At 74.0% G+C, this 56173-nt stretch carries 51 protein-coding genes (2 of these 51 running past the window's edge); 20 read left to right on the top strand and 31 right to left on the bottom strand.

The window, feature by feature from the left end; all coding sequences use genetic code 11:
- Positions 1–60, bottom strand: partial view of a DUF7825 domain-containing protein gene (locus IE329_RS06190; protein WP_190209774.1) — the 5' end (the start) only. The gene continues 2691 nt to the left of window position 1, outside the view; only the first 60 of its 2751 coding nucleotides appear in the window; it begins with the start codon at positions 58–60; its stop codon lies off the left edge, out of view.
- Positions 57–1448: a DprA-like winged helix domain-containing protein gene (locus tag IE329_RS06185; RefSeq protein ID WP_190209773.1), complete on the bottom strand. Its 1392-nt coding sequence runs from the start codon at positions 1446–1448 to the stop codon at positions 57–59. The genes IE329_RS06190 and IE329_RS06185 overlap by 4 nt, the downstream gene beginning before the upstream one ends.
- Before the next feature lie 123 nt (positions 1449–1571).
- On the opposite strand from IE329_RS06185, the gene IE329_RS06180 reads away from it, so the two are divergent.
- Positions 1572–2480: an acyl-CoA thioesterase gene (locus IE329_RS06180; protein WP_190209772.1), complete on the top strand. Its 909-nt coding sequence runs from the start codon at positions 1572–1574 to the stop codon at positions 2478–2480.
- A gap of 58 nt (positions 2481–2538) precedes the next feature.
- Entirely contained in the window at positions 2539–3156 is a 618-nt protein-coding gene (locus IE329_RS06175; RefSeq protein WP_229927203.1) for a TetR/AcrR family transcriptional regulator, read from the top strand.
- Between the two features lie 124 nt (positions 3157–3280).
- On the opposite strand, the gene IE329_RS06170 is transcribed toward IE329_RS06175, so the two are convergent.
- From IE329_RS06170 to IE329_RS06160, 3 genes are all read right to left on the bottom strand, one after another.
- A complete protein-coding gene (locus tag IE329_RS06170) occupies positions 3281–4576 on the bottom strand; it encodes a peptidoglycan-binding protein (protein WP_190209771.1) in 1296 nt (431 codons plus the stop codon).
- Between the two features lie 246 nt (positions 4577–4822).
- Positions 4823–5785, bottom strand: coding sequence for a hypothetical protein (locus IE329_RS06165; RefSeq protein WP_190209770.1), 963 nt, complete (start codon positions 5783–5785; stop codon positions 4823–4825).
- A 125-nt stretch (positions 5786–5910) separates the two neighbouring features.
- On the bottom strand, positions 5911–6327 hold the full coding sequence (locus IE329_RS06160) for a hypothetical protein (protein ID WP_190209769.1): 417 nt from the start codon (positions 6325–6327) through the stop codon (positions 5911–5913).
- A 330-nt stretch (positions 6328–6657) separates the two neighbouring features.
- Between IE329_RS06160 and IE329_RS06155 the strand changes: the two genes are divergently transcribed.
- Positions 6658–7740 carry a DUF2690 domain-containing protein gene (locus tag IE329_RS06155; RefSeq protein WP_190209768.1) on the top strand — a complete coding sequence of 361 codons (1083 nt, stop codon included), beginning with the start codon at positions 6658–6660 and terminating at the stop codon, positions 7738–7740.
- Between the two features lie 122 nt (positions 7741–7862).
- On the opposite strand, the gene IE329_RS06150 is transcribed toward IE329_RS06155, so the two are convergent.
- Positions 7863–8654 carry a putative protein N(5)-glutamine methyltransferase gene (locus IE329_RS06150; RefSeq protein WP_190209767.1) on the bottom strand — a complete coding sequence of 264 codons (792 nt, stop codon included), beginning with the start codon at positions 8652–8654 and terminating at the stop codon, positions 7863–7865.
- A 440-nt stretch (positions 8655–9094) separates the two neighbouring features.
- Between IE329_RS06150 and IE329_RS06145 the strand changes: the two genes are divergently transcribed.
- Complete coding sequence (locus IE329_RS06145) at positions 9095–9274, top strand: hypothetical protein (protein WP_190209766.1); 180 nt, start codon at positions 9095–9097, stop codon at positions 9272–9274.
- 85 nt (positions 9275–9359) lie between these two features.
- Here IE329_RS06145 and IE329_RS06140 read toward each other — a convergent pair whose 3' ends face one another.
- Complete coding sequence (locus IE329_RS06140; RefSeq protein ID WP_190209765.1) at positions 9360–11345, bottom strand: TIGR02678 family protein; 1986 nt, start codon at positions 11343–11345, stop codon at positions 9360–9362.
- Between the two features lie 144 nt (positions 11346–11489).
- Between IE329_RS06140 and IE329_RS06135 the strand changes: the two genes are divergently transcribed.
- Together IE329_RS06135 and IE329_RS06130 are read left to right on the top strand one after the other, a co-directional pair.
- Positions 11490–12350, top strand: a complete 861-nt coding sequence (locus tag IE329_RS06135; protein WP_190209764.1) for a sterol desaturase family protein — start codon at positions 11490–11492, stop codon at positions 12348–12350.
- The gene (locus IE329_RS06130) at positions 12347–13120 is read left to right on the top strand and encodes a lysoplasmalogenase (protein ID WP_190209763.1); all 774 of its coding nucleotides are present in this window, start codon (positions 12347–12349) and stop codon (positions 13118–13120) included. Before IE329_RS06135 ends, IE329_RS06130 begins: the two co-directional genes overlap by 4 nt.
- Positions 13121–13252: 132 nt before the next feature.
- On the opposite strand, the gene IE329_RS06125 is transcribed toward IE329_RS06130, so the two are convergent.
- From IE329_RS06125 to IE329_RS06095, 7 genes are all read right to left on the bottom strand, one after another.
- Positions 13253–13831, bottom strand: a complete 579-nt coding sequence (locus IE329_RS06125; protein ID WP_190209762.1) for a hypothetical protein — start codon at positions 13829–13831, stop codon at positions 13253–13255.
- Between the two features lie 177 nt (positions 13832–14008).
- Positions 14009–14812 (bottom strand): exodeoxyribonuclease III, encoded by an 804-nt coding sequence (locus tag IE329_RS06120; RefSeq protein ID WP_190209761.1) that lies wholly within the window; start codon positions 14810–14812, stop codon positions 14009–14011.
- A 190-nt stretch (positions 14813–15002) separates the two neighbouring features.
- Positions 15003–16790, bottom strand: coding sequence for a gamma-glutamyltransferase (ggt, locus tag IE329_RS06115; RefSeq protein ID WP_190209760.1), 1788 nt, complete (start codon positions 16788–16790; stop codon positions 15003–15005).
- 673 nt (positions 16791–17463) lie between these two features.
- The gene (locus tag IE329_RS06110; RefSeq protein WP_373311082.1) at positions 17464–18573 is read right to left on the bottom strand and encodes an ROK family glucokinase; all 1110 of its coding nucleotides are present in this window, start codon (positions 18571–18573) and stop codon (positions 17464–17466) included.
- A complete protein-coding gene (locus IE329_RS06105) occupies positions 18570–19358 on the bottom strand; it encodes an ATP-binding cassette domain-containing protein (protein ID WP_190209759.1) in 789 nt (262 codons plus the stop codon). Before IE329_RS06105 ends, IE329_RS06110 begins: the two co-directional genes overlap by 4 nt.
- The gene (locus tag IE329_RS06100) at positions 19355–20404 is read right to left on the bottom strand and encodes an ABC transporter permease (RefSeq protein WP_190209758.1); all 1050 of its coding nucleotides are present in this window, start codon (positions 20402–20404) and stop codon (positions 19355–19357) included. The genes IE329_RS06105 and IE329_RS06100 overlap by 4 nt, the downstream gene beginning before the upstream one ends.
- The gene (locus IE329_RS06095) at positions 20401–21399 is read right to left on the bottom strand and encodes a sugar ABC transporter substrate-binding protein (RefSeq protein ID WP_190209757.1); all 999 of its coding nucleotides are present in this window, start codon (positions 21397–21399) and stop codon (positions 20401–20403) included. Before IE329_RS06095 ends, IE329_RS06100 begins: the two co-directional genes overlap by 4 nt.
- Before the next feature lie 348 nt (positions 21400–21747).
- Here IE329_RS06095 and IE329_RS06090 point away from each other — a divergent pair, with 348 nt between their 5' ends.
- Positions 21748–22881, top strand: a complete 1134-nt coding sequence (locus IE329_RS06090; RefSeq protein ID WP_190209756.1) for an alpha/beta hydrolase — start codon at positions 21748–21750, stop codon at positions 22879–22881.
- Between the two features lie 223 nt (positions 22882–23104).
- On the top strand, positions 23105–23434 hold the full coding sequence (locus tag IE329_RS06085) for a hypothetical protein (protein ID WP_190209755.1): 330 nt from the start codon (positions 23105–23107) through the stop codon (positions 23432–23434).
- 184 nt (positions 23435–23618) lie between these two features.
- Here IE329_RS06085 and IE329_RS06080 read toward each other — a convergent pair whose 3' ends face one another.
- Entirely contained in the window at positions 23619–25211 is a 1593-nt protein-coding gene (locus IE329_RS06080; protein ID WP_190209754.1) for a PucR family transcriptional regulator, read from the bottom strand.
- 487 nt (positions 25212–25698) lie between these two features.
- On the opposite strand from IE329_RS06080, the gene IE329_RS06075 reads away from it, so the two are divergent.
- From IE329_RS06075 to IE329_RS06055, 5 genes are all read left to right on the top strand, one after another.
- A complete protein-coding gene (locus IE329_RS06075; protein ID WP_190209753.1) occupies positions 25699–26589 on the top strand; it encodes an FAD binding domain-containing protein in 891 nt (296 codons plus the stop codon).
- Positions 26586–27071, top strand: coding sequence for a (2Fe-2S)-binding protein (locus IE329_RS06070; protein ID WP_190209752.1), 486 nt, complete (start codon positions 26586–26588; stop codon positions 27069–27071). The genes IE329_RS06075 and IE329_RS06070 overlap by 4 nt, the downstream gene beginning before the upstream one ends.
- Positions 27068–29428 (top strand): xanthine dehydrogenase subunit D, encoded by a 2361-nt coding sequence (gene pucD, locus IE329_RS06065; RefSeq protein WP_190209751.1) that lies wholly within the window; start codon positions 27068–27070, stop codon positions 29426–29428. Before IE329_RS06070 ends, pucD begins: the two co-directional genes overlap by 4 nt.
- Positions 29429–29703: 275 nt before the next feature.
- Positions 29704–31194 (top strand): NCS2 family permease, encoded by a 1491-nt coding sequence (locus tag IE329_RS06060; protein ID WP_190209750.1) that lies wholly within the window; start codon positions 29704–29706, stop codon positions 31192–31194.
- An 82-nt stretch (positions 31195–31276) separates the two neighbouring features.
- Entirely contained in the window at positions 31277–32452 is a 1176-nt protein-coding gene (locus IE329_RS06055) for an XdhC family protein (RefSeq protein WP_190209749.1), read from the top strand.
- Between the two features lie 180 nt (positions 32453–32632).
- On the opposite strand, the gene IE329_RS06050 is transcribed toward IE329_RS06055, so the two are convergent.
- The 16 genes from IE329_RS06050 to IE329_RS05975 form a co-directional block, all read right to left on the bottom strand.
- A complete protein-coding gene (locus tag IE329_RS06050) occupies positions 32633–32863 on the bottom strand; it encodes a cold-shock protein (protein ID WP_190209748.1) in 231 nt (76 codons plus the stop codon).
- A gap of 261 nt (positions 32864–33124) precedes the next feature.
- Entirely contained in the window at positions 33125–34846 is a 1722-nt protein-coding gene (locus tag IE329_RS06045) for an SDR family oxidoreductase (RefSeq protein ID WP_190209747.1), read from the bottom strand.
- Positions 34843–35703 carry a M24 family metallopeptidase gene (locus IE329_RS06040; protein WP_190209746.1) on the bottom strand — a complete coding sequence of 287 codons (861 nt, stop codon included), beginning with the start codon at positions 35701–35703 and terminating at the stop codon, positions 34843–34845. The genes IE329_RS06045 and IE329_RS06040 overlap by 4 nt, the downstream gene beginning before the upstream one ends.
- A gap of 124 nt (positions 35704–35827) precedes the next feature.
- Positions 35828–36913 carry a PDR/VanB family oxidoreductase gene (locus tag IE329_RS06035; protein WP_190209745.1) on the bottom strand — a complete coding sequence of 362 codons (1086 nt, stop codon included), beginning with the start codon at positions 36911–36913 and terminating at the stop codon, positions 35828–35830.
- 32 nt (positions 36914–36945) lie between these two features.
- Entirely contained in the window at positions 36946–37917 is a 972-nt protein-coding gene (locus IE329_RS06030; RefSeq protein WP_190209744.1) for a metal-dependent hydrolase, read from the bottom strand.
- A gap of 226 nt (positions 37918–38143) precedes the next feature.
- A complete protein-coding gene (locus IE329_RS06025; protein WP_229927202.1) occupies positions 38144–39088 on the bottom strand; it encodes a serine/threonine dehydratase in 945 nt (314 codons plus the stop codon).
- 243 nt (positions 39089–39331) lie between these two features.
- A complete protein-coding gene (locus tag IE329_RS06020) occupies positions 39332–40072 on the bottom strand; it encodes a M12 family metallopeptidase (RefSeq protein ID WP_190209742.1) in 741 nt (246 codons plus the stop codon).
- 138 nt (positions 40073–40210) lie between these two features.
- Positions 40211–40645: an NUDIX domain-containing protein gene (locus IE329_RS06015; RefSeq protein WP_190209741.1), complete on the bottom strand. Its 435-nt coding sequence runs from the start codon at positions 40643–40645 to the stop codon at positions 40211–40213.
- Positions 40646–40790: 145 nt separating this feature from the next.
- Positions 40791–41570 carry an IclR family transcriptional regulator gene (locus tag IE329_RS06010; RefSeq protein WP_190209740.1) on the bottom strand — a complete coding sequence of 260 codons (780 nt, stop codon included), beginning with the start codon at positions 41568–41570 and terminating at the stop codon, positions 40791–40793.
- A gap of 208 nt (positions 41571–41778) precedes the next feature.
- Positions 41779–42822, bottom strand: a complete 1044-nt coding sequence (locus tag IE329_RS06005) for a S66 family peptidase (RefSeq protein WP_190209873.1) — start codon at positions 42820–42822, stop codon at positions 41779–41781.
- A gap of 185 nt (positions 42823–43007) precedes the next feature.
- Positions 43008–44468 carry a catalase gene (locus IE329_RS06000; protein ID WP_190209739.1) on the bottom strand — a complete coding sequence of 487 codons (1461 nt, stop codon included), beginning with the start codon at positions 44466–44468 and terminating at the stop codon, positions 43008–43010.
- Between the two features lie 77 nt (positions 44469–44545).
- On the bottom strand, positions 44546–45811 hold the full coding sequence (gene alc, locus IE329_RS05995; RefSeq protein WP_190209738.1) for an allantoicase: 1266 nt from the start codon (positions 45809–45811) through the stop codon (positions 44546–44548).
- Between the two features lie 16 nt (positions 45812–45827).
- A complete protein-coding gene (gene allB / locus IE329_RS05990; protein WP_190209737.1) occupies positions 45828–47198 on the bottom strand; it encodes an allantoinase AllB in 1371 nt (456 codons plus the stop codon).
- Positions 47199–47396: 198 nt separating this feature from the next.
- On the bottom strand, positions 47397–48539 hold the full coding sequence (locus IE329_RS05985; RefSeq protein WP_190209736.1) for a glycerate kinase: 1143 nt from the start codon (positions 48537–48539) through the stop codon (positions 47397–47399).
- 445 nt (positions 48540–48984) lie between these two features.
- Positions 48985–49881: a 2-hydroxy-3-oxopropionate reductase gene (locus IE329_RS05980; protein ID WP_190209735.1), complete on the bottom strand. Its 897-nt coding sequence runs from the start codon at positions 49879–49881 to the stop codon at positions 48985–48987.
- A 50-nt stretch (positions 49882–49931) separates the two neighbouring features.
- The gene (locus tag IE329_RS05975) at positions 49932–50792 is read right to left on the bottom strand and encodes a TIM barrel protein (RefSeq protein ID WP_190209734.1); all 861 of its coding nucleotides are present in this window, start codon (positions 50790–50792) and stop codon (positions 49932–49934) included.
- A gap of 244 nt (positions 50793–51036) precedes the next feature.
- Here IE329_RS05975 and IE329_RS05970 point away from each other — a divergent pair, with 244 nt between their 5' ends.
- The 7 genes from IE329_RS05970 to IE329_RS05940 all read left to right on the top strand — a co-directional run.
- Positions 51037–51297 (top strand): thiamine-binding protein, encoded by a 261-nt coding sequence (locus IE329_RS05970; RefSeq protein WP_190209872.1) that lies wholly within the window; start codon positions 51037–51039, stop codon positions 51295–51297.
- Positions 51294–51674: a helix-turn-helix domain-containing protein gene (locus tag IE329_RS05965; RefSeq protein WP_073921740.1), complete on the top strand. Its 381-nt coding sequence runs from the start codon at positions 51294–51296 to the stop codon at positions 51672–51674. Before IE329_RS05970 ends, IE329_RS05965 begins: the two co-directional genes overlap by 4 nt.
- Positions 51675–51899: 225 nt before the next feature.
- On the top strand, positions 51900–52445 hold the full coding sequence (gene uraD, locus IE329_RS05960; protein ID WP_229927201.1) for a 2-oxo-4-hydroxy-4-carboxy-5-ureidoimidazoline decarboxylase: 546 nt from the start codon (positions 51900–51902) through the stop codon (positions 52443–52445).
- 39 nt (positions 52446–52484) lie between these two features.
- Complete coding sequence (uraH, locus tag IE329_RS05955) at positions 52485–52820, top strand: hydroxyisourate hydrolase (RefSeq protein ID WP_190209733.1); 336 nt, start codon at positions 52485–52487, stop codon at positions 52818–52820.
- 27 nt (positions 52821–52847) lie between these two features.
- Entirely contained in the window at positions 52848–53762 is a 915-nt protein-coding gene (pucL, locus tag IE329_RS05950; RefSeq protein WP_073921742.1) for a factor-independent urate hydroxylase, read from the top strand.
- Between the two features lie 352 nt (positions 53763–54114).
- Positions 54115–55578 carry a nucleobase:cation symporter-2 family protein gene (locus IE329_RS05945; protein WP_190209732.1) on the top strand — a complete coding sequence of 488 codons (1464 nt, stop codon included), beginning with the start codon at positions 54115–54117 and terminating at the stop codon, positions 55576–55578.
- A 75-nt stretch (positions 55579–55653) separates the two neighbouring features.
- A protein-coding gene (locus IE329_RS05940; RefSeq protein ID WP_190209731.1) for an 8-oxoguanine deaminase crosses the window boundary here: on the top strand, positions 55654–56173 show its start. It continues 863 nt past the right edge of the window; the window shows 520 of its 1383 coding nt (coding positions 1–520); its start codon is at positions 55654–55656; the stop codon falls past the right edge of the window.

The following is a 56173-nucleotide window of genomic DNA, read 5'->3' as shown; positions in this document are numbered from 1 at the left end:
GCCGCTGGTCCGGGTGTCCCGCAGGGCCACCCTGAGCCGCAGCTCCTCACCGCGGTTCACCGGGTCGCCCCGGCCGCCGGGCCGGCCGCCGCCTCGCGGGCCAGGCCGACGGCCAGCACGTGCTTGCAGGGCCCGCGCCCGCCCCGGTACCTGGCCCACCAGAGGCAGGTGCAGCTCGCCCGTCCCCGCTCGTCCGTCCGGACCCGCTGGTGGTGGTCCTCGACCGTCACGGTGGCGAGCGTCCCGCCCGGCTCCAGCCGGACGGCGCCGGCCGCGTGGAGCGCCCGCGCCGCGCGCAGCCGGGGGTTGTGCGCCTCGGCGCGGCCCGAGTCGTAGGGCAACTGCCGGTGGAAGTAGGCGGCCTCGGCGCTGTCGTAGCCGATCTGCCCGGCGGTGCCGAGCCGGGTGAGCGCGGCCCGGACCCGGCCGACCGGCAGGCCGGACTGCTCGGCGAGGTCGGCCGGCTCGATCCGGGGCTCCCAGGCGAGCAGTTCGGCGATCCGGTCGGCGTCCTGCTCGGTCCCGGAGGCGAGCGCACCGAGCACCCCGCCCTCGCCGGAGAAGCCGCGGGAGGCGTCCGGGGACAGCGTCAGGGTGAGGCGCATGCCCGGCAGCACCACCTCCCAGGCGGCCGCCGCGGCCTCCCGGACACCGGACGGGCCGTAGACCCGCAGGGCCCGCGCGTGGCGCAGCACCCGCTGCAGGGCGACCAGCCGCTCGGGGCCGGGCAGGCAGACGGCGCCGGGCACCGGCCTGCTGGTCGGGCGCAAGGTCCGCCCGGCGGGCACCACCCAGCGGACGGCCCGGGACTGCGCGCCGCCCGCGGCGGTGCGCGGCAGCGTCCGGAGGAAGGCCACCGCCTCGGCTGCGGGGAGTTCGGCGCGCAGGTCGAGGCCGGCCGCGATCACCTGGGTCTCGGCGAAGCCCCGCAGCCAGCGGTCCGGCAGCGGGACCTTCTTCTCGACCAGCGGGCCGTCGAGGGTGGTGACCTCCAGGGCGTCGGGGCCGACGGCCAGGTGCAGCGGGTCGGTGGCGCCGATCCGGCCGAGCGACTCGCGCAACGGGTTGTTCACGTCGACGTTGGTGGTGCCGTGGCCGATCTCGTCGCCGTCCAGGCCGTCGGCCAGCACGTCCAGCCGGGCGTAGACGCCGCAGCAGCCGGAGAAGGACTCGAAGCGCAGCCGGTCACCGTTGGCGGTGACCACCGGGTCGAGCGAGGCGCGCAGCTGGGGCCGGTGGTAGCGGGCGGCGGCGACGTCGGCGACGGCCAGCAGCGCGGCGGCGGCCGGGGCCGGGGCGGTCAGGAACCCGGCGAAGAAGCGCGGGTTGGCGGCCGCCCCGAGCGGTGTGCTGCCGCCCGAGGTCTCCAGGGCGAGGCGGCGCCCGGCCGGGCCTTCGTGGACGGCGGAGGGGCGGAGGTAGGCGTACGCCTGTACGGCTTGCGTCATGGCCGGAACGTTAGGGCCAGGCTCTGACAGGGCGTCCGACGAGAACGCGTTCTACTTGCCCCGGCGCCGTCCGGGTAATCCAGCTCACATCGCCGGACGGCCCGCTTCTGCCACTATGAGCAGGTGAGCGAGCCCACTGAGCAGCAGACGCAGGCAACCGGCGGCATCGGCCCGTTCGCCGCGCTGCTGCAGATCGAAGAGCTGGACAAGAACCTGTTCCGCGGCTGGTGCCATGCCGGCGCGCCGATGCGCGCCTTCGGCGGCCAGGTCGCCGCGCAGGCGCTCACCGCCGCCGGGCGGACCATGGACCGCGGGCGGGCGGTGCACTCCCTGCACAGCTACTTCCTGCGGCCGGGCGACCCGACCCGGCCGATCGACTACGAGGTGGACCGGGTCCGCGACGGCATGTCGTACGCCACCCGGCGGGTGACGGCCCTGCAGAGCGGACAGGCGATCTTCACGCTCTCCGCGTCCTTCAAGCACGCCGAGCCGGCCGAGAGCCGCCAGCGCACCATGCCGGCGGTGCCCGCGCCCGAGGACCTGCCGGACCCGTTCCTGCTCTGGGAGCGGTCCGACCCGGAGGACTACGCCCGGGCGGACGGGTTCCGCACCCTGCAGATGCGGTTCATCCCGCCGGACGCGCCCGGGCTGCCGGCCGCCGTGCCGGGCGTGCCCCAGCAGTTCGTCTGGCTCCGGGCCGGCACCCCGCTGCCGCCGGACGACCAGTTGCTGCAGGTCTGCGCGCTGACCTACCTGTCCGACCTCACGCTCGCCTCGACCGCCACCCTGCACCTGCAGCCGCACCGGTTCCAGCGCACCGAACCGCCGGAGGTGATCCTCGCCTCGCTGGACCACGCGATGTGGTTCCACCGGCCGTTCCGCGCCGACGAGTGGCTGCTGTTCGCCCAGCGCAGCCCCTCGGCCTCCGACGGGCGCGGCCTGTCCCACGGCGAGTTCTACAGCCGGGACGGGATGCTGGTCGCCTCGGCCGTCCAGGAGGCGCTGGTCCGCGACCGCCGCGGCCTGCGGTAGCACGCGGGGCTTCCACGCGTCATACTCCGGCAACGCCCCGGCCCGTATGATGGTGCGGGTGACCAAGGTTGACCTGTCACCACGGCCGGTGGAGGCGATGTCTCCACGCCAACTCGAACGCCGCGAGAGCCTGATCGCCGCTGCGCTCGCCCTGGTGAACGAGATCGGCGTCGAGCGGTTGCAGATGAAGCAGGTCTGCGAGCGGTCCGGAGTCGCCCTCGGCACGGCGTACCGCTACTTCTCCTCCAAGGACCACCTGCTGGCCGCCGCCATCGCGGAGTGGCACCGGCTGCTGCTGGCCGACCTGGTGTCGGAGCTGCGCGGGCCCCGGGGCGGACTGGGGACGACGGACCGGGTGGTGCGCTTCGTCCGGCACGGCATGCGTGCCTACCAGCGCCAACCGCAGCTGGCCCGGCTGCGGGTGGCCGTCGCGGCGTCCACCGACCCGTTCGCCAGCGAGGCCCTGCAGGGCATGGCCCGGGCCGACAACGCCGCCCTGCAGGCGGTGATGGCGGAGGTGCCGACCGCCGCGAGCGATCTCGTCCGGCACATCGTGGGCCACGCCTGGCAGGGCGAGCTGACGGCCTGGGTGACCGGCCGGACGACCCTGGGGGACGCCCGCCGCCGGCTGGAGGACGTGGTGCGGCTGGTGCTCACCCCGTACGACACGCCGTGAGCCCCGCGGCGGCCGGCGCCGCCCGGGACGCACCGGCGGACGCCGCGCGCCCGGGGCGGGTGACACCGGCACCCCGGCCCCGGACGCGGGGTGCGTCCGGGGCCGGGGTGCCGCGCCGCGCCGGTCAGCCCCCGGCGGGGGAGACGATGGCGTAGGCGCCCCGGGCGGCCGGGGAGAAGTGGTGCCGGATCACCTGGTCGTTCGAGTTCCCCTCGATGGTGTCGACCGTGCCGTCCGCGTTGGCCTTCTCGATGATGCCGACGTGCACGCTGGTGCTGGTGTTCTGCGGACCGCTGCCGAAGACGATGGCGTCACCGGGCTGCGGGTCGCTCAGACCGCTGTGCAGGGTGCCGTGGTTGCGGCCGTAGTAGTAGAAGTCCCCGCTGAAGGCGGTGCTGAAGCTGACGCCGGCCTGCCGCCAGGCCCAGCTGGCGAACAGGGCGCACCAGGCCTCGCAGGGGCCGTACGGGTTGCAGTTGTTGCCCCACTCGTGCACGCCGAGCTGGGAGCGGGCCGCCTGGACGATCCGGTCGCGGACGCTGCCGTCCAACGGGGGCACGGTGGGGGTGCCGCCGCTCTCGCCGCCCGGGCTGCCGCCGCCGAGCTCGCGGGCGATCCCCATCGACGCCATGGTCCGCGGGCCGGCTATGCCGTCGGCCTCCAGCCCGTGGACGCTCTGGTAGGCCCGCACCGCGGTGGTGGTGGCGGGGCCGTAGTCGCCGTCGGCGGGCGTGGCCGCCTTGCCCTGCACCTGCTTCACCTTCGCGGTCAGCGCGGCGTTGGTCTGCGGGCCGGCGATGCCGTCGACCGACAGGTCGTTGTCGCTCTGGAAGGACAGCACCGCGTTCTTGGTGGCGGGGCCGTAGACCCCGTCCACGCCGCCGGCGGCCAGGTAGCCGAGGCCGGCCAGGTTGCGCTGGAGCAGCCGGGTGTCGCTGCTGGTGCCGGTGCCGCTGGAGGTGATCCGGTCGATGTTCATCGCGCCCATGGTCTGCGGGCCGGCGATGCCGTCCACGTCCAGGTGGTGGGCGCTCTGGTAGCTCCGCACCGCGCCGATGGTGCCGGGGCCGTAGTCGCCGTCGGCGGAGGCACCCGCCTTGGCCTGCACCTGCTTCACCTTCGCGGTCAGCGCGGCCATCGTGTTCGTCCCGGCGTCGCCGTCCACGGCCAGGCCGTTGTCCCGCTGGAAGTGCCGCACCGAGTCGGTGGTCTGCGCGCCGTAGACGCCGTCGACGCCGCTGAGCGGGGCGTAGCTGAGCCCCGCGAGGTCGCGCTGGAGCAGCCGCACGTCCACCGCGTGGGCCTGCCCGGCGGTGGGGCCGAGCAGCAGGCCGAACAGGAGCACGGCCAGCGCGAGCGCCACCGGGCCGAGGCGGGCGCCGGGCGCCCGGGTGGGTGGGCGGAGGGTGACTGTCGACATGGGGACATCTCTCTTCCTCGTTCTCCCGGGAGCTCCGGGAACGGTGGCTGGGGCGCGGCGGGGCATGCCGGACGGCGGGGCCGGCCCGGGGCGTGCAGGGGTGCGGGGGCGCCGGGGCATGGAAGGGCGCCGCGCCGAGAAGGGGTGCGGAGGCGGGAAGGGGGCGCGGGGCGGGAAGGGGGCGCGGGGCGGGAGGGGGGCGCGGGGGCGGGAGGGGCGCCGGGAAGGGGGGGCGCGGTCCCGGGATCAGCCGCCGGCCGCGAGGACCGACCGGGCCAGGGCCGTCATGGCGTCGTTGCCGGCCTTGACCGCCGCCAGCTCCGCCTGGTGCCGGCGGATCAGCTCGGTCTGGTACGCGCTCTCGACGGTGAACCAGACGCCGACCACGTTGGTGCGGGCCTTGCACTCGACGTCCGCGGTGGCGGTGGCGATCTCCTCGGCGGACGGCCGGTCGGCCGCCGCCCAGCGGGCGTCCTTGAGGGCGTCGGCGGGCGTGGGGTAGGCGTAGCCCCGCTCCTTCATGCAGCCGGACCAGGCCCGGAAGACCTCCTCGACCCGGGGGTCGGCCCGCGAACGCTCGAAGCTCTCGAAGTTCACCGCCACCGCGGCGTCGCCGTCCCGGCCCGTTCCGCCCTGCGCGGTCAGCCGGTGCTGCGCGTCACCGAGACAGCCGCCCGCCGGGAGGGGCTTCCCGTGGAACTCGGTGGCGGCCCCCGGGGCCGACCTGCCGTCCGGCCCCAGACCGCTGCCGAGGACGGCGAGGACGTCCGGGTCCACCGAGGGGGCGCCGGACGGCTTCGCCCCGGCGGCCGGATCGGGCGAGTGGTACCCGTTGACCGCCACGTCGGCGGGGTCGACCGGGTCGTACCGGTGGGTGGTCTGGGTCTCGGCCGCCGTGGCCGGCCCGGGCGGCCGGGTCCAGGCCAGCCCGTACTCCCGCAGGCAGCCGGTGGCCAGCTTGCTCTGCGCCGCGTCGAAACTGCGGTACTGCTCCCCCGTGAGCAGGTACGCCTCGACCGGCAGCGCCCGGTCGTCCACCCGGGTCAGCCGGGGGATGTCGCCGACCGGCGGTGGATCCATCGGTGACAGCGTGGTGGCGGACGGACCGGCCTCGGGAGCGCCGGGGGCGGCGGAGCAGCCGGCGGCCGTGAGGGCGAGGACGGTCAGCAGCAGGGCCGGCCCCGGGCGGGCGCGGCGGGTGGACGTCATGGTGGAACTCCTTGTACGCCGGCTCGCGGGCCGAGCGGCGGCCGCAACGGGTCATGACGGGGCCGGGCGGGTGCCGCACCGCCCGCGGCTCGGCGCGGGCGGTGCGGCACCCGGCCTCGGCCGGACTACTCCCAGCTCTGGGAGTGGTTGTTGTTGCGCATGTTGACGGAGCCGCCGTTCCACGGCACGGCGCCCAGGTTGGCCCACTGGTTGCGCGGGATGTACTGGTTGGGGCCCGAGTTGCGGATGCTGAACTCCCGGTAGTGGACCCGGAGGTTGAAGTTCGGGTCCATGTTCCAGACCGAGGCGGCGTTGTTGAGCACGGCCTGGCCGTTCCCGGCACCCCCGCCGCCGAACACGCCGCTGTAGTTGCCGGCCTCGCCCTTGCCGAACTTCGCCCCGCCGAGACCCGGGCTGTAGTAGAGGCAGGCGTCACCGGAGACACAGCCGCCACTGCTCGCCAGGGCCGGCGTGGCCGTCCCGAGAATCACGACGCCGAGGGTCGCTGCGGCCAGTGCGGCGGCCGCCTTCTTCATGTTCATTGCGCTGCCTTTCAGTTCGCAATTCGGAGTCGTCCGCATTTGTCACACGTACGGAACTTCTCCGCTGCCATTTGTCCGGGCCGTTCCCTGCCCGACGGCGACAACTCTGGCCCAGCGGTGGAGCAGAGTTCGAGAGGAGCCGGGCTCTTTGAGACTTCGCGGAGCGTCTCAAGCCGCTGATCTGTATGTTGAGACGCAGTCAGTCCGATCCTGAGACGCTCCGACCCCTCTGCTCGCAAGCATTTTGACGGAGTGTCAGAATCCGCTTTCCCGATTCGACCGGAGTGTGCCGTTCCCATGAGTTCCACCTGGAGACCACTTCCCGATGAGATGTCCGAATCGACGCGATTGCTCGTCCGGCGCCTCAGGGAGATCAAGGACGCGAACAACTGGTCGCTGGCCGAGACGGCCCGCCGGACGCATTTCAGCAAGGCCTCGTGGGAACGATGGCTCAACGGAAAACGACTGATAACCCGGCAGGCGCTGGACAGCCTGCTGAAGGCCTCCGGGGCGAATTCCACCGAGCTGACGGCGCTGTACGAGCAGGCCCTGGCCGAGGAGTCGTCCGCCGCGCCGACGGAGCCCGTGCCCGGGGCCGGACCCGGACAGGCCCCTCCCGGGGAGCCGGACCCGGACGACGCGGCGGGCCCGGCCCCGGCGGACCCGGACGACGCGGCGGGCCCCGCCCCGGCGGCGGCGGACCCGAGCCCGGTGCGGAGCCCGGCGCCGGACCCGGGCGAGGGGGATTCCACGGAACCGGGCCGGCGGTCCGGCCGGCGCGCCCGCCGGCGGCTGCGGGCGGCCCTGGCCACGGCCGTCGGCGCGAGCGTCCTGCTGGTCGCGGCCCTGCTCTGGCCGTCGGCGCCCGGGCCGGGCACGGCCGGGCCCGGTCCGACGCCGTCCGCCGGCACCGGGCACCCGGCACCGGCGGCCCTCGCCCCGCCCTGCCAGGGGGTTGGCTGCGTCGGCAAGGACCCGCAGGCCAGCGGCTGCGCCGTGGACGCCCGCACCCTGCTGACCGCCAACGTCGGCGAGCGGATCATCTATCTCCGCTACAGCCAGCGATGTCTGGCCGCCTGGGCGGCCATCAAGCAGGGGGCGCCGAAGGACACGGCGACCATCACCACCAACAGCGGCCAGCAGCAGACCGCGGAGATCCACTGGGGGTACGACAACTACTCGGCGATGGTCGACGCCAGCGGTTCGGACACCACGCTGCAGGTCTGCGGGGTGCAGCCGGGCGGGCGCGGCTGCACCGGCGTCTACAACGACCCGGCCCACCAGCCCTGGCCGGCCCCGACCGACACCGGCACCCCGGCCGGGGGCACCGCTCCCCCGGCGGTGGCCACGGCCCCGCCGGCGGCGGACCCACCGACCGCAGGACCTCCGACGGCGGCGGACCCGACCGGCTGACGACCCGGCGGCCGGCGACCCGCCCGGCCGACGGTCACCCGGCGAGCCGGCGGGCGGAGGACGGCCGGCGCGCCCGCCGGGAGGGGGCCGCGCCGGCCGTCCCGGCGGTCAGGCCCTGGGCCTCAGACCGGCCGGGTACCCGTCACGACCACGGCGTAGCGCTCCTCGCACTCGGCCACCTCCGCCACCAGTCCGGCGGCCTCGACGGTGCGCACCGCCCCGGGCACCTGGCGCTCGCTCGTCTCGAACAGCAGGTGACCGCCCGGCGCCAGCCAGTGCACCGCCTCGGGAGCCACCCGCCGCAGGACGTCCAGCCCGTCGGCGCCGCCGTCCAGTGCCACCCGCGCCTCGTGCAGCCGGGCCTCGGCGGGCAGCAGCTCCACCTCCTCGGTCGGCACGTACGGCACGTTGGCGAGCAGGACGTCGACCCGGCCGCGCAGGGTCGCGGGCAGCGGGTCGAAGAGGTCCCCCTGGTGGGCCAGGCCGCCGGCGGCTGCGATGTTGCGCCGGGCGCAGCTCACCGCGGCGGGGTCGATGTCGGCGGCGTGGAGTTCGACCGGGCCCAAGGCGGCGGCCAGCGCGGCGCCCAGCGCGCCGGAGCCGCAGCACAGGTCCACGACCAGGGCGCCGGGCCGGGCGAGCGCCACCGCCCGTTCGACCAGGAACTCGGTACGGCGGCGGGGCACGAACACACCGCCGTCCACCGCGATCCGCAGGCCGTAGAACTCGGCCCAGCCGATGACGTGTTCGAGCGGCAGCCCGGAGGCGCGGCGCTCCACCATGGCGGCGAGTTCGCCGGGGGTGGCAGCGGCGGATCGGAGCAGGCGCGCCTCGTCCTCGGCGAAGACGCAGCCGGCGGCGCGGAGTTGGGTGACGAGGGCGGAGAAGGACGGGAAGGGAGCTGGAGCCGTCACGAGAAACCTTTCGGAACGCCGATGGGCGCTCCCGCGGTCACCTGTACGGTCGGACCGCCCGGTCGCGAGATGGGAGCACCCGACCTGACACAGCGGTGATGGGTCCCACCTCCTTCGTCCGTTCGCTCCGCGGGCCGGAGCAGCACCGGGGTCACTCCCGGCTGCCGCCACACTACCCGATCACCGCTTCCGCCCGGACCCCCCGGGAACGCCCCGTCCGTACGCGTCCCGCCCGGCCTGCCGCCAGGGGCCGTCCGGGGGCCGGGCCGCGCCGTCGCCCCACCGCCCCCGCCGAGAAGGCCCCAACCACGGGCCGGGGCGGGCCGGGCCGGGGCGGACGGCCGCCGTCCGGGTGACCGCACTACACCGATGTCTGGCCCCCGTCCAGACTTCACCCGCGTGTAGTCATGCTTTAACGGTGCGCTGGAATGCTTTCTGACATGAACGCCCAGCCTCCGTCCACCACTCAGGACCAGCGCTTCCCGCTGCCCAAGCGCCACCGCCGGTTCCTCGCCTGCGCCGCGGTCGCCGCCTCGGTCGCGCTCGGCACCCTGGGGGTCGGCGCCACCGTCGAGACCGTCCGGCACGACTCGGTCGCCACCACCACCGCCGCGCGGTGAGCCGGCCGCCGGCCCCCGCCCGCGGCCCGGCCCGGGCCCGGAGGTCCTGCGGCCAGGCCGGGGCCCGAGGTCCCGGCCGCCCGGCTCAGGCCCGGAGTTCCTGCGGCCGCTCGGCGGGCCCGCGGGCCGGCGGGACGACGGCCTCCACCTGACCGGCCCGGGCCGGCGGTTCCGCCCGGCCCGGAGCGGCGAGCTCCGCCACGCGCCCGTACGGTGCCGATTCCTCGTACGGTGCCTCGTGTCCGGCCGGTGCCTCGGGCCCGGCCGGGCCCCCGTACCCGGCCGGTTCCTCGTACGACCCCGGCTCGCCGTACTCGGCCAGGTCCTCGTCGTCCGCGTCGTCGGTGCCGTCCCGGCGGGAGTGCCGGCCGGTGCCCGGCGCGGGCAGCAGCTGCGCCTCGGGGGCGTAGCGGGCCGCGGGGGCACGCAGCAGCCAGCCGGGCGGGTAGGTGCCGCGCGGGGTGGGCGCGATCAGGCCCATCCGGGCCAGCAGGTCGAGCGCGTCGCGGCGCAGCGCCGTCCGGTCGGCGAGGTAGTCGCGGCGCCAGCCGGCCCGCAGGCCGTACTCGTCGGCGATGTCGCCGAGGGCCCCGTCTATCAGCGCGTCGGGTATCGGCACCGCGGGCGCGGTGGGTTCGCCGGGCAGCGGGCGCAGCTCCTCGACCAGGCGTTCCACCAGTAGCAGGGCCGCCCGGGCGAGGGTGCCGGTGCCGGGCAGCGCGAGGTCGGTGAGCTCGTCGGCGGGGTCGAGCAGGGCCACGCCCTCGGTCCGCAGTTCGGCCTCCAGGCCGAGGAAGCCGGCGAAGGTCCCGGCCACCGTGTGCCACTGCCCGACCAGCCAGTCCCGCTCGGCCTCGTTCAGGTCGTCGAGCAGCACGACGGGGGTCTCGGCGAGCCGGCGGCGGACGGCGGTGCCGGGGTCGGCCTCGGCCGCCCGGCGGACCAGGTCCCCCGCGTCGGCGGCGAGCGCGGGCGGCCCGGCCGGCAGCGCGCGGGCCAGCTCCTGGTCGACGGTCAGCTCGGCGGTCGGGTCGAGGGTGTCCAGACCGCTGCCGGTGGCGCTGAGCACCTGCCAGTCGGTCAGCACCCGCAGCGCCCCGGCGAGGTCGGCCTCGGGGCCCGGGCCACGCCCGGCGGCCGGCAGCGGGGAGGCCGCGCGGACCGCCGCGACCAGCTTCCCGAGCGGCAGCCGCTCCGGGGCGTCGACCAGGACGGACAGTGCGACCGCCAGCTGGGCGTACTCGCCGGGCGTGAAGGGCGTGCCGCTGCCGGGGTGCTCCAGCCGGCGGGCGCCGCCCGGCCCGAGCCCGGCCTTGCCGAGGCGGGCGTGCCAGGGGCCCACCACCAGGCGGTAGCCGAGCAGGGTGTCGAACCGTTCGGTCAGCCAGTCGCGGTGACGGCGGATCAAGGGGAAGCCCTCGCCGTGCGGCCCGGCCGCCGTGATCAGCGGATGCGCGAGCAGCAGCCGGGCGGCGATCCGGCGCTCGGCGGCGGCCGAGCGCTCCTGCGGCCCGGCGGGCGCCGGGGCGGGCTCGGGCTTGCGGTGCTTGCCGCGGCGCCCGCCGCCGGCCGGTGCGGTGGCGTCCGGTGCGGCGCCGGCGGTGCGGCGGGCCCGGCGCAGGCCGGGCAGCGGCCGGGCCTCGCGGACCAGCCGGGCGGCCGGGGCGTGCGCGCTGGGCCCGTGCCACCAGCTGACGGCGTCGGTGGCCCCGGGCTCGTCCGGGGCGGGTGCCTGCGGACCGGCGGCGCCCTGCCGGGCGCCGAAGTGCCGGGCGCCGTAGAGGCCGAAGGCGGCGGTGAACAGGTCGTGGGCGCCCTCGTCGGAGGCCTCGGCGAACCAGCCGGCCAGGCGGAGCAGCCCGGGGTCGGGGGTGCCCTCCAGGCCCGCGGACCCGGCGGCCCGGCCGGCCGCCGGCCGCTCGCCGGGGAGCCCGCCCGGTACGTCGTCAGGGCGGCTGTCGCGCACGGCGACGCAGGCGTCGGTGGTGCCCCGCCCCGCCCCGCCCGTGCGCCCGTCCGACCTGCCGCCGGGCACCCTGGCGGTGCCGGCCCCGTGCTCCTGCTGATCCATGTCGTGGACCAGATTAGTCGGTGGGCCGGGCGACCGGTGGCAGCAACCGGGTGACGCCGCGAATTGTCCGGCGGACGCCCCTCGGGCTACGCGCCGGTAACAACCCCTTCCGCCGGGCACCCGGCGTCGCCTATGGTGCCGGACATGCCGAACCTGCCCGACGTCGTGCTGTGGTCGATACCCGCCTTCGTGCTGCTCACCGTCCTGGAGATGGTCTCCTACCGGTTCCGTCCGGACGAGGACGAGCAGGGCTACAGCCCGCGGGACACCACGACCAGCCTCACGATGGGGCTCGGCAGCCTGCTCTTCGACGCGCTCTGGAAGATCCCGATCGTGGCGGTCTACGCGGCCCTCTACGAGGTGACCCCGTTTCGGGTGCCCGTCCTGTGGTGGACGGTGCCGCTGATGCTGCTGGCGCAGGACTTCTGCTACTACTGGTCGCACCGCGGCCACCACGTGGTCCGGATCCTCTGGGCCTGCCACGTGGTGCACCACTCCAGCAAGCACTACAACCTGTCCACGGCGCTGCGCCAGCCCTGGACCGGCGCCACCAGCTGGGTCTTCTACGTCCCGCTGATCCTGGCCGGCGTGCACCCCGCCGCCCTGGCGTTCTGCTCCTCGGCCAACCTGGTCTACCAGTTCTGGATCCACACCGAGCGGATCGACCGGCTGCCGCGCCCCGTCGAGTACCTGTTCAACACGCCGTCCCACCACCGGGTGCACCACGCCTCGCAGGGCGGCTACCTGGACCGCAACTTCGGCGGCATCCTGATCGTCTTCGACCGGGCCTTCGGCTCCTTCACGGCGGAGACCACCAGACCGGTCTACGGCCTGACGAAGAATCTGGACACCTTCAACCCGCTGCGGGTCGCCACCCACGAGTACGCCTCGATCGCCAAGGACCTCGCCGCGGCGGACAACTGGCGGGACCGCCTGCGCCACCTGACCAAGGGCCCCGGCTGGCAGCCGGTGCGCCCCGACCGCCCGGAGGGCAACGCCGCATGAGCCTCAGCACCACGACCCGTGCCGCCGTCGGCGGGCGCCTGCGCGCCGCCCGCGGCCTGCTCACCGGCTTCGCCGCGGTCTCGGCCGCGCACCTGGGCGCGATCCTCACCCACACCCCCGCGCTCCAGCACGCCACCAAGCCGGCACTGATGCCGCTGCTGGCGGCGCACAGCCTGGCGAGCACCGAGCGCGCGCCCAAGCTGCTCGCGCCCGCGCTGCTGCTGAGCGCCGGCGGCGACATCCTGCTGCAGGCGGGCGGCGACACCGCCTTCCTGGCCGGCATGGGCTCGTTCGCGGCCGCGCACGTCTGCTACGTGACCATGTTCGTGCGGCGCGGCGCGCTGGACGACCGGCGGCGGACCGCCGTGGTGGCGGCGGCCTACGCGGCGGCCTGGGCGGTCATGATCAGCCAGCTCTGGCCGGGCCTCGGCGACCTGAAGATCCCGGTGGCGGTGTACAGCCTGCTGCTCACCTCGACCGCCGTCACCTCGGCCCGGCTCGGCCTGCGCACCGGCCTCGGCGGGGCGCTGTTCCTGCTCTCCGACACCCTGATCGCCACCCAGCTGGCCGACTGGCGGGAGCTGCCGGGCCACCAGTTCTGGGTGATGGCGACGTACATCGTCGCCCAGTACCTGCTGGCGAGCGGCACCCTGCGGGCCCACCGGGAGGACCTGCCGGGCGCCACCGGCGGCGGCGGCGGTGCGGACGGCCCGGACGGGACCGGCCCGCGGGCGGAGCCGGGCCGCGAACCGCGGTCGGCCACGGCCTGACGCAGCGGGCCGGTCCGGGGGCCCGGCCCCCGTACCGGAGCGCCGCCCGGACGCGTGGCCGCGCCCCCGGACCGGTGGTCCGGGGGCGCGCGCACGAGCGTGGCGGCGCGGGGGCGCCGGGGCCGTGCCGCCTCAGACCGAGTCGGAGCCGGAGCGGCGGCGCAGCAGCAGGAAGCCGCCCACCCCGCCGGCCACCAGGACCGCGCCGCCGGCCAGCTCGGCCGGGTTGCTGCCCACCGACCCGCCCAGGCCGGTGTTCACGGACCCGTGCGGCTCCTCGACCAGCCCGCTGTGCCCGCCCTCGGAGGTGACCCAGTCGGTGACCCCCTGGCTGGCGGCATGGGTCGGGGTGGTGGTGGTCACCGTGGTGACCGTGACCGTGGTGGAGAAGGCCGCGCCGTCCGGGCACTTCCCGTCGACCTTGGCGTCGCCGCCGGGCTTGTTCGCCAGCTTGGCCGAGCCGGTGTGCCGGCCGTCCGCACCGAGGGTGAGGGTGACCGGCCCGCCCTCGAAGGCGGCGGACTCGGCGGTGATGGTCTTGGTGGTGCTCTTCTCGCAGGACACGGTGACGGTGACGCTCTGACCCGGCGCTGCCTGGGCCGGGCTGACCGATGCCCGGTCGCCGTCCTTGGCCAGCGCCGCCGGGGCCGCGAACGCGAGAAGCAGGGTGGCGCCTGTCAGAGCTGCGGCGGCCGTACGCGTGGGGCGCATACCGGAACCTCCAGGATTCTCGGGCGCAGTCGGGGACTCCTGTGTCCACGTGAACGGACAACTACACCCAGTTACCCCACACGGTAGGCAGCGGCCCCCCGGGCGGCCACCGCACGGGACCGTTCGGGGGCCGCCGGTACGCTCCGCGACCGGGTCCGGCGGCCCCTCACGGCCTGCTCAGAGGTCCAGGTCGACCACGACCGGCGCGTGGTCGGACGTCCCCTTGCCCTTGCGCGCCTCGCGGTCGACGTAGCTGTCCGTCACCGCGTCCGCGAAGGCCTTGTTGCCGTACGTCAGGTCGATCCGCATGCCGCGGTTCTTCGGGAAGGCCAGCTGGCGGTAGTCCCAGTAGGTGTACGGGTGGTCGTACTTCAGCGGGCGCGGCACCACGTCCTGCAGCCCGGCCTCGCGCAGGTTGCCCAGGCTGGCGCGCTCCGGCGGGGTCACGTGGGTCAGCCCGGCGAAGGCGGCGACGTCGTAGACGTCCTCGTCGGTGGGGGCGATGTTGAAGTCACCGAGGACGGCGAAGGGGCGCGCGCCGGCCGCGTCCTCGACGACCGCCCGGCGCAGCGACTCCAGCCAGTCCAGCTTGTAGCGGTAGTGCGCGTGGTCGACCTCGCGGCCGTTGGGCACGTAGACCGACCAGACCCGCACCGGCCCGCAGGTGGCGGCGACCGCGCGGGGCTCCACGTCGGCCAGCAGCGCGTCGTCGGCGAGGTAGCCGGGCTGCTCGGGCAGCCCGCGCACGACGTCCTCCAGGCCGATCCGGGAGAGGATCGCGACGCCGTTCCAGCGGCCGGTGCCGTGCGCGGCCGTGTCGTAGCCGAGCTCCTTGACCGCCTCGTGCGGGAAGGCCTCGGTGGAGCACTTGAGCTCCTGGAGGCAGAGCACGTCGGGGGCGGCGCTCTCCAGCCACTCCAGCAGCTTGGGCAACCGCGCGGTGACGGAGTTGATGTTCCAGGTGGCGATGCGGACGGTCACGGCGGGCGGCCTTCCCGGGTGGGGCGGACAAGGGCCCGGACCACGGCCCGGGCGAGGGGCGGGCGCCGTTGCGGACGCCCACCCCGAATCTACCGGCAGGCACCGACAGCGGGCCGCAGCCCCGGGGACGGGCCCCCGCCGGGCGGGCGGGAAGGACCGGCCGGAGCGGCGGGGCCCGTCGGCGGGAGGGCTACCGCGAGGGCCGGACCACGGCCGCCGCGCCGCCGCCGCGCCGCACCGGCTCGGCCGCCGCCACCCAGCGCCCGTCCGCCAGCCGCTCGACGCCGGTGGCGGCGCCGATCTCGGGGGTGACCGCGAAGGCGTGCCCGAGCGCCTCCAGCCGGGCCCGCTCGGGCAGGGCCAGGAAGGCCGGTTCGGCCTGGGTCGCGGCGCTGTTGCGCTGGCTGGCCCGGGGCGCGGCGATCGCCTGCTCCAGACTGAGGCCGCGGTCCAGCCGGCCCAGCAGCACCTGCAGCACGGTGGTGATGATGGTGGCGCCGCCCGGCGAGCCGGCCGCGAGCAAGGGCTCGCCGTCACGCAGCACGATGGTCGGCGAGATCGAGGAGCGCGGCCGCTTGCCGGGGCCGGGCAGGTTCGGGTCCGGCACGCCGGGGGTGTTGGGGGCGAAGGAGAAGTCGGTCAGCTCGTTGTTCAGCAGGAAGCCGCGCCCGGGCACGGCGATGCCGCTGCCGCCGGTCTGTTCGATCGTCAGGGTGTACGAGACGACGTTGCCCCACCGGTCGGCGACGGTCAGGTGGGTGGTGCTCGGGCCCTCGTAGGTCTCGGTGACGGCCGGTCCGGCGCCGGCGCAGGACGCCGGGTGGCGCGGGTCGCCCGGGGCCAGCGGGCTGGTCAGCGCGTGGTCGGGGCTGATCAGGCAGGCCCGGGCCGCGGCGAAGCGCGGCGAGAGCAGTTCCCCGGCGGGCACGTCGGAGAAGGCCGGGTCGCCCACCCAGCGGTTGCGGTCGGCGAAGGCGATCCGGCTGGCCTCCAGGAAGTGGTGGTAGTACCGGGTGGCGTCCGCGTCGGGGGCCCCGAGGTCCTCCAGGATGCCGAGCGCCTCACCGGTGGTGGTGCCGCCGGAGCTGGACGGCGCGATCCCGTACACGTCGTAGTCGCGGTAGGGGACGTGGGTGGGCTGCCGGCGGACGACCTGGTAGGCCGCCAGGTCGGCGGCGTCCACCCGGCCCGGCCGGGCCACCCGCCCGGACGCCGGGTCGACCGGCGGGTGCTGCAGCGCCTGGACGATGTCGGCGCCGATCGGGCCCCGGTAGAGCGCCTTGGTGCCGTCCCGGCCGAGCGTGCGGTAGGTGGCGGCGAGATCGGGGTTGCGCAGGGTGGAGCCGACCACCGGGAGGCTGCCGCCGGGCAGGAAGAGCCGGCTGCTCTCGGGGAAGTCCCGGAACCGGGCCTCGTTGCCGGCCGTCTGGTCCCGGAAGGTCTGGTCGACCGTGAAGCCCTGCTCGGCGATCCGCTCGGCCGGCTTCAGCACCTCGCCGAGCGAGCGGCTGCCCCAGAGCTGGAGGGCCTTCTCCCAGGTGGCCGAGGTGCCGGGGACCCCTACGGAGAGGCCGCTGGTGACGGCGTCGGCGAAGGCCAGCGGCTTGCCGTCCTCCAGGAAGAGCGACTCGTCCGCGGTGCGGGAGGCCGTCTCGCGGCCGTCCAGGGTGGAGACCCGGCCGGTGGCGGCGTCGTAGTGGACGAAGTAGCCGCCACCGCCGATCCCGGCCGAGTAGGGCTCGGTGACGCCCAGGGCGGCGGCGGTGGCGACCGCCGCGTCCACGGCGTTGCCGCCCTTGCGGAGGACCTCGATGCCCGCCGCGGTGGCGTCCGCGTCGACGCTGGCCACCGCACCGCCGTAGCCCACGGCCTCGGGCACCTTGGCCGGCGGGGCGGCCGCCCCGGCCGGCGCCACCGTGGCACAGACCAGTGCGGTGGCGAGCAGCAGCGGCGGGGCGATGCGGGCCAGGGCTCTCATGCGGGACCTCCTGAGACGACGTCAGGTCCGTTCTTTCACAGTCGAGGTGTACCGGACAACAGGGCCTCGGCCCGCCGGCCGCCCAGGGCCGGCCACCGGCTCACGGTGAGGTGCACGGGACGGGCGTGGCCCCGCGGTGCGGCGGGCGCGGGCGGAGTGGCCGGATCGGGGCGCCCGGTCTCGGCCAGTAGCCCGCGTCACACTCATCACGCATTGCATGTGTGGCGGCACGCCTGGTAGTCATTGTCGTGGCATGAACACATCGAAAGGATTTGCCATGACGACCAGAAGACCCTGGGCCCGACCGAGCACGCCCCCCAGGACCCACCCGTCCCGCCGGACGGCCGAGCCGACCCCCGGGATGTGGCGCCCCGCCAGATGAGCCGGCCCCGGCCCGGCCGCCGCCAGGGCTGCCGGGCCGCCGGGCCCGCCCGCACCACCGGCACGAACAGCACCACCGGCACGAACCGCACGACCGGCACCACCGGGCCTGCCCGGACCGCCCGCGCCACCGGTACGAACCGGCGCCACCGCGCCCTCCGGGCCCGCCCGCACCACCGGCACCGCCCGCCCGCCCGGTACGGCCGGCGCGGACAGTGACAACCGTCCCGGACCGCGCCGCCCGCCGAACCGCACGGCCGCCAGGACCGCCCGACCGGCGGGGCCGGCCCGATCAGGCCTCGGCGCCCCGCTCGACCCGGTGGCGCTTGATGGTCCGGAACCGGCGGGCCACCTGCCGCGCGAGGTCGGCCGCGCCGACCAGCCCGGCCTCGTTGCCGAGGGCCGCGTGCACGACGACCGCCTCCGGCCGGAACCCCCGGCCGGTCAGGGTGCGCCTGAAGGCCTCCCGGGCCGGGCCGAGCAGCAGGTCACCGGCCTCCGAGACGCCGCCGCCGATGACGAAGCGTCCCGGGTCCAGCGCCGCCGCCAGGTTCGCGATCCCGACGCCCAGCCAGGTGCCGACCTCGTAGAGCAGCTCGATGGCCACCGGGTCGCCCGCCCGCGCGGCCTCGGTGACCAGCGGGCCGGTGATCCCCTCGACCGCCCCGCCGGCCAGCGCGAGCAGCGGCTCGACCACCGGGGACTCCTCGGCGACCAGCTCGCGGGCGTCCCGCACCAGCGCGTTCCCGGAGGAGTACTGCTCCCAGCAGCCCCGGTTCCCGCAGGGGCAGCGGTGCCCGCCGGGCACCACCTGCATGTGGCCGAACTCGCCGGCCAGCCCGTACTTGCCGCGGTCCACGTAGCCGTCCCGGACCACGGCGCCGCCGATGCCCGTCCCCAGCGTGAGCATCACCATGTGGTCCTCGCCGCGCCCGGCGCCGAACCGCCACTCGGCCCAGGCGGCGGCGTTGGCGTCGTTCTCCACCACCACCGGGAACCGCAGCCGCTCGCTGAGCGCCTCCTGGAGCGGCTCGTTGCGCCAGTTCAGGTGCGGCGCGAAGAGCACCCGCGAGCGCTCCGCGTCGACCCAGCCGGCCGCGCCGACGCCCACCGCGTGCACGTCGTGCCGGTCGGCGAGCCGCAGCACCAGGTCGACGATGACGTCCTCGACCACCTTGGCGCTCTTGTTCTTGTCGGGGGTGTCGGCGCGCAGCTTCTCCAGGACCTTGCCCTCGCCGTCCACCACGCCGGCTACCACCTTGGTGCCGCCGATGTCGATCCCGATGGTGGGCAGGCGCAGGATGCCGGGCGGCAGGGCCCGGCGGCGGCGCTCGGCCCGCGGACCGAGGCCGAGCAGGGTGGGCAGGACCGCCTGCCTGGTGGTGCCGTGGGGGCTGGTCACTGCGGCGGACGCTCCTTCGGGTCGGTACGGGCCAGCTCGTGGCTGAGCTCCGCGAGGTCGGAGCCGCCCGCCATCTCGGTGGTGAGCTGTTCGAGGCCGATCTCGGCCCGCGGGTGGCTGCCCGCCATCCTGCCCCGCTTCAGCAGGGTGAAGTGGTCGCCGACGAGATAGGCGTGGTGCGGGTTGTGGGTGATCAGCACGACGCCGAGGCCGGCGTCCCGGGCCGCCGTCACGTATTTCAGCACCACCCCGGACTGCTTGACGCCCAGCGCGGCCGTCGGCTCGTCCAGGATCAGCACCTTGGCGCCGAAGTGGACCGCCCGGGCGATGGCCACGCACTGGCGCTGGCCGCCGGAGAGGGTGCCGATCGGCTGGTCGACGTCGTGCAGGTCGATGCCCATCCGCAGCAGCGCCTCCCGGGTGGTGGCCCGCATCGCGGCGGTGTCCAGCCGGAACCGGCCGCGTTCGGAGCCGAGGAAGAAGTTGCGCCACACCGGCATCAGCGGGACGACCGCGAGGTCCTGGTAGACGGTGGCGATGCCGCGGTCCAGGGCCTGCCGCGGGGAGCCGAGGCGGACCTCCTCCCCCGCGATGGTGTAGCTGCCCTCGTCGTGCTGGTGCAGCCCGGCGATGATCTTGATCAGGGTGGACTTGCCGGCGCCGTTGTCGCCGAGCACGCAGCTGATCTCGCCCTCCCGCAGGGTCAGCGAGACGTCCTGGAGGGCGCGGACGGAGCCGTAGGTCTTGCCCACGGCGGTCAGCGCCAGCAGTTCACGGCCGGTCATCGGCCCGTCCCCCGTTCGACCCGGCGGCGCACCCAGGCGTTCAGCAGGGCGGCCAGCAGCAGCATCGCACCGAGGAAGAACTTGAACCAGTCGGGGTTCCACTCGGCGTACACGATGCCCTTGCTGGTCATGCCGAAGATCAGCGCGCCGAGCGCGGAGCCGGCCACCGAGCCGTAGCCGCCGGTGATCAGGCAGCCCCCGATGACCGCCGCGACGATGTAGATCAGCTCGTTGCCGACCCCTTCGCCGGACTGCACGGTGTCGAAGGAGAACAGCAGGTGCTGGCCGAGGACCCAGGCGCAGAAGCCGACGCCGAGGTAGAGCACGGTCCTGGTGCGGGCGACCGGCACGCCGACCGCACGGGCGGCGGCCGCGTCGCCGCCCACCGCGAAGATCCAGTTGCCGAAGGAGGTGCGCAGCAGCACCCAGCTGCCGGCCAGCAGCAGCGCCAGCCACCACCAGACGGTGGCCTTGACGGTCAGCCCGCCGACGGTGACCTCGGAGGCGAACAGCCACCGGCAGGCCGCGAAGCCCTCCATGTCGGAGATCGGCTTGGTGGTGACCGTCCCGGTCACGAGCTTGGTGACGCCGAGGTTGGCGCCGGTCAGCATCAGGAAGGTGCCGAGGGTGACGATGAAGCTGGGCAGCCGGGTGCGGCTCAGCATCCAGCCGTTGAAGGCGCTGACGGCCAGCACGACCAGCAGCGAGACCAGCACCCCGACCCAGGTCACGGCGGTGAGCTGGTAGGAGACCATCGAGGAGATCAGCGCGGCGGTGGTCACCAGGACCCCGGCCGACAGGTCGAACTCACCGGCGATCATCAGCAGCGAGACCGGCACCGCCATGATCCCGATGGTGGAGGCGGCGTACAGCACGGTGCCGAAGGAGGAGGTCCGCAGGAAGCTGTCGGCCACCGCCGAGAAGACCAGGAAGACCGCCACCGCGGCGATCAGCGCGCCGATCTCGGGCCGCTTCAGCAGGCGGCGGAAGGCCGGTGGCCGTTCGGCGGCCAGGACGTCGACCGGCGCGGGGGCCGGGGCGCTCATCGGGTGCCCCGCGCGACGTACTGGGCGAGCGCGGCGGCGTCGTCCTTGGTGAGCACCTGCGGGCCGGTCAGCACCGGCTTGCCGCCGCCGAGGACGTCGAGGTTGTAGCGGTACAGCCAGAGCAGGTCGACGCCCTGGTAGCCCTGGAGGTACGGCTGCTGGTCGACGGCGAAGCCCACGGTGCCGGCCTGCAGGCCGGCCACCACCTGGGTGCCCAGGTCGAAGGTGTCCAGCTCGACCGGGCGGCGGGCGTCCTGGATCGCCTGCAGCCCGGTGGCGGCCACCGGGGCGCTGAGGGTCAGCACGGTGTCCAGCGCCGGGTCGGCCTGGAGCTTGGCGGAGACGGCGGCCTTGGCGTCGGGCATGTTGACGCCGTCCACGTACAGGGTCTGGAACTGCCCGCCGAACTTCGACCGCGCGCCGTCGCAGCGCTGCTCCTGGCCGACGTTGCCCTGCTCGTGGATGACGCAGAGGACGGACTTGCGGCCCCGGGCGTCCAGGGTGGCGCCGGCCGCCTGGCCCGCGACGGTCTCGTCCTGGCCGATGTGGGTGAGCGCGCCGAACCGGGCCGAGAACTCCTGGCCCGAGTTGATGGTGATCACCGGGATGCCCGCGGCCTTCGCCTTGGCCAGCACCGGGCCGAGCGCGTCCCCCTTGGCGAGCGTGACCAGGAGGCCGTCGACGCGTTGGTCGATGGCGGCCTGCACCAGCTGGACCTGGTTCTGGGTCTGCGCGTCGTTCGAGTAGAGGAGGGTGATGTTGTCCTTGGCCGCGGCCTGCTCGGCGCCCTTGCGCACGATGTCCCAGAAGGCGTCGCCCGCCCCGGCGTGGGTGACCATCGCGACCCGCCACCGGGGGGTGTCCACCGCGCCGCCGGCCGCCCCGGCCCGCTCGCGGGCCTGCTCGGCCCGTCTGCCGCCGGTGCTGCTGCAGCCCGCGAGGGCCAGCGTCAGCACGAGCGCCGCGCAGAACGGACGGAGGGGGAATCGGGTCATCGGTAGGTCTCTCCTGGTTCGCCGGCCGGGCCGCCTGGTCCCCCAGTCTGGGACGCCAGGTGTCCGGATGCCGGGACCGCCTCGCCCGGTCCCGTTCCGCCCGAACGGTATCGTGCCTGCTCCGGGGCTTTCCTCGGAGATCCCTGGGCGAATCGGGTGACTGGTCCCGCGTGGATGGCAGACTGTGTGCGGACCGAGTACCGATCATCAGGAAAATGTGATGTTCCTCTCAGGTTTTCCACAGATTCGCCGGCAACCGATCTTCTGTTCCACGCCGTCCCATCCCATTGGAGAGCGCACCGGGCAAGCGGGGCCCGGGCGGCTTGCAACCCGGATAACGAGAACTTGATGCAACTGCTCGGTACACCGTTCCTCATCTGCACGATCGTCCTCGTGCCGGTCTCCATCGCGCTGGCGTTGCTGTTCTGGGGCAAGGTCCGCGGACCTCGCCCGCTGCGGATCCTGAGCAGACTCGCGATGCTGCTCTTCTGCCAGTTCACGGCGGTGACGATGGTCTTCGTCATGGTCAACAACGCCAACCTGATCTACGGCAGCTGGGACGACCTGCTCGGGACCGGGCACCACGTCCGCGCGGTGCCCGCGGTACCGCCGGTGGACCCGGCCGGCACCGCCGCGCCGGGCCAGGACGCGGCCAAACCGCCGGCCAAGGTAGTCCAGTCCTTCAAGAACGTGGACGACCCCAAGGTGCCCGGCGACGTGCAGCGCACCGAGCTGAAGGGCCGGCTCTCCGGCATCGACGGCGAGGTGCTGGTCTGGCTGCCGCCGCAGTACAACGACCCGGCCCACAAGGACAAGAAGTTCCCGGTGGTCGAGCTGATCCCGGGCTGGCCCGGCTCCTCCAGCACCTGGTACGGCACGCTCAAGGTCTCCGAGCAGCTCAAGCCGCTGATGGCAGAGGGCAAGGTGGCGCCGTTCATCCTGGTCTCGCCGCGCACCCTGCTGCTGGGCAACCAGGTCGACGCGGGCTGCACCGACGTGCCGGGCAAGGCGAACGCCGAGACCTGGCTGTCCCGGGACGTGCCGCAGATGATCATGGACAACTTCCGGGTGGACCCGTCCCCCGACCGCTGGGCGGTGGCCGGCTACTCCGCCGGCGCGCACTGCGCCACCAAGCTGGCCGTCGCGCACCCGAACCGCTACCGGGCCGGGGTGAGCCTCTCCGGCTACAACGACCCCGCCGCCGAGAAGGCGTCGCTGGCCGGCCAGGACCCGAAGCTGCGCGAGGCCAACAACCCGGTCAACATCCTCAAGGCGGCCGCCCAGCCCCCGAAGGTCGCGCTGTACCTGAGCGGCAACAAGGGCGACGGCTTCGAGGACGCCCTCGCGCTCCGGGACGCCGCCAAGGCGCCGACCACCGTGCAGCCCGTGGAGACCACCGGCCCGCACGCCAGCGACGTCTGGAAGCCGATGGTCCCGGGCGTCTTCGAGTGGCTGACCAGCGTGATCCCCGTCCAGCCCTGACCGTCCCCGCACCCTCCCGGGCCGCCGCCCGCCCGGAGCGCCGTGGGGCCCCGGCGCGGGGCCCCACGGCGCTCCCGCGGCGGCGCCGGCCGAGGGCACCGCGGTGTCGTGAAGGCGCCGGGGCCTCAGCGGCGCCGCACCGTGCGTGACGTCCGCCCGCGTGGATCCCCGGCGAAGGCCGGCGCCGCGGGCGCCCGGCCGGCCCCCTGTCGAGAGGATGGAAATGAGGCTCTTCGTCCGGGCGCTCGTCGTCGGTGACATCGGCTTCGAGCAGGTCGCCGAAATCACGGCCGCCGCCCTGGATTCCTTCAGTCACAACCCGTTCTTCGTCTTCGCCGACGGCTGGGAGATCGAGGTCGGGACGACGTCCGACCTCCGGGGTGATGCCACCTGGCAGCCGGGCATCGAACGCTCCACCTTCCACCTGGACTGCCGGCCCGACGACGACCTGCCCTGGCAGGACGTCCACGCCGCGCTGGAGAAGATCCGCCAGGGCTTCGAAGCGGCCGGGACCCGCCTCGCCTGGCAACTCGTCGACCAGCTCACCGAGTGACGGTTCATGGCCGGGAAGGGCGGTGCCGGGTGACGGTGGCACCGCCGTTCACCCTGCGGAGGACCGTGGGCGCCGACCGCGGCCGTCCGCCCCCGGACCCGCGCGGTCCCCGCCCGGCGGGCACCTCGCCCCACCGCGTCGCCCGCCGGATCGCGGAACCCGCACCGCCCCGGCCGACGGCCGGTCAGGCCAGTTCCAGCGCCAGGTAGAAGTCGACCCGATCCTCCAGCCGGGACAGGTCACGGCCGGTCAGCTCCTCGATCCGGCCGATCCGGTACCGCAGGGTGTTCACGTGCACGTGCAGCTGGGCGGCGCAGCGCGTCCAGGAGCCGTCCGAGCGCAGGAAGGCCTCCAGGGTGCGGACCAGGTCCGCCTGGTGCTCGATGTCGTAGGCGATGACCTTGTCCAGCAGGCGGCTGCGGAAGGCCCGGCGGACCTCGTCCGGGACGGCGGCCAGCAGCAGGACGTGCGAGGCCAGCTCCTCGGGGCCGGCCACGCAGACCCGGCCGACCCGGGCGGCCGCGATCCGGCGGGCGTGCCGGGCCTCCTCCAGGGCGCCGCGCAGTCCGCCGGCCTCCTGGGCGGGGGCGGAGACGCCGAGGGTGATCCGGCCCTCGGAGCCGAGGCCGGCCTCCAGGGGGGCGAGCAGTTCGCGCAGCGCGTCGGCCGGGACGGCGGTGTCCGGGGCGGGCAGCACGACCACCGCGCCCGTCCCGCCGCCGGCCACCAGCGCCCGGTCGGAGGTCTCGGTGAGAGCTTCCTCCAGGATCGAACGGACCGCGCCGTCGGGCAGTCCGGTGCCCTCGGCGCTGACCACCAGCCAGGAGCCCTCGGCGGCCTGCGGCTTGGGCTCGCGGCCCTCGTAGCGGGCGGCCATCGCCGAGGAGGCGTACAGGGTGCGGCTGATCTCGGAGGGGTCGGCGTCGCGCTGGAGCAGGGTGAGCACCTCGTCGGCGAGGCGGCGGCGCAGCCGGCGGCCCTCGTCGCGACGGGTGCGCTCGGCGGCCACCAGGCGGGCGAGGTTCTCGGCGAGCTGCTGGCGCTTGGCGGTCCACTCGGTGACGTCGCCGGCCACCGCGAGCACCCAGTCGGCGAGCGGGGCCTCGGCGCCGGGGGTGGCGGGCGCCGGGAGCAGCGAGTACGAGCCGGAGGCGATCCGGGCCCGGTGCGGAGGCCGGCGGCGCTGGCGCTGGGCACCGAGGTGGGCCCGGACGAGCTGGTCGCGGTCCTCGGCGGAGAGCCGGTCGGCGGGCCCGGCGATCACCGCGCCGGTCGGGGTGAGCACCCAGCAGTCCAGGTCGAGGTCGCCGCCGAGCAGGTCGAGGACGGCGTCCAGGCCGCCGCCGCCGGCCGCCGAGACCAGCAGCCGGTGCCGGTCCACCAGGGCGGACAGGTCGGCGGCGCGGTCGGCGGAGACCTGCCGGCCGATGAACTCGGCGACGGCGCCGAAGGCGATGTCGTCGGGCACCGCGAGCAGCGGCATCCGGTGCCGGCGACAGGCCTCGACGAGGTCCTCGGGCACCGGGCCGACCTCGGCCTCGCCGGCCGCGAGGGCGACCGCGCCGCCGGACGCCAGGGTGCGGACGAAGCGCTCGGAGTCCTCGGGGGCGGTGCGCCAGAGCATGCCGGTGAGCACCAGTTCGCCGCCGTGCAGGTAGCGGCCGGGGTCGTGCAGGTCCGTGGTCATGACGCCGCTGACCTGGCGGTCGAGCTCGTCCTCGCCGGCGAGCAGCCGCAGTCGCGGGGCTCCGGGGGCGAGCAGGTCACGGACACGCATCCGCAGACTCCTTCGGCTGGGGGTGGGGGCATGAGCAGGGTGGGGGCGCGGCTGGCGGACCCGCCCGCGGGGCTCACAGTGTGCCCGAACATCAGTGCTCGGCGTTACGCATCAACACGCCCGTGGGTCACGGGCCCGTAGCTTCGCAATCACGGCCGGATTACGGTCGTAAGCAGCGGCCTTGCGACCGCTGGGCTGGGCGATTGTCCACCTTAGAGGAACGTACAGGATGCCGGGCGGCAGCACCGCGAAGGCTTCATGCCATCGGTGACTGCCTCCGGGTGGTCCGTCGGCGGTTCACTGGCCACACGCCGCCGGACACACCCCGGTGACCAGGACTCAACGCTTCGGCAACGAGACGGTAGCAAGGTCCGACACACCAGGGGTTTCGAGACCCGTCCGGACGCGCCCATCTGGGCGGGGCCGGAGGGATCTCGGGCACAGTGCCCAGTTGTTCGAGCTGGCAACGACTTGAGGAGACACCCGCATGGAGTTCCTTCGGCCCGCTACCTGGGACGAGGCACTCGCGGCGAAGGCTGAGTACCCGACCGCGCTGCCCATCTCGGGCGGTACGGACGTCATGGTCGAGATGAACTTCGACGTGCACCGGCCATCCGCGATTCTCGACCTCAACCGCATCACCGAGCTCACCGAATGGGAGATCACGGGGGACGTGGTCCGGCTCGGCGCCTCGGTGCCCTACACCCGGATCATCAACGAGCTGTCCGGGCCGCTCCCCGGCCTCGCGCTGGCGGCCCACACCGTCGGCTCGCCGCAGATCCGCAACCGCGGCGGGGTGGGCGGCAACCTGGGCGGGGCCTCCCCGGCCGGCGACGCCCACCCGGCGCTGCTGGCGGCCGGCCGCGACGTCTTCGTCGAGGTCGCCTCGCACGCCCGGGGCACCCGGCTGATCGCGATCGACGACTTCTACGTCGGGGTGAAGCGGAACTCGATGGAGCAGGACGAGCTGATCCGCCGCGTCCACATCCCGGTGGCGGACGGCCCGCAGCAGTTCTCGAAGATCGGCACCCGCAACGCGATGGTCATCGCGGTCTGCGCCTTCGGCTTCGCCCTCCACCCGAAGAACCGCACGGTCGGCACCGGCATCGGTTCGGCCGCCCCCACGCCGCGCCGCGCGGTGGAGGCCGAGGAGTACCTCCAGGGCGTCCTCGCGGAGCGCGGCCTGTGGGAGTCGGGCGACCTGCTCGGCGCCGAGGTCACGCAGCGCTTCGGTGAGCTGGTCAAGGCCGCCGCCTCCCCGATCGACGATGTCCGGGGCACCGCCGACTACCGCCGGCACTCGCTGGCCGTGATGGCCCGGCGGACCCTCACCTGGACGTGGAACGACTACAGCAAGCAGATCAGGAGCGCGGCATGAGGGTCACTTTCACCGCCAACGGCAAGCCCGTGGAGGCGGACGACGTCTGGGAGGGCGAGAGCCTTCTCTACGTGCTGCGCGAGCGGGTCGGCCTGCCGGGCTCCAAGAACGCCTGCGAGCAGGGCGAGTGCGGGTCCTGCACGGTCTACCTGGACGGCACCCCGGTCTGTTCGTGTCTGGTCGCGGCCGGCCAGGTGCAGGGCCGCGAGGTCCGGACGGTCGAGGGCCTGGCCGACGAGAACGGCGAGCTGGGCCTGGTCCAGCAGGCGTTCGTCGACGCCGGCGCCGTCCAGTGCGGCTTCTGCACCCCCGGCCTGCTGGTGCAGACCGACGCGCTGCTCGACAACGACGCGCAGCCCAGCGACACGGACATCCGTGAGGCCCTCTCGGGGAACCTGTGCCGCTGCACCGGCTACGAGAAGATCATGGACGCGGTGCGGCTCGCTTCCGCCCGCAAGTGCGCGAAGGCGGCCTCCGAATGAGTACTCGTACCATCCAGGGTCAGAAGAACCTTCAGGACATCCGGCAGGCGAGCAAGGACGGCATCGGCGGTTCGCCGCTGCGCCCGGACGGCACGCTCAAGGTCAAGGGCGAGTTCGCGTACTCGTCCGACATGTGGCACGAGGACATGCTCTGGGGCATGGCGCTGCGCTCGCCGCACCCCCGGGCCAACATCCTCTCGGTGGACATCTCCGAGGCGCTGAAGCTCCCCGGCGTCTACGCGGTGCTGACCCACGACGACATCCCCGGCAGCAAGTTCTACGGCCTGGAGATCCAGGACCAGCCGGCGCTGGCCATCGACAAGGTCCGCTACCACGGCGAGGCGATCGCGATCGTCGCGGCCGACCACCCGGAGACGGCCCGCCGCGCGGTGAAGAAGATCAAGGTCGAGTACGAGGTGCTGACCCCGATCGTCACCGAGGAGCAGTGCCTCAACCCCGAGGTCCACGGCTACGTCCACGAGCCGCACGAGTACAAGTCGCACGGCCACGGCAACATCTGCCACAGCCAGAAGCTGGTGCACGGCGGTGGCGTCACGGACGAGATCCGCGCGCTGGCCGACGTCATCGTGAAGTCCGACTACGAGGTCGGCATGCAGGACCAGGCCTTCCTCGGCCCGGAGTCCGGCCTGGCCGTGCCCGCCGAGGACGGCGGCATCGACCTCTACGTCGCCACCCAGTGGCTGCACGTGGACCGCCAGCAGATGGCCCCCGTGCTGGGCCTGCCGGAGGAGAAGGTCCGCCTCACGCTGGCCGGTGTCGGCGGCGCCTTCGGCGGCCGCGAGGACCTGTCGATGCAGATCCACGCGAGCCTGCTCGCCCAGCGCACCGGCAAGCCCGTCAAGATCGTCTACGCCCGTGACGAGTCCTTCTTCGGCCACGTGCACCGCCACCCGGCGAAGATGACCTACGAGCACGGCGTCACCCGCGACGGCAAGCTGGTCTTCGCCGACGCCCGGATCGTGCTGGACGGCGGCGCCTACGCCTCCGCCTCCCCCGCCGTCGTCGGCAACGCCGCCTCGCTGGGCCACGGCCCGTACAACATCCCGAACGTGCGGATGGAGGCCATCGCCCTCTACAGCAACAACCCGTCCTGCGGTGCGATGCGCGGCTTCGGCGCCGTCCAGGCGGCGTTCGCGTACGAGTCGCAGATGGACAAGCTCGCCGCCGCGATCGGCATGGACCCGGTCGAGCTGCGCCAGCTGAACGCGATGTCCGAGGGCGACTCCATGCCCACCGGTCAGGTCATCGACTCGCCGGCCCCGGTCGCCGAGCTGCTCCAGCGGGTCAAGGACATGCCGCTCCCGCCGCCGCTGGACCTGGAGAACCTCGACGTCCGCACCCTGCCGGGCGCGCTGTCCAACACCTCGCACGGCGAGGGCATCGTCCGCGGCATCGGCTACTCGGTCGGGATCAAGAACGTCGGCTTCTCCGAGGGCTTCGACGACTACTCCACCGCCCGGGTCCGCCTGGAGGTCATCGGCGGCGAGCCGGTCGCCATGGTGCACACCGCGATGGCCGAGGTCGGCCAGGGCGGCGTCACCGTGCACGCCCAGATCGCCCGCACCGAGCTCGGTGTCGAGCAGGTGACCATCCACCCGGCGAACACCGAGGTCGGCTCGGCCGGCTCCACCTCCGCCTCACGTCAGACGTACATGACCGGTGGCGCGGTGAAGCTCGCCGCCGAGGCGGTCAAGCAGGCCGTGATCGAGAAGGGCCGCCGGCGCTACGGCTGGACCCAGAACGACCTCACGCTGGCCGGCGGCAAGGTGGTCTCCGAGTCCGCGGGCGCACTGATCCCGCTGGTCGACCTGCTGGGCGACGAGGCGATCGACCTCACCCGCGAGCACCACCACCGCCCGACCGTCCCCTTCGACAAGGAGACCGGGCAGGGCTTCGGCCACGTCCAGTACACCTTCTGCGCCAACCGCGCGGTGGTCGACGTGGACGTCGAGCTGGGCCTGGTCAAGGTGGTCGAGCTGACCGCCGCCCAGGACGTCGGCAAGGCGCTGAACCCGCTGTCCGTGATCGGCCAGATCCAGGGCGGCTGCACCCAGGCGCTGGGCCTCGCCGTGATGGAGGAGATCATCGTCCGGGACGGCAAGGTGCGCAACGCCTCCTTCACCGACTACCTGATCCCGACCATCCTGGACACCCCGCCGATCCCGGTGGACGTCCTGGAGCTCCCCGACCCCAACGCCCCGTACGGGCTGCGCGGGGTCGGCGAGGCCCCGACCGTCTCGGCCACGCCGTGCATCGTCGCGGCGATCCGCCAGGCGACCGGCAAGGCGCTCAACCGGATCCCGGTCCGGCCCGAGCACATCACCGGGACGCTGTAGCCCGGTACCGAAACCTCCCCGGGGCGGCGACCGTCTTCCCCGCCGCCCCGGGGCAGCAACACCCGGCACCCACGGCGCCGGCCAGCACCGAAGAGCAACGCCATGCACGACCTGAAGCACAGCATTCTCCCGCTGCCTCTCCCACGCCGGGGTTCTGCAGCGGTGCGCACCACCACAGCGTGCGCCAGTGAGTCGAACAGTCCCCCTGCACCAGCTCTGACTGGTCACCAGGTCGGCTCGCCCACCCCAACCCCCTATGAACCTTGGGAGTGGACATGACCCGGATCCCGACGGAGCCAGGTACCACTGAGGAAAGACCCGCCGAGGACGACGCCACCCCGCCGCCCCCGGCAGCACAGCCGAAGAACGCCATGGACGCCTACTTCAAGATATCGGCCCGGGGCTCGACCTTCGGGAACGAGCTCCGCGGTGGCCTCACCACCTTCATGGCGATGGCCTACATCCTGCTGCTGAACCCGATCCTGCTCGGCGGTGCCGACAAGAACGGCATGCACCTGGACCACGCGCAGCTGACCACCGCCACCGCGCTGGCCGCCGCCGTCACCACCATCCTGATGGGTGTGGTCGGCAACGTCCCGCTGGCGCTCGCCGCCGGCCTCTCGGTCTCCGGCGCGCTCTCCACCATCGTCGCGCCGCACACCACCTGGCCACAGGCCTTCGGCCTCTGCGTGATCTACGGCCTGATGATCGTGCTGCTGGTCGTCTCCGGCCTCCGCGAGAAGATCATGAACGGCATCCCGCTGCCGCTCAAGCACGCGATCACCATCGGCATCGGCCTCTTCGTCGCGCTGATCGGCCTGGTGAAGTCCGGCTTCATCCACCACGGCCCGGACCCGTACGGCCCGCCCGTCTCGCTCGGCCCGGCCGGCGAGCTGGCCGGCTGGCCCGTCCTGATCTTCTCGGTCACCCTGATCGCGATCTTCATCCTGCTGGCCCGCAACGTCCGCGGCGCGATCCTGCTCGGCATCGCCGGCGGCACCGTGGTGGCCTTCATCGTCAACGCGACGGTGAACCTCCCGGAGCACACCTGGAGCAGCTCCGTCCCGGAGTGGCCCGGCAGCCCGGTCGCGGCACCCAACTTCGGCCTCTTCGGCGACATCGACCTGTTCGGCGCCTTCGGCGGCCAGGGCATGGGCGCGATCAGCGCCTCGGTCGCGGTCTTCACCCTCGTCCTGGCGGGCTTCTTCGACGCGATGGCCACCATCATCGGCGTCGGCACCGAGGCCGGTCTCGCCGACCGGCAGGGCCGGATGCCCGGCCTGTCCAAGGCCCTGTTCATCGACGGCGCCGGCGGCGCGGTCGGTGGCGTGGCGGGCGCCGGCGGCCAGACGGTCTTCGTCGAGTCCGCCACCGGTGTCGGCGACGGCGCCCGGACCGGCCTCGCCTCGCTGGTCACCGGCAGCTTCTTCGCCCTGATGCTGTTCTTCTCCCCGATCGCCGGCATCGTGCCGGTCGAGGTCGCCTCCGCCGCGCTGGTCGTCATCGGCTCGATGATGATGAGCCAGGCCCGGCACATCGACTGGTCGGACCGCGAGGTGGCCATCCCGGCCTTCCTCACCTGCGTCCTGATGCCGTTCACCTACAACATCACCGCCGGTGTCGCCGCGGGCGTCATCTCCTACGTCGCCATCAAGACCGGCACCGGCAAGTGGCGCGAGCCCGGCCCGCTGATGTGGATCCTGACCGCCGTCTTCGTGATCTACTTCGCGCTCGGCCCGGTCAAGGAACTGCTCGGCGTCCACTAGCAGCGCCGCCGCCGGGCGGGGACCGCGTCCCCGCCCGGCGGCTCCCCCGTCAGCCCCCCGCACCGCGTAAGGAGCCTCCGACATGCAAGACATCGCCGAGCAGCTGCAGGCCTGGCACGCGTCCGGGCGCTCCTTCGCCGTGGCCACGGTCGTCGGTGTCTCCGGCAGCGCGCCGCGCGACCCGGGGGCCGCACTGGCCGTCGACGCCGCCGGCGAGGCCGTCGGCAGCGTGTCCGGCGGGTGCGTCGAAGGGGCCGTGTACGAGCTCTGCCAGGAGGCCGTCACCAGCGGCCGGCCGGTGCTGGAGCGCTTCGGGTACAGCGACGAGGACGCCTTCGCGGTCGGCCTGACCTGCGGCGGCGTCCTGGACGTGTTCGTCCAGCCGATCACCCCCGGCGCCGACCCCGCGATGGACGCCGGCATCACCTACATCGCCTCCGGCACCCCGGTCGCGCTGGCCCGGGTGATCGAGGGCCCGGCCGCGCTGGTCGGCGCCACCGTCGCCGTCACCGCGGACAGCCACCACGGCCGGCTCTCCCCCGCGCCGACCACCACCGGCGCCCTGGAGCGCGCCGCCGTCGCCGAGGCCCGGGCCATGCTGGACGCCGGCCGGACCGGCAAGGTCGTCCTCGGCCTGGACGGCCGCCCCTGCGACGAGGAGGAGCTGGGCACCGTCACCTTCTTCGTCGAGTCGTACGTCCCCGCGCCCCGGATGCTGGTCTTCGGCGCCATCGACTTCGCCGCCGCCGTGGTGCGGATCGGCAAGTTCCTCGGCTACCACGTCACCGTCTGCGACGCCCGCCCGGTCTTCGCCACCGCCCGCCGCTTCCCCGACGCCGACGAGGTCGTGGTCGACTGGCCGCACCGCTACCTGGACTCCCAGCTCGACCGGATCGACGGCCGCACCGTGCTGTGCGTGCTCACCCACGACGCCAAGTTCGACATCCCGCTGCTGGAGCGCGCGCTGCGCCTGCCGGTCGGCTTCGTCGGCGCGATGGGCTCGCGCCGCACCCACCGTGACCGCAACGCCCGGCTGCGCGAGGTCGGCCTGACGGACGCCGAGATCGGCCGGCTGCGCTCGCCGATCGGCCTGGACCTCGGCGCCCGCACCCCCGAGGAGACCGCCGTCTCGGTCGCCGCCGAGATCGTCGCCCACCGGCGCGGCGGCAGCTGCCTGCCGCTCTCCGCCGGGGACGGCCCGATCCACCACGACCTGGCCCGCGCGCAGGAGGAGAAGGCCCGCTCGCACGCGGCCTGAACCGCCCGCCCGGCCACCACGGCACCGGCCACCACGGCCGCCGGCCCGGACCCGCCTCGCGCGGATCCGGGCCGGTGCCGTACCCGGGTACTCAGGACAGGACGACGTTGTGGCCGGGCAGGACAAGCGCCGGGAACTCCGGGCAGCCGACCGCCGTTCCGGCCCCGGGGCCCCGCACGCTCAGAGCAGCCGGACCTGCTCGGCGACCGGACGGCCCTCCTCCACGGCGGCCTGGTAGCTCACCCGCTGCCCGACCGTCAGCACCCGGCCGTGCTGGTCGACACCCGGCTCGCCGGCGGCGGTACGGACCACGGAGTCGTAGTAGAGGGTCACGTCCGGTCCCCCGTCGTCGGGGGTGATCAGGCCGTAGCCGTGGTCCGCCTCGTACGACTTCACAGTGCCGGTGGCCATGGGGTTCTCCTTCGGGCGTGCGGACGGTGCCCATCAGGAGTAACAGACCACCGGCCCGCGAGCGCGCCCTGACACGCGCCGGGCGGGCGATCTCAGTCGGCCGCACCCGCGGGGACGACCCGCAGGGCGGGCCGGCCCGTGACGGCCGTGATCACGTCGTAGTCGCCGTCGTGGTGCGGCACCGCGACACCGGCGAACCTGACCGGTCCGGTGGGGGCGGGCAGCCCGCCCCCGGCCGGCCCAGGAACGAGGACCGACCGCTCAGCCCACGTTCAGCCGGGCCGCCAGCCGCAGCAGACCCGGCGAGACGCGGCCCAGCAGGCGGGCCGCCTTGGCCTCGAAGGTGACCGGGACGACCGGCTTGCCGGTGCGCACGGACCGGACGATCTCGGCCGCGACCTTCTCGGGCGGGAACCCGCGGCGGGCGTAGAGCTTGGAGGCGCGCTGCTGCTTGGCGGCCTGCTGGTCGGCGGTGACGCCGGAGAAGGTGGTGGTGCGGGTGATGTTGGTGTTGACGATGCCGGGGCAGATCGCGCTGACGCCGATGCCGGCCGGGGCGAGTTCGGCGCGCAGGCAGTCCGAGAGCATCAGCACCGCGGCCTTGCTGGTGGCGTACGCGGCCAGCAGCTTGGACGGCAGGTAGGCGGCCGCCGAGGCGAGGTTGACGATGTGGCCGCCCTCGCCGCGCTCGGTCATCAGGGTGCCGAAGGCGCGGCAGCCGTGGATGACGCCCCACAGGTTGACGTCCAGGACGCGCTGCCACTCCTGCTCGGTGGTCTGCAGGAAGGTGCCGGAGTGGCCGACGCCCGCGTTGTTGACCAGCACGTCCGGCACGCCGTGGTCGGCGGCCACCTGCTTGGCGAAGGCGTCGACGGCCGCGCCGTCGCTGACGTCCACCCGGTAGGCGTGCGCGGCCGGGCCGACCAGCGAGGCGAGTTCGGCGGTGCGCGTGGCGGCTTCCAGGTCCAGGTCGCAGACCACCACCCGGGAGCCCTGCTCGGCGAAGGCCAGCGCGGTGGCGCGGCCGATGCCGCTGCCGGCGCCCGTGACGACGACCAGGCGGCCGTCCTCGGGCGGCCCGGCCTTCTGCCCGGCCCCGGTGCGGGCGGTGAACTCACGGACCAGACCGGCCACGACGGACCCCTTCTCCAGCAGTGCGGACCAGTGCGAGGCGTTCAGCGAGCGCCGGGTGAGGTTCGGCACCCAGCGCTCCAGGCCCTCCGAGAGCGCGACCCCGACGTAGCGGTCCCGGGTCAGCGTGACCAGCTGGACCGGCACCTCGGTCGGCCGCTCGCGGGGGGCCCGCAGGGTGGGGCGCATGTTGGCCCGGTACAACTCGATCCCGCGCACCGCGTCCTGACGCAGCGTCGGCTGCGGGTGGCCGGCGCGCGGGGCGACGCCCTCCAGGTCGCGCAGCACCCGCGGCCAGGCCCGGGCCAGCCCGAACCGCCAGGTGGCGGGGGCCAGCACCGGCAGGTGGAAGGCGGTGATGTACCAGGAGTGCAGGCCCTGCGAGAGCAGCTGCCGCAGGTGCCGGGGGGTGGGCCGGCGGAACCGGGCCCGCAGCCAGAAGCCCATGTGGTCCAGGCACGGGCCGGACAGCGTGGTGTACGAGGCGATCCGCCGCTCGGCGCCGGGCTCGGTGACGGCCTCCCAGGACTGCAGCGAGCCCCAGTCGTGGGCGACCACGTGCACCGGGCGGCCGGGGCTGACCGCGTCGGCGACCGCGAAGAGGTCGGCGGCGAGGTGCTCCAGGCGGTAGCCGTCCCGGCCGGCCGGGACGCCGGAGGCCCCCGCGCCGCGGACGTCGTAGCGCACCACGTGGTGGTCGGCGGCGAGGTCCTCGGCGACGTCGTCCCAGACCGCGTGGGTGTCGGGGTAGCCGTGCACCATCAGGACGGTCGGCGCGGCCGGGTCGCCCTGCTCGAAGACGGCGAGCGGCAGACCGTCGGCGGAGTGCACGGTGCGGCGGCGGGGGGTCATCGGGAGGCCTCCTCGGCTGTGGTGCTCCAGCGCCGCACGTGCGGCAGGTCGTCGTCGAGCCAGTAGGCGTCGTCCTCGGTGACCACCAGCAGCTCCTCGAACTTGATGCCGACGTCGCGGAACCCGATGTGCGGCTCCACCGCCCACAGGCCCGGCGTGGGCGCGTGCCGGGAGGCCCGGCCGTCCGCCCAGAGCGGGGAGCGGCCGTGCAGGCGTTCGCTGATCAGCTCGCGTCCGAGCGTCTGGAGTGTACGCACCCCGAAGCCGAACAGGTTGACGCCGGCCGGCCCGCGGGCGGTGGTCCGGGTCACCTGGTGGCCGATCACCCGGCCCGGGTAGACCCGGTGGCGGTTGTCGTAGCCGTGCGCGGCGATCTGCGCGTCCACCGCCGCGTACACCTCGTCCAGCGGTTTGCGGGCCTTCACCTCGCGCAGGATCAGCTCGCGGTAGACCCGCAGGTCGGCGGCGAGGCGGTCCCAGAGCGGGTTCTCGCCGACCTTGCCGCCGTAGCCGATGTCGGCGGTGTAGCCGTCGACCACGGGCGCGCAGTCCAGCACGTACGGCATGCCCTCCTCCAGCTTGCGGCCGCCGGCGAAGAACTGCAGCGGGGTGTGGAAGTGCCGGAAGGCGGTGCGGTCGCCGAACCAGGCGAACGGGACGTGGAAGAAGTCCTCGACGCCGGCCGCGACCAGGCGGCGGCGCAGCTGGGCGGTGGCCTGGCGCTCGGTGACGCCGGGTTCGATCCAGGCGGCGACCTGTTCGGCGCAGTGGTAGGCGAGCTGCTGGGTCTCCCGGAAGCGGCCGAGGTCGGCCTCGGTGAACGGGAAGGCGGGCCGGGGTGCGGTGGCAAGGGCCATGGGGTTCCTTCGGGGCCGTCGGGGGCGCCTGCTCGGGGGGCCGGACCGGCCCGGGCCGGTGGGGGCCCGGCCGGTCACGGCGGTCGGGCGGTCGGGCGGTCGCGGCGGTCGGGCGGTCGCGGCGCTAGAGGTCCAGGACGAGGGTCTCGCCCTCGGCGGCGCGCGAGACGCAGGGCAGCAGGGCGCCGGCAGCGCGCTCCTCGGCGGTCAGCCGGCGGTCGCGGTGGTCGGGGGTGCCGGACAGCACCTGGACCCGGCAGGTGCCGCAGAAGCCCTGGTGGCAGGAGTACGGCAGGTCGGGGCGGGCCTCCAGGGCGACGTCCAGCGCCGACCGGTCGGCCGGGACGGCCAGCGCCGGGCCGTCCGCGCCGAGCCGTACGGTGAACGGCCGGCCGTCCCGGACGGGCGCCGCGCCGAAGCGCTCGAAGTGCAGGGCGCGGGCGGGCGAGGCCTCCAGCGCGCCCTGGACGGCGGCCAGCATCGGCGCCGGGCCGCAGCAGTACACGGCGGCGCCCCGGGGGGCCCGGGCGAGCAGGCCGGCGCCGGTGGGGACGCCGTGCCGGTCGTCGTCGAGGATCTCCACCCGGCCGGGGTCGAGGGCGAGCAGTTCCTCGGTGAACGGCATGGTGGCGGCGCTGCGGCCGGTGTGCACCAGCCGCCAGTCCAGGCCGAGGCGCTGGGCCTCCCGGGCCATCGGCAGCAGCGGGGTGATGCCCACGCCGCCGGCCAGCAGCAGCACGCTCGGCTCGGCGCAGAAGGCGAAGCCGTTGCGGGGCCGGCGCACGGTCAGCCGGGTGCCGGGGCCCAGCTCGTCGTGGATCTCGGCCGAGCCGCCGCCGCCCCCGGGCAGCCGGCGGACGGCGATCCGGTAGCCGGTGCGGTCGGCCGGGTCGCCGCAGAGCGAGTAGTGCCGCTCGCGGCCGGAGGGCAGCCGCAGCCGGATGTGCGCGCCGGGCTGCCAGGCGGGCAGTTCGTCACCGCCGGGGTCGCCCAGGCGCAGCTCGACGACGTCCTCGGCGACCGTCCGGCGGGCGGTGACGGCGAGGCGCAGCGGCGGGGTGGGGAGGGCCGGCGGGCGGCGCGGGTTGCGGCGCAGCAGCGGGCTGCCCAGGGCGGGGGTGTACCGGTCGCCGAAGGCGGTGACGCGCTGCATGAAGCGGTCCGCGCGCGGGCGGCCGTACAGGTCCGGGGGCGGGGTGGTGAGGTCCATCCGGGGCGGCTCTCCTGGCTCCTGGCGGCGGGTCAGTGGTGGGCGGCGGCGGCGCGGGCCGCCGGGGAGGTGGCCAGGTAGCTGAGCGCCTGGCCGGACGAGCCCTCCTGGGTGGGGTGGTAGCCGCGCTTGAGGTAGCGCAGGCCGGAGCGCAGTGAGCGGAGCGGGTCGGGCAGCATCCCGCGGCCGGCGATCTGCCGGGCCTCGCGCCAGGTCGGGCGGATCCGCCCGTCCAGGGTGGGGTCGGCGGCGAGCAGGAACCGGACGCCGCGCACCCAGAGGTGGACCAGCAGCGGCCCGGACACCGCCATCCCGCGCACCCGGCGCAGGTAGCCCGGGTCGAGGTGGACCATCAGGTCGTACGCCACGCTGCGGTGCTCGACCTCCTCGGCGCCGTGCCAGCGCAGCAGGTCGAGCATCGTCGGGTCGGCCTTGGCGCGGTCCAGGCCCGGGGAGTTGAGCGCCCAGTCGCCGAGGAAGGCGGTGAAGTGCTCGATGGCGGCGACGAAGGCCACCCGCTCGATGATGTTCTCGCGCCGCCGGCGCGGGTCCAGCCCGCTGCGCTCGCCGAGGACCCGCTGGAACAGCCAGCCGATCTGGCGGACGTACGGGCGCGGGTCGAGGCCCTGGGCCAGCAGGTGGTCCAGCACCTCCTGGTGGGCCTCGGCGTGGATGGCCTCCTGGCCGATGAACCCGAGCACCTCCTCGCGCAGCTGCTCGTCGGTGATCAGCGGCAGCGCCTCCTTGAACACCTTGACGAACCAGCGCTCGCCCTCCGGCAGCAGCAGGTGGAGCACGTTGATGGTGTGGGTGGCCATCGGCTCGTCCGGGATCCAGTGCAGCGGCAGCTGCGACCAGTCGAAGCGGACGTCCCGGGGTTCGAGGACGAGGTTCTCGTGGACGGTGGGCGCGGCGGCTTTGCGCAGTACGGGGGCCGGGGCGGGGCCGGCGGCTGGGGCGGGTGCTGCGGGGACGGCAGCGGCGGCACGGGTGGCACGGGGCATGAGGGGCCCTCCTGACCTGCGGGTGGCGGCTCGACTCTGGGCAACTTACTCGCGGGTAGAGCGGGCGACAAGGGTTTCGACCACTCTTATCGACATCGAGTCTAATAAGCCTGGCGGGTCGCCACAGAGAGTCTTCGAGGCCGGGGGCGGGCGGAAACCCCGGCGGAGCGGTTCGCTGCGGCGCCCGCTCCGCCGGGTCCGGACCCAAGGCCCGGGGCCGGCCGGGCTACGCCAGCGAGGCCGGGTCGGTGTTCGCCCCGCAGAGCACCACGGCGACCCGCTCCCGCGGTGCCGGGCGGTACGCCCCGCTGCGCAGGGCGGCCGTCGCGGTGGCGCCGCCGTGCTCCACCACCAGCCGGTGGCCGTCCCAGAGCCCCTGCCGGGCCGCGACGATCGCGGCGTCCTCCACCAGCACCGACTCGGCCCCCACCTGCCCGGCCCAGTGCAGGGCCATCTCCGAGACCCGGCGGGCCCCGAGCGAGTCCGCCGCGACGGAGTCCACCGCGACGTCGACCGGCTTCCCGGCCGCGACGGCGGCGTTCAGCGCACGGGAGCCGGCCGGCTCGACCGCGACCACCCGCACCCCGTGCTCCGCCGCCGCCACGGCCAGGCCGGTGAACAGCCCGCCGCCGCCCACCGCCACCACCACCGTGTCCAGCCCCGGCACCGCGGCCAGGATCTCGGGCAGCAGGGTGCCGGCCCCCGCGGCGATGTACGGGTCGTCGTAGGCGTGCGAGGCGAGTGCGCCGGACTCGGCGGCGAACAGCCGGGCGGCCTCCAGCGCGTCCGCGTACTCGCTGCCCGTCAGCCGGACGTCCGCCCCGTACCCGCGGAGCTTGCGGATCTTGACCGGCGGCGCCGTCGCGGGCAGGAAGACGGTGGCCGGCACGTCCTGCGCCTTGGCGGCCCAGGCGCAGGCCAGCCCGGCGTTGCCGCCGGAGGCGATCACCACGCCGGCCGCCGGCATGCTGCCGTCGGCCAGGTGAGCGGCGACGAAGTTCGCCGCGCCGCGGTCCTTGAAGCTGCCGCTGTGCTGCAGGAAGTCGAGCGCCAGGAAGACCTCGGCGCCGCCGGCCCCACCCGGGCCGGCGGACACCACCGCCGCGGTCCGGGTGAGGCCGGCGATCCGCTCGGCGGCCGCCGTGACGTCGTCGTACGTGGGCTGGGACAAGCGGTGCTCCAGAGGTCGGTCCGGACGGTCGGCACCGGGACGCGGCCGGCACGGCGGCGGCCCGGGCGGGCCGGCGGGCCGGCCCGTGACCATTGTCGGACGGCGGCCCCGGCGGCCCCGCCCTCGGGTCGGGTCCGCCGGGTCAGGGCTCCCCAGGTCCCCCGGGTCAGGGCTCCCGGGCCCTGCTCAGGCTCCCGGGTCAGGGCACCGGTCGGTCGCCGGCTCCGGACCCGGCGGGTGCCGTCAGGCCGGCGGGTAGCGCCGGTTGAGCTTGCCCACGTCCCCCCGGCTCAACCCCGTCCGGGCGTAGGGGTCGACGAGCAGCCCGCCGTCCGGCCGGGTCATGGTCGGCCGGCCGTTGCGGCTGAAGGACTTCGAGCCGTAGATCATGATCGAGTCGTAGTCGAAGGGGCCGAGGGTGTCCTCGTTCTCCGTCCCGACCTTGCCGAACTGGGCCGCCAGGGAGGGGTCGACGTTCTCCAGGTGGAGCACCAGGTGCTGGTCACGGTCACCGCGCATGTGCTCGTGGAAGAACCCGAGCGCGTGCATCAGCTCGTGCAGGACCGTCCCGTGCCAGTCGCAGCCCTCGCCGAGCGAGAAGTTCTGCCGGCCGCCGACCATGCCCACGTACGAGTAGCAGCCCTCGCCGCGGACGAACTGGATCCAGTTCTGCTGCTGCTCGGCCCGGACGAAGCGCACGCAGGAGTTGCCCTCGATCTCGCGCATCGCCCCGCGCAGGGCCTTGACCAGGGACTTCGCGTCGGCCCCGACCCGGTACGGGACGACGCCGCCGGGCCAGCGGGTGGCGCCCGCCCCGCCGCGTGCGCCCGGGGACGCCGCGCCGCGGTCCCCCGGGCCGACGGCGCAGCCCTTCCCGGCCGCCGCCGCGCCCGGGGCCAGCGGCGCGGCCACCGACCAGGCGGCGCTGAGCCCGACCAGCAGCGCGAGGACGGCGGCGCGGCGGGTCGGGCTGGTCGCGGTCATGGCTGCTCCTGGGATCGTCACGCTCCGTCGATCACAGATGACGTGTCAGCGCGACCCTAGCGAGCCCGCCGCGCCGCGGGTGGTGAACGCACGGGACTTCACACGCCGGAGTGACGGCCGCCGGGTGGCCGTACCGGCTCACGAGGCCACCCCCGGCGGGCCGTCGGGGGTGGCCATCAGCAGGACGGGGACCATCAGGCCCCCGGAGGCCGAACTGCGCGGCAGCGGCACCCAGCTGAGGCCGGTCATCCGGGGGCAGTCGCAGTCGAGCCCCGGGTCCACGCCGAGGCGCGGTTCGCCCGGCCCCACCTCCACGGCGAAGCAGGACGTCCAGCCCGCCGGGTGGGGCGCGTCGTAGAGGTGACGCACCGAGCGGCCGGCCAGGCCGGCCTCCTCGGCCACCTCGCGGAGCACCGCCTGCTCGGCGGTCTCGCCCGGCTCGATGCCGCCGCCCGGCAGCGTCCAGTACTCGTGCCCGTCGTGCCGGCCGGACGGGCCGCGGCCCCGCTCCCGCACCATGAGGACGTGCCCGTCCCGGATGATCACTGCAGCCGCCCGCCGCCTGTCCGTCATGGGCCGATCATGCCGGACGCCGCCGACAGGCCGGGGCCACCGCTGCGGGCCGGCGGGCGGGCGCGGGCGGAGCCGGCAGGCGGGCGCGGGCGCGCTGACGGGTGCCGCACGCAGGGCGCGCGGCACCCGGGAGAGCGCCCGCCGCTCAGACCGCCATCGCGAGCATCAGCGGCGCCGCGCGGTGCGCGAGGAGTTCGGCGGCGGCCTTCAGGCGGTGCACGTTGTCCACCGGCATCGAGGTGGCCAGGCAGCCGACGGTGCTGCCGGCGATGACGGGGACGGCGGCGCAGACCGTGCCGAGGGCGTACTCCTGGATGTCCAGCACCGGCACGGTGGCCGGCTGGCGCTCCAGACGGTGCATCAGCTGGTCGGCGTCGACCACCGTCCGGGAGGTCAGGCGGGCCACCGGGTGCCGGGACAGGTGGTCCCGGCGGGAGTCGTGGTCCAGCTGGCTGAGCAGGCACTTGCCGATCGCGCTGGCGTGCGCGGTGGCCCGGAAGTCCACCCACTCCTGGACGGCGGGCGCGTGGTCGGCGGCGGAGACCGCCTCCACCGACAGCTCGCCCTCGTGGTAGCGGCTGAAGTAGACCGCCGCGCCCAACTCGTCCCGCAGTTCGGCGAGTTTATGGTTGAGCCGGACCCTGACCAACTGCTCGCGGTTGTACTGCCCGAGCAGGGCGAAGGTGCCGCCGAGCACCCAGGCCTCGTCCTGGTACTGCAGGTAGCCCTCGGTCTCCAGGAACTCGGTCAGCCGGCGGACCTCACCGGGCGGGAGCGAGGTCTCGCGGGCGAGGCCGGCGTTGGTGGCCCCGCCGGGGTGACGGTCGACCGCCTCCAGCAGCCTGAGCGCGTGTTGCAGGGAGCCGAACGGACCAGGGACACCCTGGTCCAGCGTGGCCTGACGACCCCGGGCTGGTGTCGGCATGACGTCCCCTTCCGATGTCCCCGCGCGGACCGGCCGCGACAGCTCCAGCCTATCCACCGGGGGGCGCCGTTAACGGCCGGTCGGCAGATATTTGCGCAGGTGATACGCACAACTTGTGTGGCATATGCCACACAAGAGCGCCTCGCCCCCACAGCTGCCGCCCCGTCCGGCGACCGGCAACCGGCAACCGGCAACCGGCGCGAACGGCTCAGTAGGTCACGGTGATCCGCCGCGCCGGTCCGTCCACCCGCACCAGGCCGCCGTAGGGGATCACCAGCTGCGGGTCGGTGTGGCCGAGATCGACGTCGAACACCGCCATGGTGTCCGGCGCGTACTCCGCCAGCGCCCGCAGCACCGCCGCCCGCTGCGCGTCCCGGTGGGCCGCCCCGGCGGCCTCGTCCAGCGGCCGCTGGTGGGACCAGGCCTTCGCCCGCCCCATCAGCAGCGCCGGGAACTGCCGCAGCAGGCCCCGCTCCCCCATGTTGCGCAGGGTCCGGTACACCTCCTCGGCGCCCGGCTGCTCCTCCGAGGTCTCCAGGAAGAGCACGCAGCCCGCGTAGGCCTCGGGCGCCCGGATGCCGCGGTCGGCCATCAGCAGCCAGCCGAGGATCTCCAGGTTGCCGCCCCAGCTGGCGCCCTCCACCACCCGCTCCGCCCGGTGCCAGAGCCAGCCCTGACCGGGCGTCAGTGCCGGCTCCGCGTCGAAGGTGCGCGGGTCCTCCCAGCGGCCGCCCCGGTCGGTGAAGGCCCCGGCCGGGCGGAGTTCGTACGGCCCGGAGGTGAACAGCGCGGCCCGCAGCGAGTCGGCGGTCGGGCCGGCCATCGCGCCCGGGCGGCCGAACTCGACCATCACCGTGCCGCCGTGGTAGCCGACGATGCCGAGGTTCCAGAGGTACGCCAGCAGGTTGGTGTTGTCGCTGTACCCGAAGAAGGGCTTGGGGTTGGCCCGGATCAACTCCGCGTCGAGGTGCGGGATCACGGTGATCTGGTCGTCGCCCCCGATGCTGGCGATCACCGCCCGGATGTCCGGGTCGGCGAAGGCCGCGTGGATGTCGGCGGCGCGCTCGCGCGCGGTGGCCCCCATCGTCCGGGTGGCCGGGTACTCCACCGGGACCAGCCCGAACTCCTCACGCAGCCGGCGCAGGCCCAACTCGTAGGGCAGCGGCAGGATCCCGGGCAGGCCGGCGGAGGGCGAGATCACCGCGACCCGGTCGCCGGGGCGGGGCTTGACGGGATAGGAGGGCGTTGTCATGGTCATCGCCCGAGGATATCCGCGCAGGTGAGCGGCGCTCGATCGGTTTTCCGCGGCCCCGCGGGGCCGGCCGGACCCGGGCAGGCGAAAGGCCTCTCCCCCACTGCCCGGGGAGGAGAGGCCTTTCACCGGTCACCCGGGTGCGGGCCCGGGTGGCCTGGGAGGGTTGGTCGGTGGGGCGGGGATCAGCCCTCGTCGCCCGCGCGGAGCTTGGCGACGGCGGCCTCCAGGCGGGCGCCGTACTCCTCGTCGGCCGCGTGGAAGTGGGCGAGGTTCTTCTCGACGATGTCGTCGCGGGTGACCTGCGCCAGGAAGCCCGCGATGTTGCCGATCAGGCGGGTCCTCTCGCCGGCCGACATCAGCCGGTAGAGCTCGCCGGCCTGGAAGAAGTCGTCGTCCTTGGTGTGGGCCGGCGTGGTGTACGTGCCGGTCCAGCCGTTCAGCGCGACCGGCGCGGCGAGCGCGTTGTCGGTCTGGGCCGGGCCGTCGTACGAGTTGGGCTCGTAGTTCTTGCCCCGGCCGGACTTGTTGACGGCGGAGAGGCCGTCGCGGCCGTAGTTGTTCGCCTCGGTCGCCTTGGGGGCGTTCACGGCGAGCAGGGTGTGGTTGACGCCGAGGCGGTAGCGCTGGGCGTCCGCGTAGGCGAACAGGCGGCCCTGGAGCATCTTGTCCGGGGAGGGACCGATGCCGGGGACGAAGTTGTTCGGCGAGAAGGCGGACTGCTCGACGTCGGCGAAGACGTTCTCCGGGTTCTTGTTGAGAACCAGGCGGCCGACCTTCTGCAGCGGGTAGTCCGCGTGCGGCCACACCTTGGTGAGGTCGAACGGGTTGAAGCGGTAGTCGGCGGCCTCGGCGACCGGCATCAGCTGGACGTACAGCGTCCAGGACGGGAACACGCCCCGCTCGATGGCCTGGTGCAGGTCGCGCTGGTGGCTGTCGGCGTCCGAGCCGAGCACCTCGGCGGACTGGTCGCCGTCCAGCGAGCGGATGCCCTGGTTGGTCTTGAAGTGGTACTTCACCCAGAACGCCTCGCCGGACTCGTTGACCCACTGGTAGGTGTGCGAGCCGTAGCCGTTCATGTGGCGGTACGAGGCCGGGATGCCGCGGTCGCCGAAGAGCCAGGTGATCTGGTGGGTCGAGGCCGGCGAGTGGGCCCAGAAGTCCCAGACGTTGTCCGCCTCCTGCACGCCGGTGAACGGGTCGCGCTTCTGCGAGTGGATGAAGTCGGGGAACTTCACCGGGTCCTTGATGAAGAACACCGGGGTGTTGTTGCCGACCAGGTCGTAGTTGCCCTCGGCGGTGTAGAACTTCAGCGCGAAGCCGCGCGGGTCGCGCACCGCGTCGGAGGAGCCCAGGTTGCCGGCCACGGTCGAGAAGCGCAGGAAGACCTCGGTGCGCTTGCCGATCTCGGAGAGGAAGTCGGCGCGGGTGAACTGCGAGACCTCGTCCGTCACCTCGAAGTAGCCGTAGGCGCCGGAGCCGCGGGCGTGCACGACACGCTCCGGGATGCGCTCGCGGTTGAACCGGGCGAGCTTCTCCAGGAGCTGCTGGTCCTGGATGAGCAGCGGGCCGTACTCGCCGGCCGAGGCCGAGTTCTGGTTGTCGGCGACCGGGGCGCCGGACTCCGTGGTCAGGATCTTGGACATGAGAGGGTCCTTCAGGTCGTTAAAGGCGTTGCGTGGAGAAGGCGGAGACGGTCGGTCGGGCGGCGGGCCGGCGCGGGTCAGACGCCGAGCAGCCGCCAGATCGCCGAACGGCGGCGCGAGGACTGCTCGCCGTCGGGGCCGTCGGCCGGCTGGAGCGCGGACACGGCGGCGGTGGTCGCGGCGGCGTCCGCGAGCGGGCGGGCGGCGGTCAGCGCGGTGGCCTCCTCCGCCTCAAGACCGGCCTCGACGAGGGCCGTACGGGCCTCGCCGGCCGGAAGTGCGTTGAACCAGCGCAGCGCGAGGGCGGCGCGGCCGGCCCCGGTGAGCCTCCCGGTCAGGCGCAGCCGGGCCAGGCCGCCGTCCGGGTAGACGTTGATCCGCACGTGCGTCACCGGACGGCCGGCGTCCAGCCGCAGGCGGTGCCGGGTGTCGGGCTGCAGCCGGGTGCGCGGCAGGATCGGGAACCAGCCGTCGGCGTCGGTGGACGGGTCGCCGCCGGTGGAGGCGTCGTACCCCACCAGGTCGGCCCAGCCGGGGGCGTTGGCGACGAAGTGGGTGGTGTCCACCTCGGCGGCCAGGACCTCGCCGCCCCCGGCCAGGGCGATCCGGACCCAGTCGTTGGCCTTGTCGCGCCGACGCCGGGTCTCCCAGCCCTCGCCCATGACGGAGGCGCGACCGGGAGCGTTCAGGTTGTGCGGGGAGGAGAAGTAGCGGTCCGAGGCGGCCTCGGCGACGCCGCCGAACTCCTGCGCGGCGAGGTCGAAGGTCAGGCCGTCCAGCTCGCGCGGGTCGGTGAGCACCTCGCCGTGCACCCGCAGCCGGGCCACGCCGCCGTCCGGCCAGATGTTCAGCCGTACGTGGGTGTAGCGCGTCCCGTCGGTGACCTCGAACTCGTGGGCGGTGTCACCGCGGAGCGCGGTGCGCGGCACCAGGTCGGTCCACTCCGCGTCGTCGAGCTCCTCGACGGACGGGTGGCCCGGGATCGAGGCGGCCTGGACGGAGGCGGTCTCCGGGTAGTTGCCGGTGAAGTGCGCGGTGTCCACGATCACGCCGCGGATCACGCCGCCGACGCCGAGCCGGACGACCGCCCAGTCGTGGTCCTCGTCGGTCGGGTGCGGCTGCTCGGCGCTGACGCCGCGCCGGCGCTTGCTCTCCCAGCCGTCCATGATCTGGCCCTTGTGGCCGAAGGTGTGCGCGCGGAACTCGGCGGGCTTGGCGACCAGCAGGTTCTCCGCGTCGGCGAAGGTGTCCTCGTTGGTGGCGACCACGCCGGCGCCGAGCAGCCGGGAGGCCAGGTTGACCAGCTCGGTGAACGGAGCACTCGGGGTCGTAACGCTGCTCATCGATGAGTCTCCTGATTCAGGAACGGGTGATCTGACGGCCGGTCGGCTCGCCGTCCACGTCCACCACCCGGCCGCGGAGCCAGGTGGTGCGGACGGCGCCGGTCAGCGTCCGGCCCGCGTACGGGGTCACGGGGTTGCGGTGGTGCAGCGCGGCGGCCTGCACGGCGAACTCGCCGTCCGGGTCGAAGGCCACCAGGTCGGCGTCGTTCCCGACGGCGATGGAGCCCTTGGTGCCGGTGAGGCCGACCAGCGAGGCGGGCCCGGAGGACATCCAGCGGACCACGTCGGAGAGGGTGTGGCCGCGCCTGCGGGCCTCGGTCCAGATGGCCGGCAGGCCGAGCTGGAGGGAGGCGATGCCGCCCCAGGCGGCCGCGAAGTCTCCGCTGCCGCCGTACTCCTTGAGCAGCTTGAGGTCCGGCGTGGACGGCGAGTGGTCGGAGACGACCGCGATGAACTCGCCGGCCGCCAGGGCCGCCCAGAGCGCGTCGCGGTTGGACTCGTCGCGGATCGGCGGACAGCACTTGAAGGCGGTGTCGCCGTCCGGCACCTCCTCGGCGGCGAGGGTGAGGTAGTGCGGGCAGGTCTCGGCGGTCACCCGGACGCCGTCCTCGCGGGCCTGGCGCAGCAGCGGCAGGACGGCGGCGGAGGAGACGTGCAGGATGTGCACCCGGGCGCCGGTGCGGCGGGCGGTGTCGAGCAGCCGGGCGACGGCGGCGGTCTCCGCGTCGTCGGGGCGGGAGGCGAGGAAGTCGCGGTAGTGCACGCCGGGCTGCTGGGGGGCGGCCGCCAGGACGGCCGGGTCCTCGGCGTGGATGATCGCCAGCGCGCCGATCCGGGCCTGCTCGGCCAGGGCGCTCTCCAGGTCGGCCTGCTCGACGTGCGGGAACTCGTCCACGCCGGAGGGGGCCAGGAAGCTCTTGAAGCCGAAGACGCCGGCGGTGTGCAGCGGCTCCAGGTCGCCGGTGTTGCCGGGGATCGCGCCGCCCCAGAAGCCGAGGTCGACCCAGGCCTGGCCCTCGGCGGTCTTCCGCTTGGCGTCCAGGCCCTCGACCGTGGTGGTCGGCGGGACGGAGTTCAGCGGCATGTCGATGACGGTGGTGACGCCGCCGGCGGCGGCGGCCCGGGTGGCGGTGGCGAAGCCCTCCCACTCGGTGCGGCCGGGCTCGTTGACGTGCACGTGGGTGTCGACCAGGCCGGGGAGGAGCACGGTGTCGCCGAGGTCGGTGAGGTGCTGGTCGCCGACGAGCAGGGAGCCGTGGGCGGCGATCTGCTCGATCCGGCCGTCCTGGATCAGCACGTCAGCGGGACGCTCGCCGTCAGGGAGGACGACACGGCGGGAGCGGATCACCGCGGGGCCGTCGGGGTGCGGCGTCTCGCTGAGGGGCATCGGGACCTCCGGGTGGACCGTCTTCGGGGCGAAGCGGGAGCTGTGGTGAACGAGGGGGTGAAGGGGTCGCTGAGGGCGGGCAGGGGCCGTGGAGGCGGCAGTTGAGGTCTGCTCATCACACCGCCGGCTGCGATTGCTCGGAGCCTAGGCCCGCCTTCAACAAAACGTCAATGTAGGAAACTACGAGGAAACCGGGAATCAACCGGCCAGCAACGCGGCGGCCAGCCGCTCGCCCGCGACCTCGGACAGCTCCGCCGCCCTGGTCATGCTGTCGCCGGGCTGCTCGGCCAGCGCGGTGAGCGCGTAGGCCGCGACGAAACCCGCCGCCCGCCACTCGTTCTCCGCCAGCTCAAGACGCCCTGCCACAGCGGCCACCCGAACCCCCGCCCGAGTGGCCGCCGCGGCAACGCCGGCGGGGGCCTTGCCATGGAGCGTCTGCGCGTCCAGGCAACCCTCACCTGTCACGACGAGGCGTGCCCCACGCACGGCCTCGTCGAAGCCCAGCAGTTCGAGCATCAGCTCGATGCCGGGCCGCATGGTGGCGCCGAGCAGTGCGAGGGCGGCGTAGCCGACCCCGCCCGCGGCCCCGGCGCCGGGGGCGTCGCGGAAGTCCCGCCCGGTGCTCCCGCCGACGACGTCGGCGAAGCGGGTCAGGCCTTCCTCCAGGATCAGCAGGTCCTCGACGTCGGCACCCTTCTGCGGGCCGTAGACGGCCGTCGCGCCGCGGGGGCCGAGCAGCGGGTTGTCGACGTCGCAGGCGACCACGACCTCCACCCCGGTCAGCGAGTCGGCGAGCGGGCCGAGGTCGATCCGGGCCAGCCGGCGCAGCGCGGCGCCGCCGGGCGCCAGCTCGGTGCCCTCGGCGTCGTACAGGCCCACGCCGAGCGCCTGGACCATGCCGGCGCCGCCGTCGGTGCAGGCGCTGCCGCCGAGGCCCAGCACGATCCGCTTCGCACCGAGCGAGACGGCCCGGCCGATCAGCTGGCCGACCCCGTAGGAGCCGGCGGCGAGCGGCGCGGTCCGGCCGCCGGGGAGCCGGGCCAGCCCGGAGGACTGGGCCAGCTCGACCACGGCGGTGTCGCCCTTGACGGCGATCGCGGCGTCCACCGGCAGGCCGGTGGGACCGGCCACCTTGGCCGGGACGCGGGTGAAGCCGGCCGCCAGCGCGGCGGCCAGGGTGCCCTCGCCGCCGTCGGCGACGGGCAGCTCGCGGACCTCGACGCCGGGGGCGCCGCGGCGGATCCCGGCCGCGATGCGGGCGGCGACCTCGGCGCCCTCCAGCGTGCCCTTGAACTTGTCGGGGGCGACGACGACATGGCCCTGGGTGGGGGTGGCGGGCATGGCGTGGGCCTCACTTCCGGGTCGGGCTGCTGATCCGCGGGCGGACCGGATGGTCCGAGTCTGCGCCCGTCTGGTGCTTCGGTGCCTTGCGTGGTTTCCGGGGCCTGGGCCGTGCGGGGCACGGCCGGGTGCGACCCCCTCCCCGCCGTTCCACTCGTCCCGCTTCCGACGTACGAGTGGCTCCCCTCGGCGAGGGAGGGGGCCGGGCGGCGCGCACAGGCACGACCGAAGTGCCCCCGACAGGGAGGCGCGCCACCGGCTTGGGACGGTCGGCAGGGGGCGGATGAGCCCCAGCCCTCCTGCCGACCGAGCCTGGCCTCCTGGTGGCGCGGGCACGACCGGATAGGTACACGCCACCAGGAGGAGTCTGTGGGGCCCGGGGGTTCGCACCCCCGGGCCGGGGTACTGCTGCCGAGCGCGGGGCTCAGCCGTCGGTCGCCGTGGTTCAGGCCACCGTGCGGCCGGAGAGGCGCTCGACGCCGCGCAGCAGCGCGGAGTGGTCGAGCGAGCCGTCGCCGTTGGCCCGGGCGGACGCGACCAGCTGGGCGACGACCGCACCGACCGGCAGGGCCGCGCCGACCGCGCGGGCGGCGTCGGTGACGATGCCCATGTCCTTGTGGTGCAGGTCGATGCGGAAGCCGGGAGCGAACTCGCGGTTCAGCATGTTGCCCTTCTTGCGGTTCAGCACGGTCGAGCCGGCCAGGCCGCCGCCGAGGACGTCCAGCGCGGCGGCGAGGTCGACGCCCGCGTTCTCCAGGAAGACCACGGCCTCGGCCAGGACCTGGATGTTGACGGCCACGATGAGCTGGTTGGCGGCCTTCACGGTCTGGCCGGCGCCGGCCGGGCCGACGTGGACCACGGTGGTGCCCAGCGCGTCGAAGATCGGCTTGGCCTCGGCGAAGTCCGCGGCGTCGTCGCCACCGACCATGATCGAGAGGACCGCCTCGACGGCACCGGCCTCGCCGCCGGAGACCGGGGCGTCCAGGGTCCGGACGCCCTTCTCCTTGGCGGCGGCCGCGACCTTGATCGAGGTCTGCGGGGTGATGCTGGACATGTCGATCACCAGGGTGCCGGCCTTGACGTTCTCCAGCACCCCGCCCTCGCCGAGGACGACCTGGAGGACGTGCGGGTCGGCGGGGACCATCGTGATGACGACCTCGGCGTCGGCCACGGCCTCGGCGATGCTCGTCGCACCGTGGCCGCCGGCCGCCACCAGGGCGTCGATCGCGGGCTGCTGGAGGTTGTAGCCGGTGACGTGGTGGCCGGCCTTGACCAGGTTGGCGGCCATCGGGCTGCCCATGATGCCGAGGCCGATGAAAGCGATCTTGCGGGAGGCGCTCATGCGTCGCGTTCCTTCGTACGTGGGAGGGTGGGAGGAGGAGGGCTCGGGCCCTAGTTCGCGGCGCGCAGCTCGCGGGGCAGCCACTCGAAGCTGTCGGCGGTGACGCCGGCCGAGGGGCGGTACTCCAGGCCGACGCGGCCCGTGTAGCCGGCCGCGGCGAGGCGGGCAAAGAGGTCCTCGAAGTCGAGGTCGCCGGTGCCGGGCTCGTTCCGGCCCGGGTTGTCGGCGATCTGCACGTGGCCGAAGCGGTCGGCGTACGCGTCGATGACGGCGGCGAAGTCCTCGCCGTTCTTGGCCAGGTGGTAGAAGTCCGCGAGGAACTTGGCGTTGCCGAGACCGGTGGCGGCGTTCACCTTGTCGACGATCTCGACCGCGGCGGCCGCGGTGACCAGCGGGTAGTCCGGCGACTCGGGCTTGTTGAGGGCCTCGATCAGCAGGATCGCGCCGATGCCGTGGGCGGCCCGGGCCGCGAGCACCAGGTTCTCCAGGGCGAGTTCGTCCTGCTCGGCCGGGTCCACGCCCTCGACCCGGTTGCCGTAGAGGGCGTTCAGCGCCTTGGTGCCGAGCGACTCGGCGAGCGAGACGCTGACCGCGATGTTCTCGCGGAAGCGCTCCTTCTCGGCCGGGACGGAGACGGTGCCGCGGGCGCCCTTGGTGAGGTCGTCCAGGAAGTTGAGGCCGGTGAGCTGCACGCCGGCGTCGGTGAAGGCCTTGCGGAGCGCGTCCAGCTCGGCCTCGGCGGGGGTGTGCTCCTCGCCGAAGGGCCACCACAGCTCGGCGGCGGTGAAGCCGGCGGCAGCGGCGGCGGCCGGGCGCTCCAGCAGCGGAAGCTCGCTGAACAGGATCGACAGGTTGACCGTGGCGCGTCCGTTCGGGAACGCGTGCTGGGAGGCGGCAGTCACGTCAATCACCTTTCACTTTCTTCCGTATCTCCCGCGGCCTTCCGGCGGCCGGCGGGGAGATTTCCTACTTCCACGATCCGGAAGCAGGATTCTGCTTGGTGGAAGCATGTCCGCCACAGCGAGCGGGTGTCAAGGCCGTCGCAACAATTTGTTGAAGTGAACCGAAGCGCCCCGCCGGGCGGGCCGCCGACTGTTCGATCGACCAGCCCCTCCCGTTCCCCGCACCGCTCGCTACAGTGAGCAGGTGCGATTGATGGTGGAGTTCACGACAGAACCGTTCGAGCTGGACACGTTTCCCGAGCACGCGGTGGCGGCCCGGCGAGTGGTCGACGAGGCCGGCCTGGCCGTCGCCGTCGGACCGTTCGGCACCGGCGCCGAGGGCGAGGCCCAGCAGGTGCTGGACGCCGTCACCAAGCTGCTGCGGGAGACGCTGGACGCCGGGGCGACCCGGATCTCCGTCCAGCTGAGCGTGCTCGACGACGACAAGACCCCGGAAGGAGTGGGTACGCAGTGAGCAACGCACTGGAACACCCGCTCGCGGCGGCGATAAAGCCGCTGCTCGACGCGGTCGGCGCGACGCCGGTACCGGTCGACGAGGCCAAGTCCGACGACGTCCTGCTGGAGTGGGACGGTGCGCCGGCCATCGCCGTGCGGCTGCCTCACCTGAGCAGTGCGCTGGACCGCCTGCTGGCCGAGATGACCCGCCAGTTCGACGGCCGCCCGCTGGACGAGCTGGACCGCTGGGAGAAGCAGCGGGTCGTCGCCCTGCTGGAGGAACGCGGTGCCTTCACCGTCCGACACGGTGTGGAGACGGTCGCCGCCGCGCTCGGCGTGAGCCGCTTCACGGTGTACAACTACCTCAACCGCCAGGACGGCTCGAAGTCCGGCTGAGCGAACGCACAGGCCGGGCCGGACACCGGCTGACCAGTCGAGTCCCGCCGGTTGACCCAGTTTGTCCGCGGGCCGCCGGCGGCGCATTTGGCGAATCGCACACGAAACAGGCCGGCAACCGGGCGCGGATCAAAACGTAACCACCAACCGTTCAACAAAGTGTTGACGCCCGGGGGTGGTGGATCTAGTTTTTGCGGGTGGCACCACTCTTCAGGAGGTCCACCCGTGACCAACCACCCCCCAGCGTCCCGCCCTCCGGCACCGGACGAAGCCGACGGCGCCCTCCGGGCGCTGGCGGCCGCCCCGGCCGCCGAGCTGGAGAAGACCCTGCTGGAGATCTGCTCCAGCCCCCGATGGGCCGCGGCCGTCGCCTCGGCACGGCCCTGGTCCGACCGTGAGGCCCTGCTCGCCGCCAACGCGGCGGCGATGGCCGCACTGACCGTCCCCGACCTCGCCGACGCGATGGCGGGCCACGCCCGGATCGGCAAGCCCAAGGCGGGCGACGCCACCTCCGAGCGCGAGCAGGCCGGCATCCAGGGCGTCGACACCGCCCTCCTGGCCGACCTGCAGGAGGCCAACGACGCCTACGAGGCGAAGTTCGGCCACGTGTTCCTGATCTGCGCGACCGGCCGCACCGCGGCCACCATGCTCGCCGCCCTCCGCGAGCGCTTCCCCCACGACGCCGCCACCGAGGCGGAGATCGTCCGGGGCGAACTGCGCAAGATCAACGACATCCGGATCAACCGCCTGTTGGACGAGACACCCGTCTGACCGCATGTCACTCCTGCCATCAGTAAGGTCAATTCACCCATGACTGGCATCTCCACGCACGTGCTCGACACCAGCCTCGGCCGCCCGGCCGAGGGTGTCCCGGTCGAGCTCGCACTGCACACCGAGGGTGGCTGGAAGGTGCTCGGCACCTCCGCCACGGACTCCGACGGCCGGGCCAAGGACCTGCCGGCCGTGGAGGCGGGCTCGGTCGTCCGGCTCCTCTTCGACACCGCCGCCTACTACGCGGCGCGGTCGGACGAGGCGCCGTTCTTCCCCGAGGTCTCGATCGTCTTCACGGTCGCGCCCGCGCAGCACCACTACCACGTGCCGCTGCTGCTCAACCCGTTCGGATACTCGGTCTACCGCGGAAGCTAGACCGCTTGATTGATTGGGAGCCACGTCATGGCCCACGTGCTCGGTCAGAACCAGTACGGCAAGGCGGAGAACCGCATCGTCCGCGTCTACCGTGACAGCACCCGTCACGAGATCAAGGACCTGAACGTCTCGGTCGCCCTCTCCGGGGACCTCGACGACGTCCACCTCACCGGCTCCAACGCCAACTGCCTGCCCACCGACACCACCAAGAACACCGTCTTCGCCTTCGCGAAGGAGTACGGGATCGAGTCGGCGGAGCAGTTCGGCATCACGCTGGCGAAGCACTTCGTGGACAACAACGAGCCGATCCACCGCGCCCGGATCCGGATCGAGGAGTACACCTGGGACCGGATCAAGACCCCGGACAACTCCGCCCGCTTCATCGGCTCCGAGGAGGTCGGCCACTCGTTCGTCCGCAACGGCGGCGAGACCCGCACCTCCGAGATCGTCTACGACGGCGAGTCCGTCCAGGTGATCTCGGGCCTCAAGGACCTCGTCGTGATGAACTCCACCAACTCGGAGTTCTGGGGCTACATCAAGGACAAGTACACCACCCTCCAGGAGGCGTACGACCGGATCCTCGCCACCCAGGTGACGGCCCGCTGGAAGTACGGCTTCACCGGCAAGGACGACGAGGCCCAGCCGAACTGGAACCGCTCGTACACCCACGTACGGCGGCACCTGCTGGAGGCGTTCGCGGAGACCTACTCCTACTCGCTGCAGCAGACCCTGCACTCGATGGGCACCCGGGTCCTCAACAACCGCTCCGAGGTGGACGAGGTCCGCCTGGAGCTGCCCAACAAGCACCACTTCCTCGTCGACCTGGAGCCGTTCGGCCTCAAGAACGACAACGAGGTGTACTACGCCGCGGACCGCATGTACGGCCTGATCGAGGGCACCGTGCACCGCGAGGGCGTCGTCCCGGTCATCCCGGTCGCCTGACCCCGCCGGCGCACCCGGTACCGACGTCATGACCCCCGCCCAGCACCGCCGCACCCTCCGGCCCCGGCCGGCCGGGCGGTACCGGGCGGCGGACCAGGACACCGGCTGCCACCGCGCCACCGCAGTACCCGGCAGTACCGCATGTCAGCGCAACACCCCGCTCAACCGCACCAGTTGTTTCTCCACCCCCACCAACCGGAGATCGTGCTCGCCTCACGGCGGCCGGCCCGGGGAGCTGGAGAGACCGGCCGAGGGACCCTTGCACCGCCGTCCCACCCTCGGCCCAGGCGAGTTCAGCCAGTCTCCAGCGCCACGGGCGCGCCGGGAGCCATGGGCACAAGAGGGGCTCGACATGGCACTCCGCACCAACAGCACCACAGACGGCGGTTCCACTCCTGACAGACCGGAAGGTCCGGACGGCGTGCCGCACACCCACTCCGGCACACCGTCCGGCTCGGCGGTCCACCCCGTGGACGAGCTGCTGCCCCCGGTGAAACTCGTCTCCACCGGACTCCAGCACGTCGCCGCGATGTACGCGGGCGTAGTCGCGCCCCCGCTCATCGTCGGCGCCGGCGTGGGACTCTCCCCCGCCGAGCTCGCCCTGCTCATCTCGGCCAGCCTGTTCACCGCCGGACTGGCCACCCTGCTCCAGACCCTGGGCTTCTGGAAGATCGGCGCCCGGATGCCGTTCGTGAACGGCGTCTCGTTCGCCGGCGTCGCACCCATGATCGCGATAGCCCAGGAGCACGGCCCGGAGGACGCCCTTCCGGTGATCTTCGGGGCGGTGATCGTCGCGGGGCTCCTGTGCTTCCTCGCGGCGCCGTACTTCTGCAAACTGATCAGATTCTTCCCACCGGTCGTGCAAGGCACCGTGATCACCCTCATCGGGGTCTCGCTGCTGCCGGTGGCGGTGAACTGGGCCCGCGGCGGCGCCCCCGGCGCCCCCGGATTCGGTTCGATGCGGGCCATCGGCCTCGCCGCGTTCACCCTCGTCGCGGTGGTCCTCTGCAACCGGCTGCTCCGGGGCTTCTGGCAGCAGCTCTCGCTGCTCATCGGACTGGCGATCGGCACCCTGCTCGCCTTCCCGCTGGGCCTGGCCGACTTCGGCGCGGTCCGGGACGCGAAGGTCTTCGCGCTCCCCTCCCCGTTCCACTTCGGCGCCCCCATGTTCGACGCGGCGGCGATCGTCTCGCTCTGCATCGTGATGATCGTCTCGATGACCGAGTCCACCGCGGACATGCTGGCCCTCGGGAAGATCGTCGACCGCGAGGCCGACGAGAAGACCCTGGCCGCGGGCCTGCGCGCGGACGGCCTGGCCACCGCGATCAGCCCGGTCTTCAACGGCTTCGCGGCCAGCGCCTTCGCCCAGAACATCGGGCTGGTCGCGCTGACCAAGATCCGCAGTCGCTTCGTGGTCGCGGCCGGCGGCGGGATCCTGATCCTGCTCGGGCTCTTCCCGGTGCTCGGATCACTGGTCTCCCTCGTCCCGCAGCCCGTCCTGGGCGGCGCCGGCATCGTGCTCTTCGGCACCGTGGCGGCGAGCGGCATCCGCACCCTCGCGGAGGCCGGGATGGAGTCCAGCGCGAACACCATCCTGGTGTCCGTCTCGCTCGGGGTCGGGATCATCCCGATCGCGGCGCCCACGTTCTACGACGCCTTCCCGGAGGCCGTCCGGACCCTGATGCACTCGGGGATCTCGGCCGGCTGCGTGATGGCCGTCCTGCTCAACCTGCTCTTCCACCACGCCGGAGCGGCCCGCCGCTCCACCTCGGGCGACACGCCCGGAACCACGGTGCCGACGGCGACACCGTCCTGACCGGCGGGGGGAGCGGTACAACCGCCACGGCGCGCACCGCTCCCCCTCCCGCCCTCCCCCCATAGGAGATCCACCATGGCAGTCCAGCCCCCGCCCGCCGACCAGCGGATCGTCATCGAGAACGTCGCGATCGCCACGGTCGACGCCAACGACACCGAGTACGCCCGCGGGCACGTCGTCGTCCTCGGCAACAAGATCGAGTCGGTCGGCGACGGCCCGGCCCCGCAGTGGCTGGACAACGTGGTGCGCCGGGTCAACGGCGAGGGCCACCTGATCACCCCCGGCCTGGTCAACACCCACCACCACTTCTACCAGTGGATCACCCGCGGCCTGGCCCAGGACAACATCCTGTTCGACTGGCTGGTCGCGCTGTACCCGACCTGGGCCCGGATCGACGACAAGCTCGTGCACGCCGCCGCCCAGGGCTCGGCCGCCGCGCTGCTCAAGTCCGGCTGCACCACCGCCTCGGACCACCACTACGTGTTCCCGAAGGACGGCGGCGACATCCTCGGCGCCGAGATCGAGGCCGTCCAGGAGCTCGGCATGCGCTTCACCGCGCTGCGCGGCTCGATGGACCGCAGCAAGAAGGACGGCG

The sequence above is a fragment of the Kitasatospora indigofera genome (assembly GCF_014655955.1).
Lineage (GTDB): Bacteria > Actinomycetota > Actinomycetes > Streptomycetales > Streptomycetaceae > Kitasatospora > Kitasatospora indigofera.
Note: the sequence above shows the minus strand (reverse complement) of the source record. Positions and strands in the feature narration are given on the sequence as shown.

Excerpts from the sequence above, each read along its gene's own strand:
- IE329_RS06185 (WP_190209773.1), bottom strand. The coding sequence starts at position 1,448 with ATGACGCAAGCCGTACAGGCGTACGCCTACCTCCGCCCCTCCGCCGTC.
- IE329_RS06170 (WP_190209771.1), bottom strand. The coding sequence starts at position 4,576 with ATGTCGACAGTCACCCTCCGCCCACCCACCCGGGCGCCCGGCGCCCGC.
- IE329_RS06165 (WP_190209770.1), bottom strand. The coding sequence starts at position 5,785 with ATGACGTCCACCCGCCGCGCCCGCCCGGGGCCGGCCCTGCTGCTGACC.
- IE329_RS06160 (WP_190209769.1), bottom strand. The coding sequence starts at position 6,327 with ATGAACATGAAGAAGGCGGCCGCCGCACTGGCCGCAGCGACCCTCGGC.
- IE329_RS06155 (WP_190209768.1), top strand. The coding sequence starts at position 6,658 with ATGTCCGAATCGACGCGATTGCTCGTCCGGCGCCTCAGGGAGATCAAG.
- IE329_RS06145 (WP_190209766.1), top strand. The coding sequence starts at position 9,095 with ATGAACGCCCAGCCTCCGTCCACCACTCAGGACCAGCGCTTCCCGCTG.
- IE329_RS06140 (WP_190209765.1), bottom strand. The coding sequence starts at position 11,345 with ATGGATCAGCAGGAGCACGGGGCCGGCACCGCCAGGGTGCCCGGCGGC.
- IE329_RS06135 (WP_190209764.1), top strand. The coding sequence starts at position 11,490 with ATGCCGAACCTGCCCGACGTCGTGCTGTGGTCGATACCCGCCTTCGTG.
- IE329_RS06130 (WP_190209763.1), top strand. The coding sequence starts at position 12,347 with ATGAGCCTCAGCACCACGACCCGTGCCGCCGTCGGCGGGCGCCTGCGC.
- IE329_RS06125 (WP_190209762.1), bottom strand. The coding sequence starts at position 13,831 with ATGCGCCCCACGCGTACGGCCGCCGCAGCTCTGACAGGCGCCACCCTG.
- ggt (WP_190209760.1), bottom strand. The coding sequence starts at position 16,790 with ATGAGAGCCCTGGCCCGCATCGCCCCGCCGCTGCTGCTCGCCACCGCA.
- IE329_RS06105 (WP_190209759.1), bottom strand. The coding sequence starts at position 19,358 with ATGACCGGCCGTGAACTGCTGGCGCTGACCGCCGTGGGCAAGACCTAC.
- IE329_RS06100 (WP_190209758.1), bottom strand. The coding sequence starts at position 20,404 with ATGAGCGCCCCGGCCCCCGCGCCGGTCGACGTCCTGGCCGCCGAACGG.
- IE329_RS06095 (WP_190209757.1), bottom strand. The coding sequence starts at position 21,399 with ATGACCCGATTCCCCCTCCGTCCGTTCTGCGCGGCGCTCGTGCTGACG.
- IE329_RS06090 (WP_190209756.1), top strand. The coding sequence starts at position 21,748 with ATGCAACTGCTCGGTACACCGTTCCTCATCTGCACGATCGTCCTCGTG.
- IE329_RS06085 (WP_190209755.1), top strand. The coding sequence starts at position 23,105 with ATGAGGCTCTTCGTCCGGGCGCTCGTCGTCGGTGACATCGGCTTCGAG.
- IE329_RS06080 (WP_190209754.1), bottom strand. The coding sequence starts at position 25,211 with ATGCGTGTCCGTGACCTGCTCGCCCCCGGAGCCCCGCGACTGCGGCTG.
- IE329_RS06075 (WP_190209753.1), top strand. The coding sequence starts at position 25,699 with ATGGAGTTCCTTCGGCCCGCTACCTGGGACGAGGCACTCGCGGCGAAG.
- IE329_RS06070 (WP_190209752.1), top strand. The coding sequence starts at position 26,586 with ATGAGGGTCACTTTCACCGCCAACGGCAAGCCCGTGGAGGCGGACGAC.
- pucD (WP_190209751.1), top strand. The coding sequence starts at position 27,068 with ATGAGTACTCGTACCATCCAGGGTCAGAAGAACCTTCAGGACATCCGG.
- IE329_RS06060 (WP_190209750.1), top strand. The coding sequence starts at position 29,704 with ATGACCCGGATCCCGACGGAGCCAGGTACCACTGAGGAAAGACCCGCC.
- IE329_RS06055 (WP_190209749.1), top strand. The coding sequence starts at position 31,277 with ATGCAAGACATCGCCGAGCAGCTGCAGGCCTGGCACGCGTCCGGGCGC.
- IE329_RS06050 (WP_190209748.1), bottom strand. The coding sequence starts at position 32,863 with ATGGCCACCGGCACTGTGAAGTCGTACGAGGCGGACCACGGCTACGGC.
- IE329_RS06045 (WP_190209747.1), bottom strand. The coding sequence starts at position 34,846 with ATGACCCCCCGCCGCCGCACCGTGCACTCCGCCGACGGTCTGCCGCTC.
- IE329_RS06040 (WP_190209746.1), bottom strand. The coding sequence starts at position 35,703 with ATGGCCCTTGCCACCGCACCCCGGCCCGCCTTCCCGTTCACCGAGGCC.
- IE329_RS06035 (WP_190209745.1), bottom strand. The coding sequence starts at position 36,913 with ATGGACCTCACCACCCCGCCCCCGGACCTGTACGGCCGCCCGCGCGCG.
- IE329_RS06030 (WP_190209744.1), bottom strand. The coding sequence starts at position 37,917 with ATGCCCCGTGCCACCCGTGCCGCCGCTGCCGTCCCCGCAGCACCCGCC.
- IE329_RS06020 (WP_190209742.1), bottom strand. The coding sequence starts at position 40,072 with ATGACCGCGACCAGCCCGACCCGCCGCGCCGCCGTCCTCGCGCTGCTG.
- IE329_RS06015 (WP_190209741.1), bottom strand. The coding sequence starts at position 40,645 with ATGACGGACAGGCGGCGGGCGGCTGCAGTGATCATCCGGGACGGGCAC.
- IE329_RS06010 (WP_190209740.1), bottom strand. The coding sequence starts at position 41,570 with ATGCCGACACCAGCCCGGGGTCGTCAGGCCACGCTGGACCAGGGTGTC.
- IE329_RS06005 (WP_190209873.1), bottom strand. The coding sequence starts at position 42,822 with ATGACAACGCCCTCCTATCCCGTCAAGCCCCGCCCCGGCGACCGGGTC.
- IE329_RS06000 (WP_190209739.1), bottom strand. The coding sequence starts at position 44,468 with ATGTCCAAGATCCTGACCACGGAGTCCGGCGCCCCGGTCGCCGACAAC.
- alc (WP_190209738.1), bottom strand. The coding sequence starts at position 45,811 with ATGAGCAGCGTTACGACCCCGAGTGCTCCGTTCACCGAGCTGGTCAAC.
- allB (WP_190209737.1), bottom strand. The coding sequence starts at position 47,198 with ATGCCCCTCAGCGAGACGCCGCACCCCGACGGCCCCGCGGTGATCCGC.
- IE329_RS05985 (WP_190209736.1), bottom strand. The coding sequence starts at position 48,539 with ATGCCCGCCACCCCCACCCAGGGCCATGTCGTCGTCGCCCCCGACAAG.
- IE329_RS05980 (WP_190209735.1), bottom strand. The coding sequence starts at position 49,881 with ATGAGCGCCTCCCGCAAGATCGCTTTCATCGGCCTCGGCATCATGGGC.
- IE329_RS05970 (WP_190209872.1), top strand. The coding sequence starts at position 51,037 with ATGGTGGAGTTCACGACAGAACCGTTCGAGCTGGACACGTTTCCCGAG.
- uraH (WP_190209733.1), top strand. The coding sequence starts at position 52,485 with ATGACTGGCATCTCCACGCACGTGCTCGACACCAGCCTCGGCCGCCCG.
- pucL (WP_073921742.1), top strand. The coding sequence starts at position 52,848 with ATGGCCCACGTGCTCGGTCAGAACCAGTACGGCAAGGCGGAGAACCGC.
- IE329_RS05945 (WP_190209732.1), top strand. The coding sequence starts at position 54,115 with ATGGCACTCCGCACCAACAGCACCACAGACGGCGGTTCCACTCCTGAC.